We start from the raw sequence: 55,773 nt of genomic DNA, 5'->3' as shown, positions 1-55,773 counted from the left end.
CCACGTGGGAGCCGATGGTCAGCGGCGCGGTCAGCGCGGCGAGCGCGAACAGGGTGAGCGCGGCCAGGCCCACCAGGCCGGCACGGTGGGTGCGGTACTGCGCCCAGAACCGCACGGCGGAGTGCCGGCGGCGTTGCCAGGCGAGCCGGCGCGGGCCTTCAGCGACCCGGGTGTCGGTCGTCATCGGCCCACCCGGGGGTCGAGCAGCGGATAGACCAGGTCGGCCAGCGTGTTCATGATGATCACCGTCGCGGCGAAGAAGAGGAACAGGCCCTGGACCAGCGGCAGGTCCGGCACGCTCAGGGCCTGGTAGAACAGTCCGCCCAGGCCCGGCCAGGAGAAGACGGTCTCCACCAGGATCACCCCCGCGACGGTCCGCCCGAGGTTGACGAAGACCAGCGTCACCGTCGGCAGCAGCGCGTTCGGCACGGCGTGCCGGCGCCGGACCAGGTCGTCCCTCAGCCCCTTGGCGCGCGCGGTGGTCAGATAGTCGCTGCCCATCTCGTCGAGCAGCGCCGAGCGCGTGACCAGCAGCGTCTGCCCGTACTCCACCGCGACCAGCGTGACCACGGGCAGGATCAGATGGTGGGCCACGTCGAGGACGTACGCGAGTCCCTCCTCGCCGCCCGACTCCATGCCGCCGGTCGGGAAGAGCCCGGGGACCGGGCCGATCCCGACGGAGAACACGATGATGAGCAACAGCCCCAGCCAGAACGACGGGACGGAGTAGAGGGTCAGCGCCAGGCCGGTGTTCAGCCGGTCCCCGACCCGGCCGTTGCGCCAGGCCGCGCGGGTGCCGAGGAAGATGCCGAGGCCGGTGTACAGGACGAAGGCCGTGCCGGTCAGCACCAGCGTGTTGGGCAGCGCCTCGGTGATCTTGTCGATGACCGGGGCCCGGAACTGGTACGACGTGCCGAGGTCGCCGGTGAGCGCCTTGCCGCAGTAGTCGGTGAACTGCTGCCACAGCGGCAGGTCGAGCCCGAACTCCTTCCGGTATGCGGCAAGTTGCTCGGCGGACACCGGGCGGCCGCCGGTCATCGTCCGCACCGGGTCGCCCGGGATCAGCCGGAACAGGAAGAAACCGGTGACGAGCACGGCGAGCAGGGAGACGGCGGCGCCGCCCACCTTGCCGGCGCCGTAGCGCAGATACGCGGTGGTGGTGCGCGCCCGTGGGGTGCGGACCGTCGGTGCGGCGAGGGCCGCGGCGGCGGTCTTCTGGGCGCTACTCACGGTCGTCGGCGGTGGCCCGGCGGCGCATCGTGAAGAACGCCCCGGCCCCCACCAGGAGCACGGCGGCCACCACTCCTCCGATGATGATCCCGGTTGAGCCGGAGTCGTCGGAGGAGCCGTCCGAGGCCGCCGGGACCGCCGACCACCAGCTCCAGTAGCCGTCCTGGCCATAGATGTTGCCCGCCGCGCTCGGCATCGTCCGGACCGACTTGATCTGGTCGGTCCGATAGGCCTCGACGGCGTTCGGGTACGCCATGACGTTCATGTACCCCAGGTCGTACAGCCGCGACTCCATCTGCTTGACGATCGTGGCCCGTTCGGCGGAGTCGTACTCGGCGAGCTGACGCGCGTACAGGTCGTCGTACCGCTTGTCGCAGATGAAGTTGTCGGTGGCGCCGGTGTCCTTCGGGGTGGCGGGCAGGGCCGCGCAGGTGTGGATCGACAGGACGAAGTCCGGGTCGGGGTTGACGGACCAGCCGTCGAAGGCGAGGTCGTAGGTGCCCGCGAGCCATGGGTCGGTCACGTTGTCCAGGCAGTCGAGTGTGACGCCGATGCCGAGCTTGCCCCACCACTCCTCGAGGTACTGGCCGACCGCCTTGTCGTTCGGGTCGGTCGCGTGGCACAGGACGCGGTACGTGAGGGGCTTGCCGTCCTTGCCGAGGCGCTTGCCCGCGCTGTTCTTCCTGTAGCCGGCCTCGTCGAGGAGCCGGGCCGCCTTCGCGGGGTCGTAGGCGAGTTCCTGGCTCGCCGAGGGCTTCCAGACGTACTGCGGGAAGCGCGGCGGGATGTATCCCTCGCCCTCGACGGCATGACCCTGGAACACCTTGTCGATGATGGTCTCGCGGTCGACCGCCATGAAGAGGGCGTGCCGCACCCGTTCGTCCAGCAGGGAGGGGTCGCCGTCGCCGAACTTCCGGCCGTTCTTCGCCTGGGCGCCCGGGTTGGTGGCGAGGGCGTAGAAGCGGCGGCCGGGGGCGTCGTTGACGTGGATGTTCTTCTCGTTCTTGAGGGAGGCCGCCTGAGCGGGGGTCAGCGACGGGGAGCCCGCGACGAAGGAGACCTCGCCCTTGCGCAGGGCGGCCACGGCGGCGTCCTGGTCCTTGTAGTAGCGGAAGACCAGCTCGTCGAACTTGGGTGCCCCGCGCCAGAAGTCCTTGTTGGCCCTGAGGCGTACGTAGCTGTCGGCCTTGTAGCCGGTGAGGACGAAGGGGCCGTTCCCGACGACGGGGAAGCTCTTGTCGTTGTTGAACTTCGAGAAGTCGTCCACCTTCTCCCAGACGTGCTTCGGGACGATCGGCACGTCGAGGGCGGTCATCGTGGCCTGCGGCTTCTTCAGCTCGATGACCAGCCGGGTGGGGGTGGGGGCGGTGACCTTCTTGAAGTTGGCGACGAAGCTGCCGTTGGTGGTGGCGGCGCCCTCGTCGGTCATCATCTTGTCGAAGGTCCAGGCCGCGTCCTCGGCGGTGGCCTGCTGCCCGTCCGACCACTTGGAGTCCGGGCGGATCGTGTAGGTCCAGGTCAGCTTGTCCGGCGACGACTCCCACTTGGTGGCCAGGCCCGGGACGGCATGGGCGTCCCCCGGGTCGTAATTCGTCAGGTACTCGTACATCAGCCGGTGGATGCTGGTGCTGACCAGCCGTTGCGCCAGGAAGGGGCTCAGCGAGTCCACGCTCTGCGCGACCGCGACGGTCAGGACGCTGTCGCCCTCCGCGGCCGCGGCCTGCCGGGGCGCCGGGGCGAGCGGGGTCGCGAGGGCGGCCGACAGGGTGAGGAGGGCGGCGACGAGGCGGGCGGTGCGGGGCCGGAGTCTGTTCGGGCGCGGGTGCCCGGTGCCGTGCTGATCGTGTCGCTTCATAGAACGTGACCTCGCGTCATCGCTCGCACAGGGACGGTTTGCCGGAGTGACTGATCGGGCTGGACCACGGGACGTCAGCTGGGTCGATGAGTGTGTCTATCAGCGGCGATCCGGGCCCGTCAATGGCGCCTGCACCCCTTGTGGCCTGCGGAAATAACAAGTTGATACGACCGTCACCCCCAGAGGTCCAGACCGGTGAAGGGCCCCAGGTGGGGGACTGACGGCTCCGTCGCGACAGCGATCCCTGCCGTGCGCGCCAGGCGCCCGGAGGTGGTGCCGACCCAGCCGGCGAGCCGTTCGGTGCCTGTCGCATCCGTACAGGTGAGTCGAAGTGCGGCCGAACGGCCTGTGTGCCGCGTCCCTCGCCTCTGCAGCCGGGCGATGGCGACGGGAGGTGCCGGCGGACGATCACGCCGAGGGGACGTCATAGTCGTACAAATGCGCAGCAACTGCGTTTACAAGCAGGCAACTCGGCTGACCCGATCCCGATATACGGACGCGTCAGTCTGAACAACGTACGGCCGTGCGGGTGCCGTAAACGGGCCGGAGCGCGCCATGTCGCTCCGGCCCGTTGCCGTACCCGGCCTCAGTCTGTGAGCCCCAAGGACCGCTTCAGGAAGTCCAGTTGGAGGCGCAGCAGGTTCTCGGCGACGGTCTCCTGCGGGGTCATGTGCGTCACGCCGGACAGCGGCAGTACCTCGTGCGGGCGGCCCGCGGCGAGCAGGGCGGAAGACAATCGCAGCGAATGGGCGACCACCACGTTGTCGTCCGCGAGGCCATGGATGATCATCATCGGGCGATGCGGCTCCACGGCGTCGACCAGACCCGCGTCGTCCAGCAGGGAGTTGCGGCGGTAGACCTCCGGTTGCTCGTCCGGGTGGCCCAGGTAGCGCTCCTGGTAGTGGGTGTCGTACAGCCGCAGGTCCGTGACCGGGGCGCCGACCACCGCCGCGTGGAAGACGTCCGGGCGGCGCAGCGCCGCGAGCGCGGCCAGATAGCCGCCGAAGGACCAGCCGCGGATCGCGACCCGGCTCAGGTCGAGCGGGAAGTCGGCGGCGAGGGCCTGGAGCGCGTCCACCTGGTCCTGCAGGACCACCTCCGCCAGGTCGTCCCTGACCGCCTTCTCCCAGGCGGGGGAGCGGCCCGGAGTGCCCCGGCCGTCCGCGACGACCACCGCGAAGCCCTGGTCGGCGAACCACTGCGAGGTCAGGTGCGGATTGTGCGCGGCGACCACCCGCTGGCCGTGCGGACCGCCGTACGGATCAAGGAGCACGGGAAGGGGAGTGTCCCCGTCGTAGTCAGTAGGCATAAGCACGGCGCACGGGATTCGTCGTGCGCCCCCTTCGATGAGGGTCACGCGCGGGGACAAACCGGGATCTTCGGCGTACGAGGTGACACTCGCCGCCGGCTTGCCGTCGCGCAGTACCAGGACCCGGGCTCCCGGCCGGTCCAGTGCGGCGGACACCAGCACGGTCACGCCCCCCGCGCGCACCGCCGAGTGCACGCCGGGCTCCTGCGAGAGGCGCTCCAGGCCGAGCTCGTTGACGCGGTAGACGTGCACCTCGCCGATCTCCGGGGACTCGGCGTCCTCGCCGGCCGACGCCGAGATCAGCACGTCGTCGTCCGAGACGTCCAGCACCGCGCGCACATGCAACTGGGCTCCCGTCAGCGGCCGTTCGCCGACCGCGAGGACCCGTGCGCCCCCCTCGTCGGCGATGCGCACCAGCTGTCCGGAGGGGCTCCAGGACGGCACTCCGGGAAAAAGATCCAGCCAAATTGGATCTTCGTCCGCGTGCACCATCCGGGTCGCGCCCGTCTGAGGATCCACGGCCAGGTACAGCTGACTGCGCTGGTCGCGCGACTGTACGAGCAGCAGTGGAGCACCCGCCGCTGACCAGTGCACATGCGCCAGATACGGGTAGCGCGCCCAGTCCCAGACGACCTCCGTGCGCGCCCCGTCCAGACCGATCACGAACAGTCGTACGTCCGCGTTGTCGGTGCCCGCCGCCGGGTACGGCACGTGGTGTGGCTCACGATCCGGGTGGGCCGGATCGGAGATCCACCACCGCCGCACCGGCGTGTCGTCCACCCGCGCCACCAACAGCCGGTCCGACTCCGGCGACCACCAAAAGCCCCGCGAGCGGCCCATCTCCTCGGCCGCGATGAACTCCGCCAGACCGTAGGTGACCTGCTCCGACTCGCGTTCCACCAGCGCCCTGTCCCCCTCGCCCTCGGCGCCCACGACCCGCAGTGCGCCCTGGGCGACGTACGCGATGTGCCGCCCGTCAGGGGCCGGGCGCGGGTCGATCACCGGCCCCGGGGCGGGCAGCTCACGTGCCGTGCCGGCCCGCAGCTCCGCCGTGAAAAGCCGCCCTGACAAGGCGAAAGAGGCCAACTCGACGGCGGAGTCGGTGGCGTAGCCGACGATGCCGGCACCGCCCTCGCGGCTGCGCTCGCGCCGCGCCCGCTCCTCGGGCGAGAGGTGCTCCTCGGCGCCGCCCAGGAGGGCGCGCGGGTCCGCCGCGACGCGCTCCCCGGCGTCCGGGAGGTCGAGCACCCACAGCGAGTTGGCCCGGTCCGTGCCGGAGCCCGAACGCAGGAAAACGACACGGGAACCGTCGGGCGCCACGGTGAACGCGCGTGGCGCGCCGAGTGTGAACCGCTGGGTACGGGCGTGCCGACGGGGGAAGGAGTCAGGCTCGGTCGTCATGCCTCGACCATATTGGCCGTGCGCCCCCTTGTGAGGCTGTGCGCCGATCAATGCGCACGTACGGATAGTTATGATCACTAGCGCATAGTGGGTATCAACCTGCTGGCTTCTTGTATGGATTTATCTGCCCCCATAGTTCCGTTCCCCGTCCGACCCCCCACGTCCCTGGGTTCTTTGGAGGTGAGCCGCCGTGGCACTCTCGATTTCGGCGGTGGTGCTGCTGGCGATCATCGTCTTCCTTCTGATCAAGAAATCAGGACTGAAGGGAGGGCATGCGGTCGTGTGCGTCCTGCTCGGCTTCTACCTGGCTTCGTCGACGGTGGCCCCGACGATCAGTGAGCTGACGACCAACATCGCGGGCATGATCGGCAGCATCAAGTTCTGACCAGCCCTTTAGGGTGGGGTCATGACGGAACTGCCCGCCCGTCGTCTGCTGCTGGTGCACGCGCACCCGGACGACGAGTCGATCAACAACGGCGCGACCATGGCCCGGTACGCGGCCGAGGGTGCCCGGGTGACGCTGGTCACCTGCACGCTCGGTGAGCGTGGCGAGGTCATTCCGCCGGAGTTGCGGCGGCTCACCGGCGCCGACCTCGGCGAGTACCGGCGGCGTGAGCTCACGGGGGCCATGCGTGAGCTCGGCGTCGAGGACTTCCGGCAGCTCGGCGGCGCGGGCCGCTACCAGGACTCCGGGATGATGGGCCTCGCCGACAACGACGACCCCGCCTGCTTCTGGCAGGCCGACATCGACGAGGCCGCGGCCCACCTGGTCGAGGTGATCCGCGAGGTACGTCCGCAGGTCCTCGTCACCTACGACGAGAACGGCGGCTACGGCCACCCCGACCACATCCAGGCCCACCGCGTCGCGATGCGCGCGGTCGAGCTGGCCGCCGAGGCGGGCTTCGCGATCGCCAAGGTCTACTGGAACCGGGTTCCTCGCTCCGTCGCCGAGGGCGCCTTCGCGCAGCTGGAGCGCGATCTGCCCGGCCTCCCCCTCACCAAGTCCGCGGTCGTCGACGACGTACCCGGTGTGGTGGACGACGAGCTGATCACCGCCGAGATCGACGGCATCGCGCACGCCGCCGCCAAGGCCGCCGCCATGAGCGCCCATGCCACGCAGATCACGGTCGCCGAGCCGTACTTCCTGCTCTCCAACGAGCTCGCGCAGCCCCTTTTCACCACGGAGTACTACGAGTTGGTGCGCGGGGAGCGGGCCGGTACGGGGGCCCGCGAGACCGACCTGTTCGCCGGTATCGAGGAGACGTCATGAGCGACCGGACGACTTCCGCGCTGGCCCAGCCGTTGCAGCGGCCCTCCTTGGGGCGGGCCGCCGCCTACCTCGGGCTCCTCGTGCTCGGCGCGCTGGTCGGCGTGGCCGGGTCTCTGGTGCAGTCCGGCTGGTTCCCGGGCGGGCTGCTGCTCGGCCTCGCCGCCGAGGCCGGGCTCTGCCTCGGCGGAGCGAGAGCCACCGGCAGCCGGGCCGGGGCCGTCGCGCCCGCCGGCGGCTGGATGGTCGCGGTCATCCTGCTCACCGCCAGCCGTCCGGAAGGTGACTTCGTCTTCGCTGCGGGCAGCGGGTCCTATCTTTTCCTGCTCGGCGGGATGGCCGTTGCTGTGATCTGCGCCACGCTTGCCAAGGGGCGGCAACCGGACGGCGATGGGGTCCGACTTGGGAAGTGACGTACCACTTCGCCTTACATAGTCCGTGGGAGTCCCGTGATGGTTTCCCCGACGGTCGTGGGATACACGCCGGAAGTGGCCAGTATGGTGGTGCGCGCCGCCGAGTCGCCCGAGAGAGGTCGTAACGCGGGCGGCGGAGCCAACCGGGAGAACCTGCCTTGAGTCGTGAAACTGACAGTCCGTCCTCCGGGCCCAACGGGCGCGGCGGAGCCGCATACCCCTCGGGCACGCCGCCGTACGGGACGCCCACGGCTTCCGACGGCAGTCCGGACGCGGGCCGTTCGGCCCCGCAGCCGGAGGAACGCAAGACCGAGACCACGCTGACGACCCGGATCCGGATCAACATCCCCGGATCGCGGCCCATTCCGCCGGTCGTCGTGCGCCAGACCGTCGCCGATGCCGAGGGCTCCGACGGCAACGGCACGGACGGCGCCGAGGCGTCGGCACAGGGTGCCGCCACGTCCACGGGCACCGTCGAGCCTCCCGCCGAGGCCGCCCCGGCCGCCGACGAGAAGCCGAGCGACTGGTTCGCACCCCGCAAGTCCGGGCCGGCCAAGGGCAGTCCGGGCGGCGGCTCGACCAACGGGGCCGGTGTGCCGGGCGGTTCCGGCACTGGTGGTGCCGCTCCCGCTGCCGGTGCGGGTTCGGGTGCGCCCGGTGGTCCGCGTCCAGGCGCCGGCCGGCCCGGTGGCGTGGTCGGCTCCATGAGCATCCCGGGCGGCTCCCGCTCGGGCGGCACGAACGGCTCCGGGCTTCCCGGCGGTGCCACCGGCGGCCCCGTCGCCCCTGGTCACGGCGGCGGCACCGGTTCCTTCGACGTGACCGAGGCGCTGTCCGCGGGCGGCCCGCAGACGGGCGGCTCCCGCCCAGGCCCGGGCCGCGACGACCTGCCGTACTTCTCGGAGAACGGCGGCGGTCCGAGCGGTGGCGGTCCGAACGGTGGTGGACCCAAGGGCGGCGGTCCGAGCGGTGGCGGGCCCAACGGCGGCGGGCCGAACGGCATCAGCGGTCAGGGCGCGCTGAGCGGTTATGACAACGACCTGAGCGGCTACGGCGGCCAGGTCGGTCCGAACGGCCAGAGTCCCTACGGCGGCCCCAGCGGCCCCAGCGGCTTCAACGGCCCGAACGGTCCCGGCGGACCCGGAGGCCCGGGCGCCCCGCAGGGCCCCGCGGGTCCGACCGGCGGTCCGGTCACCGGCGACGGTCCGATGGTTCCGCCCGTCGGCGGGGTGAGCGACACCCTCGGCGGCTCCTACGACTTCAACGGACCGGACGGCATCGGCGGGCCTGGTGCCCCTGGTGCATCCGGTGGCCCTGGCGGTCCCGGCGATCCCTCCGGGGGCCGCGGTCCCGGCGGACGCGGCGGCGCCGGTTCTCCCTCCGGTTCCGCCGGTCGTGCCGGTCCTTCCGGCCCGGGCGGACCCGACGGCCGTGGTGGCCCCGCCGGGCCTGGCGCCCAAGGGGTGTCCCCTGCCTTCGGCGGTCCCACCGGCCCAGGCGGTTCACCTGCCTTCCGCGGCCCGACGGGTCCAGGCGGTTCCTCCGCCCTCGGCGGTCCCACCGGCCCGGGTGGTCCCACCGGCCCGGGTGGTCCCCCCGCCTTCGGCGGCCCGAAGGGTCCTGGCGGTTCCCCTGCCTTCGGCGGCCCCACGGGTCCTGGCGGTTCCTCCGCCCTCGGCGGTCCCACCGGCCCGGGTGGTTCCCCCGCCTTCGGCGGCCCCGCCGGCCCCGGCGGCGGTATGAGTGACGACACCGCGATCCTCACCCCGCAGAAGCCTGCCCCCGAACCCGGCGGTAACGGCTTCGGCGGTGCCTCCGACAACGTCTCCGGGCACACGGTCACCAGCGGCATCCCCGTGGTGCCGTCGGACCGCAACGGGACCTTCCCGCCGGGCGCCCAGACCGACGGCCCCGCGCCGCACGCGTCCCCGAAGCCCGAGTCCGGCAAGCAGGCCCCGGCCGCCGCGTCCAAGAAGCCCAAGAAGAAGGGACGCAGCAAGCTGGCGCTCCTCGGCACCGGCGTGATCGTCATCGTCGGCGGCGCCTACGGAGCAGGCCTCCTGATGAACAGCTCCGACGTGCCCAAGGGCACCACCGTGCTCGGCGTCGACATCGGCGGCGGTACCCGGGACGACGCCGTCGAGAAGCTCAACGAGGCCTTCGACGGCCGGGTGAACAAGGACCTGAAGCTCACGGTCGACGGCAAGACCGTCATGCTCAAGCCGGAACAGGCAGGGCTCCAGTTCGACATGGCGGCCACCGTCAGCACGGCCGCGCACAGCGACTACAACCCGGTCTCCGTCATCGGCTCACTGTTCGGCAACCACCGGGTCGTCGACCCGGTCATGCCGGTCGACGAGGAGAAGCTGCAGGCCGAACTCCAGGACACCGCCGGCGGCACCGGCTCGGCGACCGACGGCACGATCGAGTTCAAGTCCGGCAAGGCCGTCGCCGTGTACGGCAAGGCGGGCAAGGGCGTCGACGTGGCCAAGTCGACCGAATCGGTCGAGGAGGCGTACCGCACCCAGGTGGAGACCGGCACGGCCCCGCCCGTGACGCTCCCGACCACCACCAAGCAGCCGACGGTCTCGAACGCCGAGGTCGACCGGATGATGAAGGAGTTCGCCAAGCCGGCGATGTCCGAGCTCGCCACCGTTCAGACCGACGCGACGCACAGCATCAATTTCGGCTCCGTGTCACTGCCGAAGATCCTCGGCTTCAAGGCCGTGGGCGGCAAGCTCGTGGAGACGTACGACCTCAAGGCACTCAAGGAGGCGTACGGCACCACCTTCGCGGGCGTGAAGATCGAGGGCGCGAGCGGCAAGCGCGACGTCCTGCCGCAGGACGTCGCCTCGGCGCTGGGCAAGGCTCTGCGCGGCAAGACGACGGCGGAGCGCACCGTGGTCATCGACACCACCCCGAACTAGCGGGGCACGAGCCACGAGAGGGCACCCGGCACACGCCCGGTGCCCTCTCGTCGTGCGAGCCGGGGCCGTCGTATGGCATCTGTCATCCGGCACTGAGGATCGCCGACACCGCCGGGCGCCGGGACTGCACGGCCACCCTGGTTCCCATGACGACGACAACGGCGACCACCACGACCCGGTGGTCGCATTCGACCAGGTGAGCGCCGACCAGGGCACCGTCCCCAGGGACGCGGGGCTGTATCGAGGTGCGGCTCCGCCGCGTGGGCGCGACCAGCCCCGACGCACCCCCACACGCCGAACAACACCGTCAGTTCAACATCGCCCGCGCCGCATGAGCCTGCTGCCGCACCCGCGCCGCGGCCGGCTCGTCCACCGAAACCACGACATCGGCGTACGCCTCCAACTCCCCGGCCCCCGCCAGGAAATCCCCCCGCTGCACAAGCAACTGCGCCCGCTCATACCGCAACCGCGCAGGATGCGAAGGCAACAGCAACGACAACTCCACCGCCCACAACGACACGTCCGACCGCTCCGGCCGAGCCGCCGCCCACGCCCGAACGTTGTTCAGGATCCGCAGCACCACCTCCAAAGGGTCCGCAGGACCAAGCATCGACGGATGCAAAGACGCCCCCGTCGCCCCTGTCACCAGCAACTCCGCATCGCCCCCGGTCAACACCCGCCCCCCGTCGAACGGATCGACGAGAACCTGCTCGTCCGGCGGGCCGAAGCCGACGACGAAATGCCCGGGCAGCGCGACGCCGTACACCGGTGCCCCGGCCCGCCGCGCCACCTCCATCCACACCACGGACAGCAGGATCGGCAGCCCGCGCCGTCGCCGCAGAACCTCGTGCAGCAGCGAGGACTCCAGCCGCTGGTAGTCGGCGGCGGCACCACGGAAACCACACCGGTCACCGAGCAGCTCACGCAGCGACACGGCCCAGGAGTGCGGCCCGCCGGGCCGGAAAGGCAGCAGTCCGGCCAGCCGGTCCAGCTCGATCTGCGCGGCGTCCAGGCCGGCCTCGTCCAGCGTGCCGTCCGCCTCCGCGCCCACCAGCAGGCACAGCGTGGACAGGTCGGGCCGCTCGGAGCGGGCCTCCTCGGCGAACCGGCGGCGCAGTTCGGCGGAGCGTTCGGGGGGTGGGGGGTAGGGGGGACGCATAGCTGGCTCGTGCCCTTTCACGGCGATCGCTACCGTTCTTTCGCTGCGGATGGCCACGGATCGCTGCCGATCGCTACCGTTCGTTCCCGGCACCTTCGGGAGCGCGATAGTGGTGATACGCGTGATGCGCGGCGAAGCCCATCCTGGCGTACATCGCCCGCGCACCCGCGTTGTCCGTCTCGACCTGGAGCCACGCCGCCGAGGCGCCCTCGTCGAGGGCACGCTGTGCGAGCGCGGCCATCACGGCGGAGGCCAGCCCTCGTCGCCGTAGCGCGGGATCCACCTCGACGGCGGCGAAACCGGCCCACCGCCCGTCGACGACACACCGCCCGATGGCGGCGGGAGCCGCGCCCTCCGGCGATCCGGGAACCGTGGCGAACCACACCGAAGGCCCGCTCCCCAGCACCTTCAGGGCCACCTCACTCACCCCCTTGCGCTGATACCGCGCAAGCCAAGCCTCGTCCGCCTCCCGGGACAGCACCACTCGGGAGCCCTCCGCGCGGTCGGCGAGCGGTGCCAGCGCACCGGTCCACAGCTCGGCGGTCACCTCCCGCGTCCACTCCCGCCGCTCCAGCTCCGCGCACAGCAGCTCCTGCGTGCCCTCGGCGCCGGTCGCGGTCTGGACGTAGGCGGGCAGCCCGCGGTCGCCGTACCACCGTCGTACGACGGTCAGGGCCTCGTCGAGCGGTATGCCGGGGTCGCCGAGAGGCAGGACCGAGTTGGCGCGCCGCGTGAATCCGGCGGCGGCCCGCAGCTCCCACCCGCCGAGCCGCTCGCTCTCCACCGGCCGCCAGGCGCGGGAGGCGATGCGCGCCAGCTCCTCGTACGAGGCCGCCGGACCCCGTCGGCGGGCCGGGGCGGACGGCACGACCTTGCCCGCGACCAGCGAGGATTCCGGAATACGGACAGTCTCCCCGTCCCGTCGTGTGATCAGCAGCACACCGTTGTCCCATGATGTGAGAACACCCACCGTGTCGGTGAACTTCTCACCCGCGATCCCGGCTTCGGCGACGCGCCGTACGGACACCCGTTTACCCACGTCAGCAGCGGTGATACGGACCACGAGACGTCCGGTCGCAGAGATTTCCACAGGTCGGTCCACCCCTCCTGTTCGGATCATGCCCAAGAACGGAGATACTAGAGGCGGGCATCGACGACGCCGCGCTCCCGCGCGCCAGGTGGCGGAGCCTGAAGACGGCTCGCCAGCGCCCTATCGAGGAGGAACGACAGCGTGACCTACGTCATCGCGCAGCCTTGTGTCGACGTCAAGGACAAGGCGTGCATCGAGGAGTGCCCGGTCGACTGCATCTACGAGGGCCAGCGGTCCTTGTACATCCACCCGGACGAATGCGTCGACTGTGGTGCCTGTGAGCCGGTCTGCCCGGTCGAGGCGATCTTCTATGAAGACGACACTCCGGAGGAGTGGAAGGACTACTACAAGGCGAACGTCGAGTTCTTCGACGAGCTGGGCTCGCCCGGTGGCGCCAGCAAGCTGGGACTGATCGAGCGCGACCACCCCTTCATCGCCGCGCTGCCGCCGCAGAACGGCTGAGAGCGGCTCGCGTCACTCGCGCCGCCTCGGTCCCGTACGGCCTGATCGCCTTGATCGCCGTACGGGACCGAGGCGTTTGCCGAGCAGATGCCGTACGACGGCTCGTACGTACCAGAAAGTGAGCCAGACCCGTGTCCGCAGTCTCCGACCGCCCTCCCGTCGCCCACCGCCACCCTTTCAATGAGTCGCTTCGCGACCGCCTTCCCGACTTCCCCTGGGACAAGCTGGCGCCGTACAAGGCGACGGCCGCCGCGCACCCGGAGGGAATCGTCGACCTGTCCGTCGGCACCCCGGTCGACCCGGTCCCCGAGCTGATCCAGAAAGCGCTGATCGCCGCCGCGGACTCCCCGGGCTATCCGACCGTCTGGGGAACGCCCGAGCTGCGCGACGCGATCACGGGCTGGCTGGAGCGCCGTCTGGGCGCCCGTGAGGTCACCCACCGGCACGTTCTGCCGATCGTCGGCTCCAAGGAGCTCGTCGCCTGGCTCCCGACCCAGCTGGGCCTCGGCCCCGGCGACCGGGTCGCGTACCCGCGGCTGGCCTACCCGACGTACGAGGTCGGCGCCCGCCTGGCCCGTGCCGACTACGAGGTCTACGACGACCCGACCGAGCTGGACCCGACGGGCCTGAAGCTCCTCTGGCTGAACTCGCCGTCCAACCCCACGGGCAAGGTCCTCGCCAAGGCCGAGCTGACCCGGATCGTCGCCTGGGCCCGCGAGCACGGCGTCCTGCTCTTCTCCGACGAGTGCTACCTGGAGCTGGGCTGGGAGGCCGACCCGGTCTCCGTCCTGCACCCCGACGTGAACGGGGGCTCGTACGACGGCATCGTCGCCGTCCACTCCCTGTCCAAGCGCTCCAACCTGGCCGGCTACCGTGCCGCGTTCCTGGCTGGTGACCCGGCCGTCCTGGGCCCGCTCCTGGAGATCCGCAAGCACGGCGGCATGATGACGCCCGCGCCCACGCAGGCGGCGGTGGTGGCCGCCCTCGGCGACGACACCCACGTCCGGGAGCAGCGCGAGCGCTACGCCGCCCGCCGCACGGCCCTGCGCGAGGCACTGCTGAGCCACGGCTTCCGCATCGAACACAGCGAGGCCAGCCTCTACCTCTGGGCCACCCGCGACGAGCCCTGCTGGGCCACGGTGGCCCACCTGTCCGACCTCGGCATCCTCGTCGCCCCGGGCGACTTCTACGGCGAGGCAGGCGAAAACTTCGTACGTGTAGCCCTCACGGCAACGGACGAGCGGGTACAGGCAGCGGTGCAGCGGCTGACGCTCTAGTCACTCGATCCGGCTGCACAAGTCGTTCCGCCGGGACGAGCCGCGCCAGGCGTCCCGCCGGGACGACCGAGCCCGGTCACAAAGGCGACGGGGCCCAGGTGACAACCCTGGACCCCGTCGCCGTACAGCAAGGCGCAGCCGATGATCAGCCGACCGGCAGGTCCTTCACCGGCAGGGTGTCCGCCCCCGGCAGATCCCCCTTGGTGAGGGAGTCCGTCGGCAGCCCACCCTTCGTCGCCGTCGACGCGGTGTCACCGAGGACGTCCCCGGCGGAGCCCGCCGCGTCGCCCGCGGCCTTCTGCGCCGCCGGCGCCGCCTTCTTCACGGCCTTGCCACTGGTCTTGCCCGCGGCCGGCACGGCCTTCTGGATTGCCTTGCCGCCGGTCTGGCCCGCGGTGCCGGTCAGGTTCTGAGCCGCACCGTCGACCGTGTTGCCGACGTCCGCCCCGTCCAGGGCGGTCAGCCCGCCGAGGTTCGGGGCGGCCGGCAGCTCGGGGGCCGCGCTGGCGGAGCCGGCCGCACCGACCCCGGCAGCCGCTCCCGCAGCGACGAGCAGCGCGGCACGGGCGATCCGTCGGGTCAGGGGGAGGGACATGTTGCTCCTTTGACGGAAGAGAACGATGAGGTGTCCGACCGTGCCCGGCAGTTGACCGACTGGCTGTCGATCCGGCTGTTGATCTCGGGGCTCGGACGCAGTGACTACCGCTCGAAGCCCGGGAAGGTTGCGGCGGGCCGACGTAAAGAGTTGGTAATGCGTCGCATTATCGGCTGCGGATAAAAACGGGCAAAAAGTGCCCGGTCCGAAAGTCTGCCGAATCCTTACAGCTCTTTGTTCTCAAGGTTTCGACGGATACGGGGGTGACGTGACGAAAACCTGCGCACACCCACGCCCGAACCCGGCGGACGTAACCCTTCCGAGTGAGGCTCCGTACTCCTGCCCTACTGCGCTACTGCGCAGTGACGATCCGGACCGCCCCCGCGGCCTGCTCCGCCCCCGCGGCGCCCTGCGAGCCGGCCGTACGCCACCGGCTGTCCGTGTTCCCGGCCGTCCACTGCCGCCCGGCGTACGAGACACGTTCGATGTGCAGCGCGGAGGCGTTGGCCACGGCCCAGTGCGCCAGCTGCCAGCCGCGCTGCCGAAGGCTGCGACCGGAGCCGGAGCCCGTCTCGGTCACCGGCAGCATGACGGTCCGCCCGCTTCCACTTCCGCTCGCGGAGGGCGTCGGCGTAGGGGTCGCTTCGGCGCCCACCTCGGCCGACGCCGTTTCCAGCACGTCCCGCCCGAAATCGCGTACGAGCGCCGTCCGCACCGCGTCCGTGCCCGCTGCCTGCGTGGCGGCCGGGCGGCCCTCGCAGGTCAGGGTGGCCGGCGACTGGCCGGTGAGGGCGGCGGCGAGCAGCATGGCGCCCGGTTCGTGCTTGGCGTACGCCGTCGGGTAGCCGCTGCGCTGCACCTTCTGCGCGGCGACGGTCAGCGGCAGCTTCGTGTAGTCGGGCACCTTGGCCAGGTGCTTGTAGAAGATGTTCGCCGCGTACGTCGGGTCGAGGATCTCCTTCGGCGTGCCCCAGCCCTGTGAGGGCCGCTGCTGGAACAGGCCGAGCGAGTCGCGGTCGCCGTGGCCGAGGTTGCGCAGCGCCGATTCCTGGAGGGCGGTGGCGAGCGCGATCGTCACCGCCCGCTCGGGCATGCCGCGCCCGGTGCCGACGGCCGCGATGGTCGCCGCGTTCACCGCCTGCTCGGGTGTGAACTCATAGGTGGCCCCGTTGCTCTTGCCCGAGACGACCTTGCACCCGGGAGTGCCGGCGCCTCCGGTGAGGTACTGCACCACGAGGTAACCGGCGACGGCGCACATGGCCACGAGGGCCGCCCCGAAACGGAAGAGGCGGCCACGACGCTTGGGAGCAGGGGACAAGTCTGGCACGCGCCACAAGATACTGGAGAGTACTGCGCGCGCTGTGCCAGGTGGGGAAAGTCGGGTTCGACCCGCCGCGTTAGGGTCGACAGCATGGCTGACACCCCCATTGACCTGACGCTGGACGCAGCGAAGCTCACCGCGCAGCTCGTCGACTTCCCCTCAGAGAGCGGCAACGAGAAGCCCCTCGCGGATGCGATCGAGATCGCGCTGCGGGCGCTGCCCCACCTGACGGTCGACCGGTACGGCAACAACGTCGTCGCCCGGACGAACCTGGGCCGCTCGGAACGTGTCATTCTCGCCGGCCACATCGACACCGTCCCGATCGCGGACAACGTCCCCTCCCGGCTCGACGACGAGGGCTACCTGTGGGGCTGCGGCACCTGTGACATGAAGTCCGGGGTGGCGGTGCAGCTGCGCATCGCGGCGACCGTCCCCGCCCCGAACCGGGACCTCACCTTCGTCTTCTACGACAACGAAGAGGTCGCCGCACACCTCAACGGCCTGAAGCATGTGGCCGCGGCCCATCCCGAGTGGCTGGAGGGCGACTTCGCGATCCTGCTGGAGCCGACGGACAACCAGGTCGAGGGCGGCTGCCAGGGCACGCTGCGGGTGTTCCTGAAGTTCACGGGCCAGCGGGCGCACTCCGCGCGCGCGTGGATGGGCTCCAACGCGATCCACGCGGCCGCCCCGGCGCTGGCCAAGCTCGCCGCGTACGAGCCGCGCAAGCCGGTCGTGGACGGCCTCCGGTTCCACGAGGGCCTCAACGCCGTACGCATCGAGGGCGGTGTCGCCACCAACGTCATCCCCGACGCCTGCACCGTCGTCGTCAACTTCCGCTACGCGCCCGACCGCAGCGAGGAGGAGGCGGAGGCGTTCGTGCGCGAGTACTTCGCGGACTGCGGGGTCGACGAGTTCGTCGTCGACGACCACACCGGCGGCGCCCGCCCCGGCCTCACCCACCCCGCCGCGCAGGCCTTCATGGCGGCCGTCGGCGGCGAGGCCCGCCCCAAGTTCGGCTGGACGGACGTGGCCCGTTTCAGCGCTCTCGGGGTACCCGCGGTGAACTACAGCCCCGGCGAGCCGCTGCTCGCCCACAAGGTGGACGAGCGGGTGAAGGCGTCTCTCATCCCGGAGGCGGAGAAGCGGCTGAGGTCGTGGCTGACGGCATGAGGGGGCGTGGGAGGCCGTGAGGTGCTTGACGGCGCTTCATGGCGGACATGCTCACGTCCCCCGTCCGTAACCCGCGTAGATCTACGCTGAGGTGGAAAGACGGCAAGCGGAGGGAGCGCACATGGCTACTGGCAACCCCGAGGGCAAGAAGCGGCCACCGGAGGAGCAGCGCCTGGGACCCGTCCTCCGGAGGCGGAGTCAGGTCCAGGCCAGCACGACCGACCAGCGTCTGCTGGACGCGGGAGGCCCCTCGGACTGGGTGCACACCGACCCGTGGCGCGTCCTGCGTATCCAGTCGGAGTTCATCGAGGGCTTCGGCACGCTCGCCGAACTCCCGCCCGCGATCAGCGTGTTCGGCTCCGCGCGAACGCCCGTGGACTCGCCGGAGTACGACGCGGGGGTGCGGCTGGGCCGCGGCCTGGTGGAAGCGGGCTTCGCGGTGATCACGGGCGGCGGCCCCGGCGCGATGGAAGCCGCGAACAAGGGCGCCTGCGAGGCGAAGGGCATCTCCGTCGGCCTCGGCATCGAGCTCCCCTTCGAGCAGGGCCTCAACCCCTACGTCGATATCGGTCTGAACTTCCGGTACTTTTTTGTGCGAAAAATGATGTTTGTCAAGTACGCACAAGGCTTCGTGGTCCTGCCGGGCGGTCTCGGCACGCTGGACGAGCTGTTCGAGGCGCTCACCCTCGTCCAGACCCAGAAGGTCACCCGCTTCCCGATCGTCCTCTTCGGCACGGAGTACTGGGGCGGGCTGGTGGACTGGCTCAAGAACACCCTGATCGCCCAGGGCAAGGCCTCGGAGAAGGACCTGCTCCTGTTCCACCTCACGGACGACGTGGACGAGGCGGTGGCACTGGTGTCGAAGGAGGCGGGGCGCTAGCTGGGCGCCATGGCAGCCCGTCCGGCGTTTGAGGACGAGGCCCGTTCAGGGCCGAAGGGGGTCTGGGGGCGCAGCCCCCAGGGATCGGACGGGAAGGGGCGGCGGGGGCGACGAAATCCCTACGCCAGCCCCCTCCGCGCCACCGCCGGCGCCCGGTGCCCCGCGATCGACGCCACCATGTCCAGCACCTGTCGGGTCTCGGCGACCTCGTGCACCCGGTACACCTGCGCCCCGAGCCACGCCGACACGGCTGTCGTGGCCAACGTCCCCACCACCCGCTCCTTCACCGGCTTGTCCAAGGTCTCGCCCACAAAGTCCTTGTTGGACAGCGACACCAGCACAGGCCACCCGGTGGCCACCATCTCACCCAGCCGCCGCGTCGCCTCCAGACTGTGCCGCGTGTTCTTCCCGAAGTCGTGCCCGGGATCGATCAGCACGGACTCCCGCGGCACCCCGAGCGACACCGCCCGCTCGGCCAACCCGACGGTCACCCGCAGGATGTCGGCCATGACGTCGTCGTACGTCACCCGATGCGGCCGCGTACGAGGCTCGGAACCCCCCGCATGCGTACACACCAGCCCCACCCGGTACCGGGCGGCGACCTCCGCGAGCCCCGGATCCACCCCGCCCCACACGTCGTTCAGCAGGTCCGCGCCCGCCTCGCACACGGCCTCGCCGACCTCGGCCCGCCAGGTGTCCACGCTGATGACGACATCGGGAAAGCGCCGCCGGACCTCCGCGACGAAGCCGACCGTCCGCCGTGCCTCTTCCTGAGCCGTCACCTCTTCGCCCGGCCCGGCCTTGACCCCGCCGATGTCGACGATGGCCGCGCCCTCCGCCACCGCGTGCTCCACGCGCGCGAGCGCCGGCTCGTCGCGGAAGGTGGCCCCCTGGTCGTAGAAGGAGTCCGGGGTCCGGTTCACGATCGCCATGATCACCGGCTCGTGCGCGTCGAATTCACGCCTGCCCAGCCTGAGCATCCCCTGTGACCTCTCCTCGTACCTCGTGGTCTTCGGCGTCTGTGGCCGCCTGTGACCCTAACTGTCAGACTCGCATGGCACGATCGGACCCTGACACATTCGACGCCGGCGCCCAGCAGACCGGCACCGACCATGGGGACCACAGCGATGGTTATGTTCTTGTTCCTGGTCATCGCGCTGGCCGTGGTGGTCGCCGCGGTGACGCTCGCCGTTGTGGGCGGCGGAGAGAGCGACGGCCCGCTGCCGGAGGCCGCGCCCGAGCGCCTGCATGACCCGCTGCCGCTGGACCGCCCGCTGAACCGTGCGGACATCGAGACCCTGCGCTTCCCGCTGGCCGCCCGCGGCTATCGCATGTCCGACGTCGACGACGCGCTCGGCCGCCTCGGCGCGGAGCTCGCCGAGCGGGACGCCCGGATCGCCGACCTGGAGTCCGCGCTGGCCGGCGCGCAGGCCGCCGCGATGCACGTCTCCATGGAGAAGCCCGCACAGGAGGACCGGCCATGAGCGACGGTGCCGCCCTCGCCGGTCCGGACGGCGCGCTGCGCTGCCCGTGGGCGCTGTCGACCGAGGAGTACGTGACGTACCACGACGAGGAGTGGGGCAGCCCGGTCCACGGCGACGACGCGCTCTTCGAACGGCTCAGCCTGGAGGCCTTCCAGTCCGGCCTGTCCTGGATCACGATCCTGCGCCGCCGTCCCACCTTCCGCGCCGCCTTCGCCGGCTTCGAGATCGCGAAGGTCGCCGCCTTCACCGACGACGACCGCGAGCGCCTCCTCGCCGACGCGGGCATCATCCGCAACCGCGCCAAGGTCGACGCGACCCTCGCCAACGCGCGCGTGCTGGCCGACTGGGCCCCGGGCGAGCTGGACGACCTGATCTGGTCCCACACCCCGGACCCGGCGACCCGCCCGGCACCCAAGACGCTGGGGGACGTGCCGGCGGTCACCCCGGAGTCGACGGCTCTGTCCAAGGCCCTGAAGAAACGGGGCCTGCGTTTCGTCGGGCCGACGACGGCGTACGCCCTGATGCAGGCGTGCGGGCTGGTGGACGACCACCTGGAGGCCTGTGTGGCGAGGCGGGGCTGAGCCCCGCCTCCCGGCTCACCGGCCCGGGACCTCCCGGCTCACCGGCCCGGGACCTCCCGGCTCACCGGCCCGGGACCTCCCGGCTCACCGGCCCAAGTACTTCGGCTTCTCCTTGTTCACGAAGGCTTGCACCGCGATCGCGTGGTCCTCGGACCGACCCGCCCGCGTCTGCAGCTCGTCCTCCTTCTCCAGGGTCTCGGCCAGGGAGTGCGACAGCCCGTAGGCCATCGCCTCCTTGATCGCCCCGTATGCCACCGTCGGTCCCTCGGCCAGCGCCCGCGCCACCTTCTCCGCCTCGCTGCGCAGGTCCACCGACGGCACGACCCGGTTGGCGATCCCGAGCTCGTACGCCTCCTGCGCCGTGATGCTGCGCGGGAAGAGCAGCAGGTCGGCCGCCCGGCCCGGTCCGATGACCCGGGGCAGCGTCCAGGAGATGCCCGAGTCGGCGGTCAGCGCCACGCCCGCGAACGACGTGTTGAAGGCGGCCGTGTCCGCCACGACCCGGTAGTCCGTGGCCAGCGCGAAACCGAACCCGGCCCCGGCCGCGACGCCGTTCACCCCGGCCACCACGGGCTTGCGCATCTCCGTGAGCGCCCGTGCGATGGGGTTGTAGTGCTCCCGCACCGTGCTCATGGTCTGCCCGGTCCCCGCCTCCCGGTCGGCGGCCAGCAGCCCGATGTGCTCCTTGAGGTCCTGCCCCACGCAGAACGCCCGGTCTCCGGCGGCGGTCAGCAACACCGCCCGTACGGCGTCGTCGCCCGACGCGGCCTGCACCGCGTCCCGGAGGGCGACCTTGGTGGCGACGTTCAGCGCGTTCATCGCCTCCGGGCGGTTGAGCACGATCGTCGCGAGTCCGTCGCTCACCTCGTACAGCACGGTGTCGGCCATGTCGTGTCCCCTCCGGGTTCGCGGCTCGGACGTACTCGTCGGTACGTCCCCTGTGTCCGAAGACAGCATGGCGGAGATCATCGGCCGGAGACCGGACCGGACGTGTGACCTGCGTCAAAGAATTCGGCACCGCATTCGCTCGGCGGAGGTCCCTGGGGCGGCGCAGTATCGCAGTCACAGCGCCGAATTGAGTGGTTTTGCTCGCGCGCGTTGCCCAAGCGATGCCGACTGATGTTGGTCATCGGGTGCTGAGATGCGGGATAATGGCCTGGAAGCAATGTGTTCGATGCCGGTGTCGTGCGTCCCACCCCGGGACGGGCGTGCCCTCCAGGGCCGTCGGCTTTGACGATGAGCTGGTTTCAGGAAGGGGAACGAGCATGGCGGCCATGAAGCCGCGGACGGGCGATGGCCCGCTCGAGGTGACCAAGGAGGGGCGGGGCATTGTCATGCGAGTTCCGCTCGAAGGCGGCGGGCGGCTCGTCGTCGAGCTGACCCCCGATGAGGCCGACGCGCTCGGTGACGCCCTCAAGAAGGTCGTCGGCTGACGCGGACGCGACCATACCCTTACAGCGACCCCGGCACCGGATACGGTGCCGGGGTCGCTGTCTGCCGCACTTGTGCCCTGTTCGCTGTCTGCGCGGTCATGTCCGGCGCCTGCCCGATGCGCGATGCTCTTGCCCGTTGCCCGTTGCCCGTTGCCCGTTTCGAACGGTCAGCGTTTGACCGCGCAGAGCAGCCCGTCACCCACTGGGAGCAGTGACGGCACGAGTTCTTGGCTCTCGCGCACCGCGCGCAGCAGCTCACGCAACCGCAGGACCTCCGTGGGCTGCGGGCCGGAGTCGACCGTCCGGCCGTTGGCGAAGACGCCCTCGAAGACGACCAGGCCACCGGGGCGCAGCAGGCGCAACGATTCAGCGAGGTAGTCCATGACCTCCTGCCGGTCGCCGTCGCAGAAGACGAGGTCGTAGCCGGCGTCCGCGAGCCGGGGCAGGACGTCCAGGGCGCGGCCCGGGATGAAGCGGGCCCGGTTGCTGGCGAAGCCGGAGGCACGGAAGGCCTGGCGGGCGAACTGCTGGTGTTCCGGCTCGGGGTCGACCGTGGTCAGCACGCCGTCCGGGCGCATGCCGTGCAGCAGATGGATCCCCGACACGCCCGTCCCGGTGCCGATCTCCGCGATGGCCTTGGCCTCCACGGTGGCGGCGAGCAACCCGAGCGCCGCGCCCGTGCCGGGCGACACCGAGCGCAGCCCCGCCTCGCGGGCCCGGTCACGGGCCCAGCGCAGGGCTTCGTCCTCGGCGACATAGGCGTCGGCGAACGCCCAGCTCGTCTGCCGGTTGCCGGTAATGACCCTCTCCTGTCCCCGTGGTTGCCTGGGCGTGACTGTATCCGTTGGCGCCGGGAACCCGCAGATGGGACCGGGCGTTTAGAGGGGTGGGAGACAGAGCGGGGGGACACAGTTGGATCACGACGACGAGCAGGCGCTCGAGCAACTGCTGACGCAGCCGCACGAGCCGTACCAGCACAGATCAATTTCTCGTAAAACCGCTTATCCGGAGCTAACGGGCGAGGTGGCTATGGTAGGGGCTCCACTGGACACCACCAGAGCTGACAGGGGAGGTGCGGCTGCACCTGTGGATCGGGGAGGAGTGCTGCGGCGCTTTCTCGGATCGGCGGGCAGGCCGAAATCCGTGAACGACACCGTTGCTGACCACAGCCACGCCGCTGAATACGCCCAGACCGCGACCTTCTCCACCGACGCGGACGGGCAGGCGTGGACTCCGCCCACCTGGGAGGAGATCGTCAGCACTCACAGCGGCCGGGTCTACCGGCTCGCCTACCGTCTGACGGGTAACCAACACGACGCCGAGGACCTCACCCAGGAGGTCTTCGTCCGCGTCTTCCGCTCGCTGTCGACCTACACGCCGGGCACCTTCGAGGGCTGGCTGCACCGCATCACTACCAACCTCTTCCTGGACATGGTCCGCCGCAAGCAGCGCATCCGCTTCGACGCCCTCGGCGAGGACGCGGCGGAGCGACTGCCCAGCCGCGAGCCGTCACCCCAGCAGGTCTTCAACGACGCGCACTTCGACGCCGACGTCCAGCAGGCCCTCGACACCCTCGCCCCCGAATTCCGCGCCGCGGTCGTCCTGTGCGACATCGAAGGGCTGTCGTACGAGGAGATCGCCGCGACCCTGGGCGTCAAGCTCGGCACCGTCCGGTCCCGGATCCACCGCGGCCGCTCCCAGCTGCGCAAGGCCCTCGCCCACCGCTCGCCGGAGGCCCGGGCCCAGCGCCGCTCCTTCATGGCCCGTGTTCCCGCGCTGGGGGGAGGGGGCGCGACCGCGTGAGTGGATCACGGCCTACCCCGTCCGAACAGCACCTGGGAGACCGACTCGCCGCCCTTGTGGACGGAGAGCTCGGTCATGAGTCGCGCGACCGCGTCCTCGCGCACCTGGCCACCTGCGCCAAGTGCAAGGCAGAGGCCGACGCACAGCGCAGACTGAAGAACGTCTTCGCGGAGGCGGCCCCGCCGCCGCCCTCGGAGAGCTTCCTGGCCCGCCTCCAAGGACTTCCCGCCGGAGACGACCCGGACGACGGCGACGGCCCGCCGTTCGGCGGATCGGCGTTCGCCGGCGGACTCGGCGGCCGACCCGGCGCCGCGGGGGTCTTCGGTCCGAAGCGCGGCGAGCGCTTCGAGTTCAACTACCTGCCGGCCCGTTCGCACGCCTCGATGCTTCCGCCCTCCTCGGCGAACCGCGGCTTCCGCATCCACGACGTCAGCCGTCACGAGGCCGAGCGGTCGTCCTCGCGCGGGCTGCGGTTCGCGTTCGTCGCCGCCGGGGCGGTGTCCTTGGCCGCGATCGCGCTGGGCGGGGTCACCACGGTGACGCCGACCGACATGGCCGTGGACGCGCGTGGTGGTTCCGGCGGCAGCAATGTGACACCGGCCCGCACCCAGGGCTCGGGGGCCGCCACGGCACCCGAGAGCCAGCGGCGCCGGGGGCTCGGCCCGCTGCTCGCCCAGGGCCAGAGCCAGGGCTCGCTCGGTGACACCCCTGCCGCTCCGACCGCGGTCTCGGCACCGCTGCTGCCCGGGGTACCGACGCCCGCGGTGGGCCAGGTACAGGAAGGCGTCCACTCGCTGGCCGCGCCCGTGATGGCCGGCGCGGCCGCCATGTCCCCTCTGATACGTCCGCTCAGCGCGACCCCGCCGCTCTCCCTCACCAGGTGGCCCACGATCCCGGACCTCCTCGCCGCGCCCGTCCCCGACTCGCCCTCGGCGCCCTCGGGGTCTTCCTCTTCCGCTCCCCGCTGACCGTTCTCTGCGTGGCGGCTGGCGAACCTGGTTGAATCCGGGGGAGTCGGTTAGGGGTGCCGACGCACTGCCTGTGCCTGACAGGTGCAGATGAGCGGGGTACGTCCGGCGCGTGGGCCCGCAAGGCGGAGCGCCCAAGCTGTGGGGAGAGCATGAACGAGGGGAAGCCCACGAAGGCCAAGTGGTGGAGCCGTCCTCGACCGCAGGGCCTTCCGGCCTCGGCGGCGGCGCCCGGTTCGGTCGCGGACACGGTGCCGGATGACGCGGACCCCTCGGCCCGCCGTGACACCTCCGGCGGCGACTTCGAACTCAGGGCCCCGGAGGACGTGCCCGACACAAGGGGCGACTTCGAACTGGCGGCTCCGGAGGGGGTGTCCGTCACGGAGGGCGACTTCGAACTGGCGGCTCCGGAGGGGGCGTTCGTCACGGAGGGCGACTTCGAACTGGCGGCTCCGGAGGGGGCGTTCGTCACGGAGGGCGACTTCGAACTGGCCCGGCCCACTCAACCGGCCGCTGAGCGGCCCGCTGGGCCCGTCGCCGGGCGCCCCCGGCCCCTGCACGACCCCGACGCCCACAGCACCCCGCCCTACGGCGAGCCGGGCCCCTGGGCGCCGGCCCCGCCCGTCCAACACCCGGCGACCACGCCCACGCACGGCACGCCGACACCGGCGCCGCCCACGGCTTCCGGCGCGCCGGAGCCGGCCCAGGCTGCCCGCACGCACGTCCAGGCTTCGACCTCCGGCGCGCCGAGCCCTGACCGGGCCGCCGGCACACCCGCCCCGCCCCCGGCCCCCAGAGTCGCTTCAGCGGCCTCCGTCGGCTCCGCTCCGCCCCGCGTGGCCCAGAGCCTGCCCGTCGCTCCTGCGTCTGATCTCCCGCCCGGCACGGCCGTAGCCCCCGCGCCGCCCCTTGCCGCCCCTCCAGGCGCCCCGCAGGGCCACACCCAGGGGGCAGCACCCCCCGCCTCCCACGCCGACGCCCCACGCCCCTCCACCCCCTGGCAGAACTACGATCCCTGGGCCCCGCTCCCCGCCGCCCCCCTCCAGCAGAACGGGGCCGCCGTCCTCACCCAGGACCAGCGGCGCAGGCGGGTGAAGAAGGCGCTCGTCGGTGGGGCGGCGCTGCTCGCTCTCGTGTCCGGGGGCGTCGGGGGCGTCGTAGGGGCGTATCTGGAGCGCGATGGTGGGGTCGGGGGTGTGGAGCTGCCGCAGGCCGGGGCGGAGTCGGGTGGGCGGGCTCCGGACAGCGTGGCCGGGATCGCCGCGCGGGCGCTGCCCAGCGTCGTGACACTGCATGTGAGCGGGGCGGAGGAATCCGGTACCGGAACCGGATTCGTGCTCGACGACCGCGGCCACATCCTCACCAACAACCATGTCGTCGAACCGGCCGCCTCCGACGGCGAGCCGGGCGAGATAACCGTGACCTTCCACAGCGGTGACACCGCCAAGGCCACGGTCGTCGGCCGGGACAGCGGCTACGACCTCGCCGTCGTCAAGGTCAGCGGAGTGGGCGGCCTCGAGCCCCTGCCCCTCGGCAACTCCGACAACGTCCAGGTCGGCGACCCGGTCGTGGCCATCGGTGCCCCCTTCGACCTGGAGGGCACCGTCACCTCCGGCATCATCAGCGCCAAGGAGCGGCCCATCACGGCCGGCGGCGAGAGCGGGGACGGAAGTGACGTGTCGTACGTCGACGCGCTGCAGACCGACGCGCCCATAAATCCCGGCAACTCCGGCGGACCGCTCCTCGACTCCCGTGCCCGTGTCATCGGCATCAACTCCGCGATCCGGTCCGCCGACAGCGGCTCCGGTTCGGACGGGGCCCAGGCCGGTTCGATAGGGCTCGGTTTCGCCATACCGATCAACCAGGGCAAGCGCGTCGCCGAAGAGCTGATCAACACCGGCAGGGCGACCCACCCGGTGATCGGCGTCACTCTCGACATGGACTACGCCGGCGACGGCGCCCGCGTGGGGACGAAGGGCAGCGACGGCGGCCCCGCGGTCACCGCCGGCGGAGCCGCCGACCGGGCCGGCGTCAAGGCGGGCGACGTGATCACCGAGGTCGATGGCCGGCGTATCCAGTCGGGCGAGGAGCTCATCATCAAGACCCGCGCCCACCGCCCCGGCGACCGCCTCGAACTCACCGTCGAACGCGACGGCAAGGAGAGGACCATCTCGCTGGTCCTCGGATCCTCCGACGGCGACTGAGACTCACAGAAACATCACACAGGAGGATCCGGAAACAGCCCCATCAATGGCCCCACAAGGCAAACAACCCGGAAAACCCCCACGCACCGGCACTCGGAGGGCTCGGGACAGTACCGGTCTGACGGGATCGCCGGGTACCGTGGTCCCGGCCCGGACCACGGAAGACCGCACTGACCACCGAGGGCCGAGGACCGAGGACACGCAAGGAGCTTCAGGTGTTCAATGACATAGGACCGCTCGAGCTGATCACGCTCGTTGTCCTCGCCGTGCTCGTCTTCGGTCCGGACAAGCTCCCGAAGGTCATCCAGGACGTCACGCGGACCATCCGCAAGATCCGTGAGTTCTCGGAGAGTGCCAAGCAGGACATCCGGCAGGAACTCGGCCCGGAGTTCAAGGACTTCGAGTTCGAGGACCTCAACCCCAAGACGTTCATCCGCAAGCAGCTGGACAACGACGAACTGGGGCTCAAGGAGATCCGCAACGGCTTCGACCTGAAGAAGGAGATGGCCGAGGTCACGGACGCGGTCCACGGCCGCGACAGTGACTCGTCGTCTTCCTCGTCCGGTGCCGCCGGAGCCACCGTCGACATGACGAAGAAGCCCGAAACGCCGGACGAGCGCCCGCCGTACGACGCGGACGCCACCTGAGTCGTACGCCCGGGCCCTGAGCCGTGCGCCGTGGGCGCACGCCCCGCCGTACGTGACGCGTTTCATACGCCGGACGGGCCCCGCACGGCCTGAACCGACCCCCTGAACGACCCACGCGCCGGGCGCTTTCCCGGCTGCTCGCAGCGGGGTGGCTATGCTGCCGAGTTGTTGTGCGGAGCGGACGAGTACGCCCGAAGGGGGGCGGGCCGTTCGATCCGACGAGAGCGAGGAGGCGTCCGGGCACATGGAGACGACGAGTCGGGCAGTCGCGCAGACGCCGGCCGCGGAGGGCGGACAACAGGCCCCCTCCGTCCGCCGCACGGTCGACGGCTACCTGCTGGCGTCCTTCCCGTGGTACGGCCTCGACGAGGCGTTCACGGGACCGCGCTGGCTGATGCAGGTCGGTGCGGCGGCCGACGGGGCCGTGGAACACGGTTCGATCGGGCACGGTGACGAGCCCTCCGTACGGAACGAAGGCACGGAGGACAAGGAGAAGTTCGCGGTGGTGGTCACCGTGGCGGCCAACCCGGTGCGGCGCAGCGCGGACGGCACGGGCCTCCTGGAGGCCACGTCGGTGTCCTCCGCTGCCTGGCTGGCGGGTGTGGGGCTGCTGTCCTTCACCTGGCCCGGCCAGATGGACCACAGCCTGCGTGACGACTGGCTGGACCAGCAGACCGAGACGGCCTGGGCCCTCGCGGACGACCTGGACGGCGACGACTGGTCGACGCTGTCCCTTCCTGTGGACGGTGTTCCGACGTCCTTCCACTACCGCGAGTCCGAGTTCGGCTGGGTGCTCGCCGGGTCGACCCAGGAAGGGGTGCACGTGGGCGCGTACGGCAGAGGCATGAGCGCGTACGGGCTCGGCTTCGCCATGATCAAGGACATCACCGCCTACGCATAGCCGGTGGTACGTCGATGGGGGCGCCGTCTCACGGACGGCGCCCCCATCGACGTACCAGACCGTCTGCGGAGCTAGAACTTGTTGCGCGGGGTGATCCCCAGCGACAGCCCCGAAAGGCCCCGCTGCCGCCCGCCCAGCTTCCCCGCGATCGCCCGCAGGGCCGCGCCCGCCGGGGAGTCCGGGTCGGTCAGGACTACCGGCTTGCCCTCGTCGCCGCCCTCGCGGAGGCGGACGTCGATGGGGATGCTGCCGAGGACCGGTACCGAAGTGCCCGTCGTGCGGGTCAGGCCGTCGGCGACCGACTGGCCGCCGCCGGTGCCGAAGACGTCGACCATCTCGCCGCAGTGCGGGCACGGCAGGCCGGACATGTTCTCCACCACGCCGACGATCTTCTGGTGGGTCTGGACGGCGATGGAGCCCGCCCGCTCGGCCACCTCGGCCGCCGCCTGCTGAGGCGTCGTCACAACCAGGATCTCGGCGTTCGGGACCAGCTGGGCCACGGAGATGGCGATGTCGCCCGTGCCCGGCGGGAGGTCGAGCAGCAGGACGTCCAGGTCGCCCCAGTACACGTCCGCCAGGAACTGCTGGAGCGCCCGGTGGAGCATCGGGCCGCGCCACACCACCGGGGCGTTGCCCGGGGTGAACATGCCGATGGAGATGACCTTCACGCCGTGCGCGGACGGCGGCATGATCATGTTCTCGACCTGGGTCGGGCGGCCGTCGGCGCCCAGCATGCGCGGCACGCTGTGGCCGTAGATGTCGGCGTCCACGACACCGACCTTCAGCCCGTCCGCGGCCATCGCCGCCGCCAGGTTGACGGTCACCGAGGACTTGCCGACGCCGCCCTTGCCGGAGGCCACCGCGTACACGCGGGTCAGCGAGCCCGGCTTGGCGAAGGGGACCTCGCGCTCGGTCTGGCCACCGCGCAGCGCGGTCGCCAGTTCCTTGCGCTGCTCGTCGCTCATGACGTCGAGTTCGACGTCGACGCGGGTGACGCCCTCGACCGCCGAGACCGCGTCCGTCACGCGCTGCGTGATCGTTTCGCGCATGGGGCAGCCGGAGACCGTCAGGTACACCGCGACCGCGACCGCTCCGTCCGCGCCGATCTCCACGGACTTGACCATCCCCAGTTCGGTGATGGGTCGGTTGATCTCGGGGTCGTTCACCGTCGCCAGTGCTTCACGCACCGCGTCTTCCGTAGCCATAAGGACGATGGTACGGCGCCGCGCTGGGGCCTGGGAAAGCCCGTCAACGGTCGTCTGCGTCACGTACCCGCGACCGTTCTGCCGGGAATACGACATGGCCGTCGTGCCGCTCGTCCAGTTCCTTCACCAGGTCCTGCAGCTCGGAACGGATCCAGTCACGGGTCGCCACCTCTCCGAGGCCGATCCTGAGCGAGGCGATCTCGCGGGTCAGGTACTCGGTGTCCGCGATCGACCGCTCGCTCGCCTTGCGGTCCTGTTCGAGGTTGACCCGGTCGCGGTCGTCCTGCCGGTTCTGCGCCAGCAGGATCAGCGGGGCCGCGTAGGAGGCCTGGAGGGACAGCATCAGCGTCAGGAAGATGAAGGGGTAGTTGTCGAAGCGCAGGTCACGGGGCGCGAAGATGTTCCACAGCACCCACACGATGATGACGATCGTCATCCAGACGATGAACCGTCCGGTGCCCAGGAAGCGCGCGATGCGCTCCGACAGCCGCCCGAAGGCCTCCGGGTCCCACTCGGGCAGGAGCCGGCGCCGGGGCGGGCGCGGCTGGTCGAGCCGGGGACGGGAGCGGGTGGTGGCGGTCGCGCCCGCCAGGGTGCGCTCGCGGGTGCTCTCGCGCTCAGGAGCCATCGGGTGCCACCTCCTCGCTCTCGTCGAGGTGGAACTCGGTCTCCCGCCAGTCGTCGGGCAGCATGTGGTCCAGTACGTCGTCCACGGTCACCGCGCCCAGCAGCGACCCGGCCTCGTCGACGACGGGCGCCGCGACCATGTCGTACGTCGCGAAGAACCCGGCGACCAGGGGCAGTGCCGCGTCCGGCGCCAGGGACTGCAGGTCGTCGTCGATGATCGAGCTGACCAGCGTGTACGGCGGGTCGCGCAGCAGCCGCTGGAAGTGGACCGTGCCGAGGTACTTGCCGGTCGGGGTCTCGTCGGGCGGCCGGCAGACGTAGACCTGGGCGGCGAGCGCGGGGGAGAGGTCGGGGTTGCGGACCCGGGCGAGGGCGTCGGCGACGGTCGCGTCGGGCCGCAGCACGATCGGCTCGGTCGTCATCAGGCCGCCGGCCGTGTGCTCCTCGTAGGCCAACAGGCGCCGCATGTCGGCCGCGTCGGCGGGCTTCATCAGGCTCAGCAGCCGCTCCTGGTCGGCCTTGGGCAGCTCGGAGAGCAGGTCGGCCGCGTCGTCCGGGTCCATGGCCTCCAGGACGTCGGCGGCCCGGTCCTCCTTCAGCTTGCCGAGGATCTCGATCTGGTCGTCCTCCGGCAGCTCTTCGAGTACGTCGGCCAGGCGGTCGTCGTCGAGGGCGGCGGCGACCTCGGCGCGCCGCTTGGGGGAAAGGTGGTGCAGGACGTTGGCGAGGTCGGCGGGGCGCAGCTGCTCGAAGGTGGCCAGCAGGCTCTCGGCGCCCTGTCCGTGCTCCTCCAGGGAGAAGCCGGTGACGGCGGACCACTCGACGGTCAGCGTCTCGCCCTTGCGCCGGAAGGCGCCGCCCTTGCCGCCCTTGCGGACGAAGACGCGGTCGATCTCCCAGTCGCGGCGGGCCGGCAGCTGCTGCACCGACACGTCCAGGACCGTGACCTCCTCGCGGGTCTCGACGAGCGTGACGCGCCGGTCGAGGAGCTCACCGAAGACGAGCCGCTCGGTGGGTCGTTGCTCGAAGCGGCGGACGTTGAGCACACCGGTGGTGATGACCTGGCCGGAGTCGATGCCGGTGACCCGGGTGATGGGCAGGAAGATGCGGCGGCGCGTGGCGAGTTCGACGACCAGGCCGAGCAGGCGTGGCGGCCGGCGCCCGACGCGCAGCATGACGACCAGGTCGCGCAGGCGGCCGACCTGGTCGCCGGCCGGGTCGAAGACGGCGACGTCGGCGAGGTGCGAGACGAAGATCCGGGGGGCGCCCGCTGCCATGGTTGTGCTTCCTTTTCGTGCGGGGTTCGTGCGGAGTTGCGTCCTGGGTCGCTGGGTGGGTCTCTTTTCCGAATTGCCCGCTCGGGTGGGCTTCAGGCTAGCCCGTCCCGATCGGATACGCCCTGGTGAGGGGTCCGGACGGACTGGCTCCGCCCGGGCCGCCCGACCCCGGTACGCTGCCGTACGCCGCTGAAGGACCTTCGTCAGAAAGGCAGCCCCACCTGTGACTGCGATTCCCCGGCGCCGTACCCGCAGGGCCGCACTGGTGGGCGCCATGTGCGCCCTCGTCGTGACGGGGACGGGCCTCGCGGGATGCAGCGAGGATCCGGACGCGGGGACCAACGGGGTCGGCAAGCTGCCGGCCGACCAGATCCAGTCCCGGACCCGTACCGCCGCCCAGTCCGCCACCGCGGTGCAGCTTGCCGGGAACGTGGTCGCCGGCGGGCGGACGTACAAGCTCGACATGCGCCTGAAGTCCGACGGCGGCTCAGGTTCGGTCACCTCACAGGACGCGACCTTCCAGCTGCTGCGGATCGGCGAGCAGCTCTTCCTGAAGGCGGACGCCGGCTTCTGGACCGACGCGGACGGCAAGGGCGACGGCTCCGACGCGGACGCGGCGGCGGCCGACAAGCTCGACGGCAAGTACGTGAAGGTGCCCCAGGGCGACCCCTCGTACAAAAAGTTCAGCGGCTTCACGGACATGGACGTCCTCCTCGACGGTCTGCTGACGCTGCACGGCACGCTGGAGACGGACGGCCACCACCAGCAGGCGGGCGTCCGCACCATCCGCATCACCGGCGACGACGGCTCCGGCGGCACACTCGACGTCTCCCTGGAGGGCAAGCCGTACCCGCTGCGCCTGGTGCGGGCGGGCGGCGCGGGCACCCTGACCTTCACGGCCTGGGGCAAGACCTTCGCCCTGACCGAGCCGGAGCAGGACGAGACGGTGGACTACGGCAAGAAGCTGCCGACCTCGTAGCTGTCAGCGCCGCTTTCGCTTCTTCATGAGCAGGCGCGGCAGGCCGGCCGGCACCGGCTCACGCGTCGTCGCCGACGTCGGCAGCGGTGCCTTCGCCAGATCGCCGTCGGGCAGCGCTGCCGTCTGCCCGGTCGGCTCCAGGCGGAGTACCCGGCATTCGCGGGCCCACCGCTCCGTCATGGCCTCGCCGTCCGGGGCGTTGAGCCGTTTGCCCTTGAGCTCCGCGACCGCCGCCTCCCACTGGGGGGACCCGGAGGAAAGCTCCACGACCTTCGCCGCCCAGGCGACCAGCCGGCCGCCCTTGTCCTTGCTGCGGACGGTGACCTCGGCGGTGCTCCCGTCGGCCAGCCCCGGCAGCGGCTGTTCGCCGGGCCCGTCGCCGACCAGACAGGCCGCGCCCTCGTGCCACACGTGCCACAGCGCGCGGGCCGGGCCGCCGGGGCCCTCGACCCAGATGAGACCGGACTTCTTCGTGGCCTCCTCGACGAGGGCCTGGTCGAGCAGCTCGCTAGTCATGGGCTCAGCCTATCCAGGGGCCCTCAGAGCCAGCCGTTGCGCTTGAGGGTGCGGTGGATGCCCACACAGAGGGCCACCGTGACCGACATGATCACCGGGTAGCCGTACCTCCAGTGCAGTTCCGGCATGTGGTCGAAGTTCATGCCGTACACGCCGCACACCATCGTCGGTACGGCGATGATCGCGGCCCACGAGGTGATCTTCCGCATGTCCTCGTTCTGCGCGACGGACGCCTGCGCGAGGTTGGCCTGGAGGATCGAGTTGAGGAGCTCGTCGAAGCCGAGGACCTGTTCCTGGACGCGGGCGAGGTGGTCGGCGACGTCCCGGAAGTACTTCTGGATGTCCGGGTCGATCAGCCGCATCGGGCGCTCGCTCAGCAGCTGCATGGGGCGCAGCAGCGGCGACACGGCCCGCTTGAACTCCAGGACCTCACGCTTGAGTTGGTAGATGCCCGCCGAGTCCACACCGCGCGAGACGCCGCCCCGGCGGCCCGGCGAGAAGACCTCGGTCTCCACCTCGTCGATGTCGTCCTGCACCGCGTCCGCGACCGCGATGTAGCCGTCGACGACATGGTCGGCGATCGCGTGCAGCACCGCCGAGGGGCCCTTGGCGAGCAGCTCGGGGTCGTCCTGGAGGCGGTGGCGCAGTGCCCTGAGCGAGCCCTGGCCGCCGTGCCGGACGGTGATGAAGAAGTCCCGGCCGGTGAAGCACATGACCTCGCCGGTCTCGACGACCTCGCTGTTCGCGGTGAGCCGGTCGTGCTCGACGTAGTGGATGGTCTTGAACACGGTGAACAGGGAGTCGTCGTAGCGCTCCAGCTTGGGGCGCTGGTGGGCCTGCACCGCGTCCTCCACGGCCAGCGGGTGCAGCCCGAACTCGCTGGCGATACCGGAGAATTCGGCTTCGGTCGGCTCGTGCAGCCCGATCCACACGAAGCCCCCGTCGCGGCGTACCACACGCATCGCCTCGTTCGGGGTGAGCGGCTTCGGCGTCTCGACGCGGGCGCCGTCGCGGTAGACGGCGCAGTCGACGACGGCGGACGGCGTCGAAGGGTCGCGGGTGGTGTCGTAGACGCTGCTGCTGTCCTTGCGCAGGGAGACACGGGACGGGCGGACCACGGCACGCAGGTCACGGATCATCGACATGGCAGGCTCCTTCGTGACTGGCAACGAAAGGCCGCCGACGGCGGTTGGAACTGCCCGGAATGGGGACGTCCTGACTGCGGATGTTTGGCACGTCCACAAAGCGGGGAGCACCGCACCGTCGCGGTGGCGAGCTTCGCTACTGATTCAGCTACTGCCTCGGATCGGGCAGTTCGGACAGATCAGGCAAAACGAAACGAAGCGCTCTTCCGCGGTGAAGCGAGTGCGAGAGGTGGCAGTCAGCCAGAGCCAGAACAGCTACATCAGCGGCGGGAAGAGCGGGTGCTACTGCACGGTCGACTTCGGTCCATTGCAGCCCCACCTCCTCCGGCCGGTCCCTCGTAAGGGAGTTCCTTCGGCGTCGGGGCTTGATCGCGACGCTTCTGCGTGCTGCCCCGAACCACCGGGCAAGAGTAACAGCCGACCGAAGTGTCAAGGCGCTGCTTTGCCCGGTACTGACGAGTTCTATGCTCGCGACATGGCTGATGTTCTTCCTCTGGTCGAGGCCCGGTTGCGTTCCGCGCTGGGCGAGCCGGACGCGCGCGCGGCGGTCACCTTCCTCGGCACGGACCGCATCGAGGTGCTGCGGTTTCAGGAGGGTGACATCGTCCGTTACGCCACGCTCGGCATGTCCGCCCAGCCGATGAGCGATCCCACCGCGGTGCTCGCCGACCCGGTCGAGGGCCCGCGCGCCGAGCTGGTCCTCTCGGTGCGCGGCGGACTCGCCGACACCGACAAGGTGCTCCGCCCGCTCGCCGTGCTCGGCGCGTCCCCGCAGGTCGAGGGTGTGGTGGTGGCACCCGGCGCCTCCCTCGACGTCGGCGAGCCCCTGTGGCCAGGCGCTCCGTTCACCTCTGTCCTGGTCGCCGAGCCGGGCGGCCTGGTCGAGGACCTGGAACTCGACGAGCCCCTCGACCCCGTACGGTTCCTGCCGCTGCTCCCGATGACCCCGAACGAGGCCGCCTGGAAGCGGGTGCACGGCGCGCAGGCCCTCCAGGAGCGCTGGCTGACGAACGGGACGGACCTCAGGGATCCGTCCCGGAAGTCCGTCCCGCTGGACTGACACGCGGGTGAGCAATCTCACCAACCCGTGGCCGAAAAGCGTCAGTTGGCGAAGACGGTGACGCTGTCCTCGGCCGCGTGCCTCGGTTCGAGCTCCTTGGCGTCGTGCGCAAGCGACTCCCGTCGCACGACGACCACGAGTGCGCCCAGCACAGCGGTGACCGCCGCGACCATGAACGGGATGTGGATGTCGCTCCACTCCTCGATCTTCGGCGCGAAGTAGGGCGCCGCGGCGGCCGCGAACCAGCGCACGAAGTTGTAGCCCGCGCTGGCCACGGGACGCGGCGCGTCCGACACCCCGAGCGCCAGCTCTGTGTACACGGTGTTGTTCACGCCGATGAAGGCGCCGGACAGGATCGTGCAGACGATGGCGGCGGTGTGGTTGCCGTACCCGAGGACGAGCACGTCGACCGCGAGCAGCACCAGCGAGCCGCCGAGCACCTTCAGCGAGCCGAAACGCTCCTGCATGCGCGGCGCCACGATCACCGAGAAGACGGCGAGCAGCACACCCCAGGCGAAGAACACGGCACCCGACTTGTAGGGGGTCATGTCCAGCACGAACGGCGTGAAGGCCAGCACGGTGAAGAACGTGTAGTTGTAGAAGAACGCCGAGACGGCGGCGGAGGCGAGCCCGCCGTGGCCGAGCGCCTTGATCGGGTCGAGCAGTGAGGTCTTCCTGACCGGCTTCGGCTGCTCCTTCAGGAATGCCGTGATGCACAGGAAGCCGATCGCCATCAGGAACGCTGTGCCGAAGAAGGGGTAGCGCCAGCTGGCGTCCCCGAGCAGCGCGCCCACCAGGGGCCCGCACGCCATGCCGAGGCCGAGGGCGGACTCGTACAGCAGGATCGCTGCCGCGCTTCCCCCGGCCGCCGCGCCGACGATGACGGCGAGGGCCGTCGAGACGAACAGCGCGTTGCCGAGGCCCCAGCCGGCCCGGAAGCCGACGAGTTCGCCGACCGAGTCGGACGTGCCCGAGAGCCCCGCGAAGACCACGACCAGCGCGAGGCCGAGCAGCAGCGTCCTGCGGCCGCCGATGCGGCTGGAGACGAAGCCGGTGACCAGCATCGCGATCGCGGTGATCAGGAAGTACGACGTGAAGAGCAGCGAGACCTGACTGGCGGTGGCGTCCAGGCCGGAGGCGATGGACGGCAGGATCGGGTCGACGAGTCCGATGCCCATGAAGGCGACGACGGACGCGCCTGCGGTCGCCCACACCGCCTTGGGTTGCCGCAGGATGCCACCGGCTCCCGCGTCGAAGGGGTCCTTGGTGTCTCCCATCGTGTGCTCCCATCCCGCGAAGGTAGTTGGTATATACACACGATAATTTAGGTCGCCTAATTAATGCAAGCCGCATCTAGATTTCGCCGGTGAGCGCTTCCGCCCGGACGGGTGATCAGTCCTTGACGTGGCGGAGCAGGGGTAGGACCGTGGGGCCCTATGAGGGGCGAACCCAGTTGCCCGAAGTGCGGTGGCCGGGTCAGGGCTCCCGGACTCTTCGCCGATACCTGGCAGTGCGACGTCCACGGGACCGTGCACCCGGTGCAGCCCGTGATCCCGCCCAGCGTCGAGGCCCTCGGTGTCGTGGTGCACCGCACCCAGGTGCCGGTGTGGATGCCTTGGCCGCTGCCGGTCGGCTGGCTGTTCACGGGCGTGGCCTGCGCGGGCGACGACCGCAGCGGCGGCCGTGCGACGGCCGTGGCGTGCTCGGGGCCCGGACCGCTCGGCGGCATGGGCGAGCTGATCCTGGTGGCCGAGGAACTCGGCGTCGGCCTCGGCGCGCGGTACGCGGGCATGGACGGCCCGGACCCGGGACCGTACATGAGCGTCGAGAAGCCGCCCCAGGCCAAGGTCCTCGCCGCCGGCCGCCCGACCCCGCTGTGGCATGTGGCCGGTGCGCCGGACGATCGCGCCGTCTTCGCGGGCGAGGCGCTCGGGCTGTGGGTGTGGGCGGTCGTGTGGCCCGAGCAGTCGGGGCTGCTGATGTACGACGAGCTGGTGCTGACGGATCTGCGGGACGCGGGAGCCGAGCTGGAGCTGGTTCCCTGCGGGGCGCTGTCGCCCCGCCTGCTGGAACCCTAGGGGGCAGCTGGGGTCCGCCTGGGTGTTTGTGTAGGGGGCGCTGTGAGGCTGTGGGTGTGACAGGGGACCTCGAAAGTCTGGTTATCCTTGAGCGTCCTCCTCCGTCCCGTCACCGCTTGGAGTCCGCGTCGTGCGCATCGACCTGCACACCCACTCCACCGCTTCCGACGGTACGGACACCCCGGCCGAGCTGGTGCGCAGTGCCGCCGCGGCCGGTCTCGACGTCGTCGCGCTGACCGATCACGACACCACCCGCGGGTACCCCGAGGCGATCGCCGCGCTGCCGGAGGGGCTCACGCTGGTCACCGGCGCGGAGCTGTCCTGCCGTATCGACGGCGTCTCCATGCACATGCTGGCCTACCTCTTCGACCCCGAGGAGCCGGCGCTGCTCGCCGAGCGCGAGCTGGTGCGCGACGACCGGGTGCCGCGGGCACGGGCCATGGTCGCCAGGCTTCAGGAGCAGGGCGTCCCGGTCACCTGGGAGCAGGTCGCGCGGATCGCGGGCGACGGTTCGGTCGGACGCCCGCATGTGGCGACCGCGCTCGTCGAGCTGGGCGTCGTGGCGACCGTGGACGACGCGTTCACGGCCGACTGGCTGGCCGACGGCGGCCGGGCCTTCGTGGAGAAGCACGAGACCGACCCCTTTGAGGCGATCCGGCTGGTCAAGGGCGCGGGCGGCGTCACCGTGTTCGCCCACCCGGGCGCGAGCAAGCGGGGGCGTACGGTCCCCGAGTCCGCGATCGCCGAGATGGCCGCGGCCGGTCTCGACGGCATCGAGGTCGACCACATGGACCACGACCCGGACACCCGGGCGCGGCTGCGCGGCCTCGCCAAGGAGCTCGGGCTGCTGACCACCGGGTCCAGCGACTACCACGGCAGCCGGAAGACGTGCGTGCTCGGCGAGTACGTGACGGATCCCGAGGTGTACGGGGAGATCACGCGACGGGCGACGGGGGCGTTCCCGGTGCCGGGGGCCGGCGGGGCCTGAGGTCCACGCCTCTCACGCCGGTTCACCTCCCTCGCGCCGGTTCACGTTCCAGGTCGGTTCGCGTTCCTGGTCGGTCACGTTCCATGCCGGTTCGCGCTCCTCGTCGGTTCACGTTCAATGTCGGTTCGCGTTCCTCACATCCACGTCCGTTCGTCGCTCAGCAAGGCCCTCATGTTCGACCTCGCCGTCTTCGGCTCCCTGTTCCTGACCCTCTTCGTCATCATGGATCCCCCTGGGATCACCCCGATCTTCCTCGCGCTGACCTCCGGGCGCCCCGGCAAGGTGCAGAAGCGGATGGCGTTCCAGGCCGTCTGCGTGGCCGGCGGTGTCATCGCCGTCTTCGGGCTGCTCGGGCACCAGATCCTCGACTACCTGCATGTGTCCGTGCCCGCGCTGATGATCGCGGGCGGGCTGCTGCTCCTGCTGATCGCGCTGGACCTGCTCACCGGCAAGACGGACGAGCCGAAGCAGACCAAGGACGTCAACGTCGCCCTCGTACCGCTGGGCATGCCGCTGCTGGCCGGGCCCGGCGCGATCGTGTCCGTCATCCTCGCCGTGCAGAAGGCCGACAGCGTTGCCACGCAGGTGTCGGTGTGGGCGGCGATCCTCGCCATCCATGTCGTGCTGTGGGTGGTGATGCGGTACTCGCTGCTGATCATCCGGGTCATCAAGGACGGCGGCGTGGTCCTGGTGACGCGGCTCGCGGGCATGATGCTCTCCGCCATCGCCGTGCAGCAGATCATCAACGGGGTCACGCAGGTGATCCGGGCGAGCTGAGTCCCGGGCATACGCAGAGCCCCCGCACGGCGTCGATGCCGTACGGGGGCTCTGAAGTCTGTCGCGAGCTGATCGCGCCTGACGAGTGCGGCCTTATGAGGCCGAGGTCTCGGCAGGGCGAATCCAGAGGCGCTGTCCTATGGCGGCGGCCTGCTGCACGATTCGATTGACGGAGGCGGCGTCCACGACGGTGCTGTCCACGGCCGTGCCGTCGACATCGTCGAGTCGCATGATTTCGAAGCGCATTGGCTTCTCCCTTCGTCTGGTCATCCTCCTGAGGAGAACTACTTGTGTTGCGTCTGGTGGTCTTGCGCCTTCTGTGTGTAGTCAACGGGATGCGTGTTACAAACATTCCCTACGCTAAAGAAATTTTTCGAACGGCTAACTACTGACCGGTAAGTGGTTCCGGACGGGGCGTGAACGGGACTGACCGGGACCGGTTGTGTTCGCAGCGTGACCGCCGGGACAATGGAGACGATGAACGACGACCTCGCGGCCCTCAGCGCCCGCATCGACCGCACCAACGAGCTGCTCCAGCGCATGCTCGCCGAGGTGGCGAAGACGCCATCCACCCATGCGATCTTCGTCGACGCGGGATACCTGTACGCCGCCGCGGGACGCCTGGTCTCCGGGACGGAGGACCGACGGGCCTTCGACCTGGACGCCGAGGGGCTGATCGAGGCGCTCATCGACAGGGCGCGCACGATCTTCGCGGACAGCAGGCTGCTACGGGTCTACTGGTACGACGGCGCGAGACGCCGCATCCACACCGCCGAGCAGCAGTCCGTCGCCGAACTCCCGGACGTGAAGGTCCGGCTGGGCAACCTGAACGCGAACAACCAGCAGAAGGGCGTCGACTCCCTCATCCGCTCCGACCTGGAGTCCCTCGCCCGCCACCGCGCCATCAGCGACGCGGCCCTTCTCGGCGGCGACGAGGACCTGGTCTCGGCGGTCGAGGCGGCCCAGGGGTACGGCGCCCGCGTCCACCTCTGGGGCATCGAGGCACCGGAGGGCCGCAACCAGGCCGAGCCCCTGCTCTGGGAGGTCGACAGCCAGCGCACCTTCGACCTCGACTTCTTCAAGCCGTACGTGTCCCGCCGCACGGGCCTGGCCTACGAGCCGACGGCCCCCCGCCCCGCGCGCGAGGACGTCCGCTTCGTGGGCGCGCAGATCGCGGCGAAGTGGCTGGCGGCGAGGGGGCGGGAATCGCTCGGGGACCTGCTGCCCGGCCACCCGTATCTCCCCGGCTCGGTGGACCAGGACCTCCTGGTCGAGGCGGAGGGCATGTTGCAGTACTCGCTCCGCGGCCAGGCCGACCTGAGACGGGCCCTGCGGGACGGCTTCTGGGAGCACTTGCGGACGCAGTACTGATCCCTACTTCCGGTCCTCGCCGAGCCGGACGCCGTCCCAGAAGTCCGCGAGGGCGTGGGCGGTCGGGAGAGGCTGGTCGGCGTTGGGGGAATGCTCGGCGCCCGGGACGACCGTCCGCCGCGCCCCCAGTCGTACGGCCATGTCGTCCAGCAGCGTCACCGGCCAGGTGTCGTCCCGGGCGCCCGACAGGACGTGGAACGGGAGCGGAACGGCGGCGAGTTCGGCGACCCGGTTGGGCTCCGTGCACAACTGGCGGCCTGTGGCACGGAGTTGGGCGGGCTTGTTGCCCAGCCAGCGTCGGCGCAGCAACTCCATGCCGCCGATGCCGCGGGCGGGACCGCCGACCTCCTCCGGAGGTCCCATCGCCAGGATGGCATCCCATACCTCCGCCATCCCCATCACGTCGAGCGCGTCCCGCAACAGCTTCACCCGCTGCTGCTGGGAGTCGGAGATCTGGGCGGGCCCGGAGGCGACCAGGGTCAGCGAGAGGAAGGGGGAGTGGTCGAGCAGTACGGCGGCACGGGCGATCTGACCACCGAGGGAGTGCCCGAGCAGATGCAGGGGGGTGCCGACGCTTTCGGCCTGGGCGAGCACGTCCCGCGCCAACTCCGCCTGCGTGTAGGCGGATTCGTCCTCCTCCGGCCCGTCCGACTCGAACTGGCCCCGCCCGTCCACGGCCACCACACGGTACCCACGCCCCGCGAGCGGCTGGTGCAACAGCGTGAAGTCCTCCTTGCTCCCCGTGAACCCGGGCAGCAGCAACACGGTGCCCTTCGGCTCGACACCGGGAGCGGCGGGCGAATCGACGACGGCGAAGTCTCCGCGGGAGGTGTGGAGGGGGTAGGCGTGGGCGTTGGGGGGTGGGGTGAAGGGGGCTTGGCTGGTCACGGAGGGAGGGTATCGGGTGGGCATGGGCGTGGGCCGGGGGGCCAGGGCTGAGCCCCCTGGCGGGGTCCGGAAACGCCGACGGCCCGGTTCACACGTGGTGAACCGGGCCGTCGGGCGGGAGATCAGCTCTCCGTGGGCTCCGTGGCTGCCGTGGCCTTACGGGCCCGGCGCCGAGGTGCGGCCACCGGCTCATCGGCGGCCTGGGCCGGGATGTCGGCGGTGGCCACCGCAGGCTGCGCGGCCTTGCGCGTACGACGGGGCTTGACCTCCGCAGTCGCCTCGACCGCGGCACCCTCAACTGCCTTGGCAGCGGCGGTCTTCCGCGCACGGCGCGGCTTGGTCGCCGTACCCTCCGCGGTGTCGACGACGGCTTCAACAGCGGCAGCCGCCGTCTTGCGCGTGCGGCGCGGCTTGGCCTCGGCGGCCTCGGCCGTGTCGACCGCGGCCTCGGCGGTGGCTACCGCAGGCTGCGCGGCCTTGCGCGTGCGGCGCGGCTTGACCACCTCGGCCTGCTCAGCCTCCGGGGTCGTCTGCGCCGGGATCTCGGCGACGGGCTCGGCGGCGACGGCCTTACGCGTGCGGCGACGCGGCTTCGCCTCCACGGCTTCGGCGGTGTCGAGGGCGGCCTCGGCCGGAGCCTCGGCAGCCGCCTTCCGCGTGCGACGGCGAGGCTTGGCTTCGGCGGCTTCGGCGGTGTCGAGGGCGGCCTCGGCCGGAGCCTCGGCAGCCGCCTTCCGCGTGCGACGGCGAGGCTTGGCTTCGGCGGCTTCGGCGGCTTCGGCGGTGTCGAGGGCGGCCTCGGCCGTGTCGACCGCGGTCTCGGCGGTGGCGGCAGCCTTGCGCGTACGACGGCGCGGTGTGGCGGCGGGCGCCTCGGCCTCCGGCACCGCCGGGGTCTGCGACACCGTCTCCGGCGCCGTGGACTCGGCCGTGTCGACCGCGGTCTCCGCGGACTTGCGGGTACGGCGGCGGCGCGGCTTCGCCGGGGTCTCGGCGGTGTCGAGGGCAGCCGAGCCCTCGGCCGTCGTGACGGCGGCCTCCGCGGCCTCCGTCACCGGCGCCACCTCGGACACCGTCGGCTCGATCGTCACCGCTGCCGTGGCCGGCACCGTCTCCGATGCCGCACCGCGGGTGCGGCGACGGCGGCGCGGGGTGCGGGTCGCGGTGGCGTCCTCCGCGGCGGTGGTCTCCTGCGGGGCGACGACGCCCTCGACGGGAGCCGTCCCGGTGGGAGCCGTCGCCTCCAGCGGGGCCCCGTTGCGCGTACGGCGGCGGCGACGCGGCGTACGGGCCGAACGCTCGTCCTCGGCCGGACGGGACTCCTCCCGAGCGCCTCGGCCGTCCCGAGCGCCTCGGGCGTCCCGGTCACCGCGACCGCCGCGGTCACCACGGCCGCCCCGGTCACCACGACCGCGCGCACCACGGCCGCCCGTCTCGCCCAGGTCCTCCAGCTCCTCCGCCCCGAGCCCGGCGCGCGTGCGCTCCGAGCGCGGCAGGACACCCTTGGTGCCCGCGGGGATGCTCAGCTCCTCGAAGAGGTGCGGGGAGGTGGAGTACGTCTCCGGCGGGTCGTTGAACCCGAGGTCCAGCGCCTTGTTGATGAGCTGCCAGCGCGGGATGTCGTCCCAGTCGACGAGGGTGATCGCGATGCCCTTGGCGCCCGCGCGGCCGGTACGGCCGATGCGGTGCAGGTACGTCTTCTCGTCCTCGGGGGACTGGTAGTTGATGACGTGGGTGACACCCTCGACGTCGATGCCGCGGGCGGCGACGTCGGTGCAGACGAGGACGTCCACCTTGCCGTTGCGGAACGCGCGCAGTGCCTGCTCGCGGGCGCCCTGGCCGAGGTCGCCGTGGACCGCGCCGGAGGCGAAGCCGCGCTGCTGGAGCTGGTCGGCCAGATCGGCCGCCGTCCGCTTCGTACGGCAGAAGACCATGACCAGTCCGCGGCCCTCGGCCTGCAGTATGCGCGCGACCAGCTCGGGCTTGTCCATGTTGTGCGCGCGGTAGATGTACTGCTTGGTGTTCGCGACCGTCTTGCCCGCGTCGTCCGGCGCCGTGGCGCTGATGTGCGTGGGCTGCGACATGTAGCGGCGCGCGAGGCCGATGACCGCGCCCGGCATGGTCGCCGAGAACAGCATCGTCTGGCGGCGGGCCGGCAGCATGTTGATGATCTTCTCGACGTCGGGCAGGAAGCCCAGGTCGAGCATCTCGTCGGCCTCGTCGAGGACGAGCGCCTTGATGTGCTTGAGGTTCAGCTTCTTCTGGCCCGCGAGGTCCAGCAGACGGCCCGGGGTGCCGACGATCACGTCGACGCCCTTCTTGAGGGCCTCGACCTGCGGCTCGTACGCCCGGCCGCCGTAGATGGCGAGAACGCGTACGTTACGGACCTTGCCCGCGGTCAGCAGGTCGTTGGTGACCTGTGTGCACAGCTCGCGCGTGGGGACGACGACGAGCGCCTGCGGGGCGTCGGTGAGGTCCTCGGGCTGGGCGCGGCCGGCCTCGACGTCGGCGGGGACGGTGACGCGCTCCAGGAGCGGGAGGCCGAAGCCCAGCGTCTTGCCGGTACCGGTCTTGGCCTGGCCGATGACGTCCGTGCCGGTGAGGGCGACGGGGAGTGTCATCTCCTGGATGGGGAAGGGGGTGACGATGCCGACGGCCTCAAGTGCTTCGGCCGTCTCGGGAAGGATTCCGAGCTCTCGGAAAGTCGTAGTCAGGGTGCTGCCTCTTCTGTGTGCGCGGCGCGAGGGCGAGCGCGGGGGTCGTCTAGGACCGTGCTGGGGACGTCGACTACTGCCTTACGGGCGAGCCGTATGACACGGGACCACTGCCGACGCTCTAGCGCTCGAACCGCTGAGGGTCCCCCTCCGAACTTCGTACGCACTGCGTCGTACGGGCGAGGAGGGCTGTCGGGTCGGAGCCGATCGGGCCACCGACCGGGCATCCTCATTCATGCAGCCCGTCGAATAGTCGGCGGGCGCATTACCACTGTACCCCGGAAACGCGCACACGCGATGGCCGATTTGGTCACGTAGTCGTCGTCACACTGATTGAGCAGGGACTTCCGTCGCGCGGCGAGCGAGCTATTGTGCGCTTCATGACGACCTCTGACAAGCCTGAAAACGCCTCCGCCGCACCTGCCGAAACCACCGGAGTCGCCGCCCAGGACTGGACGCGGGCCTCCGCCGAACCGCAGTACCGCGCGGCGGTCGTCGACCTGCTCGGCGCGCTCGCCTACGGCGAGTTGGCGGCGTTCGAGCGGCTGGCGGAGGACGCGAAGCTGGCGCCGACGCTGGCGGACAAGGCGGAACTGGCGAAGATGGCGTCGGCCGAGTTCCACCACTACGAGAAGCTGCGCGACCGGCTGACGGAGATCGGCGAGGAGCCGACCGCGGCCATGGAGCCGTTCGTCGCCGCGCTGGACGGCTTCCACAAGCAGACCGCGCCCTCGGACTGGCTGGAGGGGCTCGTCAAGGCGTACGTCGGCGACTCGATCGCCAGTGACTTCTACCGCGAGGTCGCCGCCCGGCTCGACTCGGACACCCGCGAGCTCGTGCTGGCCGTCCTGGACGACACCGGGCACGCCGGCTTCGCCGTCGAGAAGGTGCGCGCGGCCATCGACGCGGAACCGCGCGTGGGCGGCCGGCTCGCGCTGTGGGCGCGGCGGCTGATGGGCGAGGCCCTGTCGCAGTCCCAGCGCGTGGTCGCCGACCGGGACGCACTGTCGACGATGCTCGTGGGCGGTGTCGCGGACGGCTTCGACCTCGCCGAGGTCGGTCGGATGTTCTCCCGGATCACCGAGGCGCACACCAAGCGGATGGCGGCGCTGGGACTGGCGGCCTAGCTCGACGTCCTGGCTCACTGGCCCGGCTTAGCCACGTGGCCTACGGACCCGGCGCACTGATCCGGCTCGCTGTCCTGGCTCGCTGGGGCGCCGCGACCGGCGGTGGATCAGGCGGTTGCCGATCGGCGGCGGAGTCTTCCCGCGGGGCGCAGCAGGAGCGAGAGCGAGGCCGCGGAGACGATCGTCGCGCCGACGAGGATCACCAGGACGCCGCCCGTGTCCAGGGCGCTGTGCGTGACGAAGGCGCCGAAGAGGGCGCCGGCCACGCCGGTCGCGAGGACCAGGGAACGGACGGGCAGACGGTGGGACAGTCGGTGGATCGCCAACCCTGCCAGCACGAGACCGAGAAGAGCGGAGCCGAGCGTTTCCAGCAACATCATGGGGTCCCTCCCACACGGCCACACTGCGCGTCACGGTCGTAGCCCGTCATACCCGTGACCTGCGGAATTCAATCCTCATCCGTGCGCGGCTCGTGCTCCGTGTGTGGCGGAGAAAAATCGAGAGGGGCCCGGCGACCCACGGTCGCCGGGCCCCTCTCGTCGTGTATGACTACAGCGCGCCGAAGCCCACCTTGCGCGGGGCCGGCTCACCGAGCTCGACGTAGGCGAGGCGGTCGGCAGGGACGAGGACCTTGCGGCCGTGCTCGTCCACGAGGCTCAGCAGCTGCGACTTGCCGGCCAGCGCCTCGGACACCGCCCGCTCGACCTCCTCGGCACTCTGACCGCTCTCCAGAACGATCTCGCGAGGCGCGTGCTGCACGCCGATCTTGACCTCCACGGCTATGTCCCTCCGACGGTCAGTGAAGTGCGCGACTTACGCGCCGTACTCCGCACACATTAGCCCGGTGAGGGGACGTACACGCTCCGCGCAAGAACGCCAGGAGCGAACAGCGGGCGGGAACAAACCCTCGTGACGGGCGCGGTCAGTGGTGGTCCGTGCCGTGCAGCGGGAAACCGGCGATGCCCCGCCACGCCAGCGAGGTCAGCAGCTGGACCGCCTGGTCGCGCGGGACGCTGCGGTCGCTGTGCAGCCAGGAACGGGCCACCACCTGGGCGAGCCCGCCCAGGCCGGACGCCAGCAACATCGACTCCGCGCGCGAGAGGCCGGTGTCCTCCGCGATGACATCGCAGATCGCCTCGGCGCACTCGTTCGCCACCTTGTCGACGCGCTCACGCACCGCGGGCTCGTTCGTCAGGTCCGACTCGAAGACCAGACGGAAGGCACCGCCGTCGTCCTCCACGTACGCGAAGTAGGCGTCCATGGTCGCCCGTACGCGCTGCTTGTTGTCGGTCGTCGACGCGAGCGCGGTGCGCACGGACTGGATCAGCGACTCGCAGTGCTGGTCCAGCAGCGCGAGGTAGAGGTCGAGCTTGCCGGGAAAGTGCTGGTAGAGCACCGGCTTGCTGACGCCGGCGCGCTCGGCGATGTCGTCCATCGCGGCCGCGTGGTAGCCCTGCGCCACGAAGACCTCCTGCGCGGCGCCCAGCAGCTGGTTCCGTCGGGCACGGCGCGGCAGGCGCGTGCCTCGCGGGCGGGCCGCCTCTGTCTGCTCGATGGCTGTCACGCCGCCTCCCAAATTCGTCCTCATGCGGTGTGCGCCGCGCCGCCATCGTACTTTTCGGTAACCGTGGTGTGCGCTGTGAGAGCGCAGAATTTCACGGACCGGACGCCGACGAATATCGCGCACAATGTGTCAAACCTGGATGGAACGGTCGCTGTCACCGATAGTCGTCCTCGTCGATGGAGACGATGCGGGCCTGTTCGATGAGGTCGGCCTCGCTGGCCCGGTCCGGGTCCACCCCGGTCAGCGGGTCGTCCCGATCCGGCCTGACGTCCGCCTGCTGCTCGGCGGCGTCGCCCTCCGGTGCTTCGACGTCGATCTCCTTCGCTTCCTCGGCCTCCTCGTCCACGAACGTCTCGGGGTCGGTGGGATCGATGGCCATGATGGGCTCCCTTCCTAGAACATCCCTGAACGGAACAGGGGGCCACATGCGGGTGCCCTGCGTTCGAGCCTAGGAGACACCCGATCCGGATGCCATGCGATCCGGACACCTGCTGTGACGGCGAACACGTGAAGCACTACGTGATCGTCTCGTAATATTGCCGCATGTCTTCGACCGAGCTGCCGTTCGTGCCGCCCGCCAACGTGCTCCCCAAAGTGGCGCCCGTCAGGGTCGCGGAGGGTGAGCGGCTCAGGTCGGTCGGGCTGCCCGGGATCACGCTGACGGTGCGGTCGAGGCCGCCCGCGCGCGAGGGGCTGCCGCCCGCGCTCTACGTCCATGGACTCGGCGGTTCCTCGCAGAACTGGTCGGCGCTGATGCTGCAGCTGGAGGACGCCGTCGACGGCGAGGCCGTCGACCTGCCCGGCTTCGGCGACTCCCCGCCGCCGGACGACGGCGACTACTCGATCACTGGGCACGCGCGCGCGGTGATGCGTCATCTCGACGCCTCCGGGCGCGGTCCGGTACACCTTTTCGGGAACTCGCTCGGCGGTGCGGTCGCCACGCGCGTGGCCGCGGTGCGGCCCGATCTCGTCCGCACAGTCACCCTTGTCTCGCCCGCGCTGCCGGAGATCCGCGTCCAGCGCACGGCCGTGCCGACGGGGCTGCTGGCGGTGCCCGGCGTGGCCGGGCTCTTCACCCGGATCACCAAGGAGTGGACAGCGGAGCAGCGGGTCCGCGGGGTCATGGCCCTTTGCTACGGCGATCCCGGGCGGGTGACTCCGGAAGGGTTCTCCAACGCCGTGGAGGAGATGGAGCGGCGGCTGCAACTGCCGTACTTCTGGGACGCGATGACGCGTTCCGCGCGCGGGCTGGTCAACGCGTACACCCTGGGCGGCCAACACGCGCTGTGGCGCCAGGCCGAACGCGTCCTCGCGCCGACCCTTCTCGTCTACGGTGGGCGCGATCAGCTCGTAGGCTTCCGCATGGCACAGAAGGCGGCCCGCACCTTCCGCGACGCGCGCCTCCTCACGCTTCCGGAGGCAGGGCACGTGGCGATGATGGAATACCCGGAGACGGTGGCGGGCGCGTTTCGCGAGCTGATCGCCGACAGCGGCAGAGAAGGAGCCCCCTACGGTGGGGCCGGAATGTCTGGCAGTACGAACTCGGGGAGCTGAGGGGCGAGTGGGACGCCACAGTCGACGTGGATCTGCTCCCAAGGGTGCCCCAACGGGGGACGGTGCAGCTCAGGGCGCACCGAAGGTCTCCAATGGCACGCCTGCTCCTGGTGCGCCGAGGGTTCCTGACGGCACGCCTGCTCCTGGTGCGCCGAGGGTTCCTGACGGTACGCCTGCTCGTGGTGTGCCGAGGGTTCCTGACGGCACGCCTGCTCGTGGTGTGCCGAGGGTTCCTGACGGTACGCCTGCTCGTGGTGTGCCGCGGTTCCCCGACGGTACGCCGGCGCACGGGTTCCCGCAGGTTCGTGGCGGGCACCCCGAGCAGCGTGAATCCGGCGGCGGCTGGGGGGAGTTGAGCGGGCGCGGCGGGGTCGGGCACGGCAGGCCGAGTGGGCCGGGGGGCGCGGGCGGCCCGGGGGGGCCAGGCGGTCCGGGCGGCCCGGGCGCCGGTGTTCCCCGGCAGCGGCAGGCGCCGCCGGTGGGGTCGGCGCGCCCCGCGGGACCTGGAGCGCCTCGGCAGGACTACCTCGACGCCTTCGGGAGGGAGGACGACGTCTTCGCGCCCCGTACCCCCGTCGCCTCGGCGCACCGCGCCCCGGCCGTCGCGCATGCCTCGGGCCCGTACGCCTCTCACCCGTACGCCTCCGAGCCGTATGCCTCCGTGGCCGCCTGGCCCGCCGAGACCGGCAGCGACGGGCGTGACGGTCTCGATGACGACGACGCGCCGCCCACGGGTGCGCCGGCGCCCGTCAAGGGCGGCAAGGGGCGGACGTTCACCGGGATCGCGGCCGCCGCCGTCACCACCGTGCTTGCTGTCGTCGTGGCCGGTCAGGTCGCGGACGGGCGGGACGACGACGCCGTACGGTCGCAGTCCGCCACCGACCAGGCCCGCGACGCCCGCGACTCCTCCTCGCGCGGGGACGGGCGGCCGACGCCCTCCGGTTCGCCGAGCGTGGCGACGTTGACGTACGAGCAGGGGATGGACAAGACGTACCAGCTCGGCGCCACGTTAAAGGGGCCGGGCAGGTTCGACGCGATCCAGGGGATCGACAAGGCGCCCGGCAAGGGGCAGAAGTACACCTACCGCGTGGACGTGGAGCAGGGGCTCGGGCTCGACGGCGAACTCTTCGCCGAGGCCGTGCAGAAGACGCTCAACGACGACCGGAGCTGGGCCCACAACGGTGCCCGCACCTTCGAGCGCGTCTACTCCGGCAAGCCCGACTTCGTGGTCACTCTCGCCAGCCCCGGCACCACCGCCACCTGGTGCGCCAAGTCCGGTCTGGACACCACTGTGGACAACGTGTCGTGCGACTCGGCCTCGACCGAGCGCGTGATGATCAACGCGTATCGATGGGCGCAGGGATCGAAGACATACGGTGCTGAGATCCATGCATACCGACAAATGTTGATCAACCATGAAGTCGGCCACCGGCTCGGCTACAGCCACGTCACCTGCGACAAGAACGGCGAACTCGCCCCGGTCATGCAGCAGCAGACCAAGTTCCTCGACCATGACGGAATTCGCTGTCGAGCCAACCCCTGGCCCTACCCGGGGAGTTGACGGGCATCGGCTGACGGGCGGCTCTCGGCCCCAACCGTGCCGCGTTGACATGCTCAGAAAAGTCGTACATATTGCTGCGCATGTCGCCCCGTCACACCTCCGCACGCGCCGCCATTGAGATGGCGCTCATCGGTGTGACCCCGCTCTGCGTGGCCGACATTCTCTGTCGCTGACGCCCGCCCCTCGGCGTGCGCGTCGCGAACTCTCTTTCTGTGCGTGTTTGGCGTGACTCAGTCACTTCTGTGTGTGACCCGGTCTCGCCTTTTCCGACGACCTGACGCCCGGGGCAGACGTCTGTGCCTGCCTGTCTCACTCTTCGGCAATCTGTCTCAATTTCGAGAGGTCGTCTCCGATGCGTCAACCGTCCCTCACAGCGCGCCGCGTGGCCGCGGCATCCGTAGGCCTTGTCCTGGCAGCGGGCGCCGTCGCCTGCGGGCCCGAGGACAACGATGCCAAGGGCTCCAGCGGCGACTCCACGCCCCACAACGGCGGCACGCTCACGGTCCTGAACTCCGACCCCCAGCAGGACTTCGACCCGGCCCGCCTGTACACCTCCGGTGGCGGCAACGTTCCGTCCCTCGTGTTCCGTACGCTCACCACCCGCAACCGCGAGGACGGCGCGGCCGGTGCCGAGGTCGTCCCGGACCTCGCCACCGACACCGGGCGCCCGAACAAGGACGCGACCGTCTGGACGTACACCCTGAAGACGGGCCTGAAGTACGAGGACGGCACCCCGATCACCTCGGCCGACATCAAGTACGGCATCGAGCGCTCCTTCGCCCCCGAGCTCTCCGGCGGCGCCCCCTATCTGAGGGACTGGCTGGTCGGCGCGGCCGAGTACCAGGGCCCCTACAAGGACAAGAAGGGGCTCTCGGCGATCGAGACGCCGGACGAGCGGACCATCGTCTTCCACCTGAACAAGCCCGAGGGCGAGTTCCCGTACCTGGCCACGCAGACGCAGTTCACGCCCGTCCCGAAGAGAAAGGACACGGGCACCAAGTACGAGGAGCACCCGGTCTCCTCGGGCCCCTACAAGGTCGTCACGAACGAGAACGACGGTGAGCACCTCGTCCTGGCGCGCAACACGTACTGGTCCGCCTCGACGGACGCCGAGCGCAAGGCGTACCCGGACAGGATCGACGTACGGTCCGGACTCGACTCGTCCGTGATCAACCAGCGGCTGTCCGCGTCCCAGAGTGCGGACGCGGCCGCGGTCACCACGGACACCAACCTCGGTCCGGCCGAACTCGCCAGGGTGACGGGGGACAAGGAGCTGGCGGCGCGCGTCGGCACCGGTCACTTCGGCTACACGAACTACCTCGCGTTCAACCCGAACGTGAAGCCGTTCGACAACGTCAAGGTGCGGCAGGCGATCTCATACGCCATCGACCGGTCGTCCGTGATCAACGCGGCCGGCGGGTCCGCGCTGGCCGAGCCCGCCACCACCTTCCTGCCGGACCAGAAGTCCTTCGGCTACACGCCGTACGACCTGTTCCCGGCGGGCACGACGGGCAACGCGGCGAAGGCGAAGGAGCTGCTGAAGGAGGCCGGTTACGCGAACGGGCTGACGGTCACCCTGACCCACTCCAACAGCAAGGACTTCGAGACCAGCCCCGAGATCGCGACCGCGATCCAGGACGCGCTGAAGAAGGCCGGCATCACCGTCAAGCTGCAGGGTCTGGAGGACAACGACTACTCCGACAAGATCCACAATGTGAAGAGCGAGCCTGGCTTCTTCCTCGCCCACTGGGGCGCCGACTGGCCTTCGGGCGGGCCGTTCCTCGCCCCGATCTTCGACGGCCGGCAGATCGTCAAGGACGGTGCGAACTTCAACACCGGCTTCCTCAATGACAAGTCGGTCAATGCCGAGATTGACGCGATCAATAAGTTGACGGATCTTGACGCTGCCGCCGAGCGGTGGGGTGCACTGGACAAGAAGATAGGCCAGCAGGCCTTGACCGTGCCGCTGTTCCACCCGGTCTACAAGCGGCTGTACGGCAAGAACGTCAAGAACATCGTGATCAGCGACTGGACCGGTGTTCTGGACATCTCGCAGGTGGCGGTCAAGTAGCGCCATGAGCGAGGCACTTGTCGCCTCCGAGGTCTCCGGGACGGGCATCGCCGTCCCGGGGGCCTCCGGGGCTCGTCAGTTCTGGCGGCGGCTGCGGTCGCAGCGCGCCGCCTTCGCCGCGGCGGTCGTCGTCGCGCTGCTCGTCCTGGTCGCGCTCGCCGCACCGCTGCTCACGGCGATCGAGGGCCAGGACCCGACCACCTACCACCCCTCTTTGGTGGACTCCGCGCGCGGCGGCATGCCCGTCGGTTCCTTCGGGGGCGCCAGCGGGGACCACTGGCTCGGCATAGAACCGCAGACCGGACGTGACCTGTTCGCGCGGCTGGTGTACGGCGCGCGCGTGTCACTGGGAGTCGCGCTGGCGGCCACCGTCGTCCAGGTCCTCATCGGTGTCGTCGTGGGGGTCGCGGCCGCGCTCGGGAGTCGATGGGTTGATCAACTGTTGAGCCGGATCACCGACGTCATCGTCGCCATGCCACTGATGATCATGTCATTGGCGCTGCTCGCGATCGTCCCGTCGAGCTTCCCGCGACCTGTCCTGGTCGCCCTGGTCATCGGGTTGATCGCGTGGGGCAACATAGCCAAGATCGTGCGCGCGCAGACGCTCACCCTCAAAGGGCTCGACTACGTCTCCGCCGCCCGGCTCAGCGGCTGGGGCACCTGGCGGATCGCCCGCCGGGAACTGCTGCCCGGCCTTGCCGCGCCTGTCATCACATACGCCGCGCTGCTCGTCCCGACCAACATCAGCGTCGAGGCGGCCCTGTCCTTCCTCGGTGTCGGCGTCAAGCCGCCGACACCGTCCTGGGGGCAGATGCTCACCGCCGCCGACGTCTGGTACCAGGCGGCCCCGCAGTACCTGCTGCTGCCGGCCGGCGCGCTCTTCGTGACCGTCCTGGCGCTGACCGTCCTCGGCGACGGCGTGCGCACCGCCCTCGACCCGCGCGTGGCCTCACGTTTGCGCGTCGGCACGGGCCGTAAGCAGGAGGCCAAGGCGGGCGCCGCCTCGAAGAAGGGAGGCGTCTCATGACCGGCTTCGGGGGCTTCGTCCTGCGCCGCGCGGTCGGCGCCGTCATTACCCTGCTCGCCATCTCGGTGATCGTCTACGTCGTCTTCTACGTCACGCCCGGCAACGTCGCGCAGATCACCTGCGGCCCACGCTGCTCACCCGCCCAGGTCCAGCAGGTCGCCGAGCAACTCCACCTCCACGACCCGCTGTACGTGCGCTACTGGGACTTCCTGCAGGGCCTCGTCGCCGGCCAGGACTACTCGACGGGCACCTCGGTCCAGCACTGTTCGGCGCCCTGCCTCGGGCTTTCGTACCAGAGCGACCAGCAGGTCACCGAGCTGATCCTGGCGAAGCTGCCGGTCAGCCTGTCGCTCGTGTTCGGCGCGATGGTGCTGTGGCTGATCCTCGGCGTCGGCACCGGTGTCCTCTCGGCATGGCGGCGCGGCCGCCTCACCGAGCGGGTGCTGACCGGCATCACGCTCGCGGGTGTCGCCACACCCGTCTTCGTCATCGGCCTGGTCCTGATGATCGTCGTCTGCGGCGAGCTCGAACTGCTGCCCTTCCCGCAGTACGTCAGTCTCACCGGCGACCCCGAACAGTGGGCGTGGAACCTGCTGCTGCCCTGGCTCTCGCTCGCCCTCATAGAAGCCGCCGCGTTCGCCCGGCTGACCAGGGCCTCGATGCTGGAGACGCTCGCCGAGGACCACATCCGGACCTTCCGGGCGTACGGCGTCACCGAGCGCTCTGTCATCGCGCGGCACGCGCTGCGCGGGGCGTTCGCGCCGGTCATCGCGCTCAACGCCAACAACTTCGGCAGCGCGGTCGGCGGCGCGGTGCTCACCGAGACGCTCTTCGGACTGCCCGGCGTCGGTCAGGAACTGGTTCATGCCGTCAATGTGGTCGACCTCCCGGTGGTCGTCGGCATGGTCCTCGTCATCGGGTTCTTCGTAGTGATCGCCAACGTCGTCGCGGACGTGCTGTACGCGGTGGCCGACCGACGGGTGGTGCTGGCGTGAGCGACGCAACGAAGGCGTCTTCCGGGAGCCTCGTCGAAGTCACCGGCCTCACCGTCGACTTCGGTGAACTGCGTGCCGTGGACGGCCTGTCCTTCAGCCTTGCGCCGGGCGCCGCCCTCGCCCTGGTCGGCGAGTCCGGCTCCGGCAAGTCCACGGTCGCCTCGGCCCTCCTGGGCCTGCACCGCGGCACGGGCGCGCGGGTCGGCGGCTCGGTCGAGGTCGCCGGAACCGACGTACAGCAGGCGTCGGACGACGAGCTGCGGCGGCTGCGCGGCGGGAAGGCCGCGATGGTCTTCCAGGACCCGCTGTCGTCCCTCGACCCGTACTACGCGATCGGGGACCAGATCGCCGAGGTGTACCGCGTCCACGCGCGCGCGTCGCGGCGAGCGGCACGCGCGCGTGCCGTGGACGTACTGGACCGCGTGGGGATCCCCGACGCACACCGCCGGTCCCGTGCTCGCCCCCACGAGTTCAGCGGGGGCATGCGGCAACGCGCCCTCATCGCCATGGCGCTCGCCTGCGAGCCTGACCTGCTGATCGCCGACGAGCCGACGACCGCGCTCGACGTCACCGTCCAGGCCCAGATCCTCGACCTGCTGCACACGCTGCGCGAGGAGACCGGCATGGGCCTGCTGCTCGTCACGCACGACGTGGGCGTCGCCGCCGAGAGCGTCGACGAGGTGCTGGTCATGCGGCACGGGCGGACGGTCGAACACGGGCCGGTCGATGCCGTCCTCCGGGCGCCCGCACGGCCGTACACCAGGGAACTGCTGGGCGCGGTCCCGCGTGTGGACGCGTCGCGCGCTCGCTCCGAGGCGGCCGGGGAGGTCGTCCTCGAAGCGACTGGCCTCAGGCGCGAGTTCGGGCGCGGAAAGCGGGCGTTCGCGGCCGTGGACGACGTCTCGCTGACGATCCGGCGGGGCGAGACCCTCGGCGTCGTGGGCGAGAGCGGCAGCGGGAAGACGACCCTGGGGCGCATGCTTGTCGGTCTCCTGGAGCCGACGGCCGGCGAGATCAAGCCCGGCGGGGGAGTGCGCCCGGACGTGCAGATGGTCTTCCAGGACCCCGTCTCCTCCCTCAATCCCCGCCGCAGCGTGGGCGAGTCGATCGCCGACCCGCTCCGCGCGCGTGGGATGGGGGTCCCCCCGCTCGAACGAAGCCGAGAGTGGGGGACGGACGAGGGGCGCATCAGGCGGCGTGTACGGGAACTGCTGGAGCGCGTGGGACTCGATGCGGCGCACTACGATCGCTACCCGCACGAGTTCAGCGGCGGACAGCGCCAGCGCGTGGGCATCGCGCGGGCGCTCGCGGCCGACCCGCGCGTCATCGTCTGCGACGAGCCGGTCTCCGCGCTCGACGTCACCACCCAGGCGCAAGTGGTCGCCCTGCTCGGCGAGCTCCAGCGCGAACTCGGGCTCGCGCTCGTCTTCGTCGCCCACGACCTCGCCGTCGTGCGCCAGGTCAGCGACCGCGTCGCGGTCATGCGCCGCGGCCGGATCGTCGAGTCGGGCCCCGCCGACGACGTGTACGACAACCCGCAGGACCCCTACACCAAGCAGCTCCTGGCCGCAGTACCGGCGCTCGACCCACGCATCGCGGCCCGGCGCCGGGCGACCCGACGCGAGGCGCCCGTGACCTGAGCATCCCCACCCACCCTCGAGTGACGATCCGTGCGCAAATGATCTCTTAGCGCGACGGAACGCGACCGGCACGGGAAAGTTACGACCGTTCACCCCTTTTGGTGGGGGGGGGGGGGGGGGGGGGGGGGGGGGGGGGGGCCGCGCGGGGGGGGGGGGGGGGCGGGGCCCGGGGGGGGGGGGGCCCCCCGCGCCCCGGGGGGGGGGGGCGGGGCGGGCGGGGGGGGGTTGTTTT

At 70.8% G+C, this 55,773-nt stretch carries 54 protein-coding genes (1 of these 54 running past the window's edge); 30 read left to right on the top strand and 24 right to left on the bottom strand.

The genetic code is table 11. From position 1 onward, the window contains the following. The 4 genes from ACFYO2_RS10335 to ACFYO2_RS10320 form a co-directional block, all read right to left on the bottom strand. Positions 1-184, bottom strand: the start of a protein-coding gene (locus tag ACFYO2_RS10335; protein WP_388346860.1) for an ABC transporter permease. 731 nt of this gene lie to the left of the window's left edge; 184 of the gene's 915 nt are visible here — the first part of the coding sequence; the start codon lies at positions 182-184; its stop codon lies beyond the left edge, outside the window. After that, a complete protein-coding gene (locus tag ACFYO2_RS10330) occupies positions 181-1,230 on the bottom strand; it encodes an ABC transporter permease (RefSeq protein WP_388346858.1) in 1,050 nt (349 codons plus the stop codon). Before ACFYO2_RS10330 ends, ACFYO2_RS10335 begins: the two co-directional genes overlap by 4 nt. Beyond that, on the bottom strand, positions 1,223-3,085 hold the full coding sequence (locus ACFYO2_RS10325) for an ABC transporter substrate-binding protein (RefSeq protein ID WP_388346856.1): 1,863 nt from the start codon (positions 3,083-3,085) through the stop codon (positions 1,223-1,225). The genes ACFYO2_RS10330 and ACFYO2_RS10325 overlap by 8 nt, the downstream gene beginning before the upstream one ends. A gap of 586 nt (positions 3,086-3,671) precedes the next feature. After that, complete coding sequence (locus ACFYO2_RS10320; protein WP_388346854.1) at positions 3,672-5,795, bottom strand: prolyl oligopeptidase family serine peptidase; 2,124 nt, start codon at positions 5,793-5,795, stop codon at positions 3,672-3,674. A gap of 190 nt (positions 5,796-5,985) precedes the next feature. Between ACFYO2_RS10320 and ACFYO2_RS10315 the strand changes: the two genes are divergently transcribed. The 4 genes from ACFYO2_RS10315 to ACFYO2_RS10300 all read left to right on the top strand — a co-directional run bounded on the left by ACFYO2_RS10315 (position 5,986) and on the right by ACFYO2_RS10300 (position 10,402). After that, a complete protein-coding gene (locus ACFYO2_RS10315; RefSeq protein ID WP_030038342.1) occupies positions 5,986-6,180 on the top strand; it encodes a hypothetical protein in 195 nt (64 codons plus the stop codon). Positions 6,181-6,201: 21 nt separating this feature from the next. Next, a complete protein-coding gene (mshB, locus tag ACFYO2_RS10310; protein ID WP_388346852.1) occupies positions 6,202-7,065 on the top strand; it encodes an N-acetyl-1-D-myo-inositol-2-amino-2-deoxy-alpha-D-glucopyranoside deacetylase in 864 nt (287 codons plus the stop codon). Further along, complete coding sequence (locus ACFYO2_RS10305; protein WP_388346850.1) at positions 7,062-7,475, top strand: DUF6113 family protein; 414 nt, start codon at positions 7,062-7,064, stop codon at positions 7,473-7,475. Before mshB ends, ACFYO2_RS10305 begins: the two co-directional genes overlap by 4 nt. 158 nt (positions 7,476-7,633) lie before the next feature. After that, on the top strand, positions 7,634-10,402 hold the full coding sequence (locus ACFYO2_RS10300; protein WP_388346848.1) for a peptidoglycan binding domain-containing protein: 2,769 nt from the start codon (positions 7,634-7,636) through the stop codon (positions 10,400-10,402). A gap of 307 nt (positions 10,403-10,709) precedes the next feature. On the opposite strand, the gene ACFYO2_RS10295 is transcribed toward ACFYO2_RS10300, so the two are convergent. Both ACFYO2_RS10295 and ACFYO2_RS10290 read right to left on the bottom strand, forming a co-directional pair. Continuing rightward, positions 10,710-11,561: a tetratricopeptide repeat protein gene (locus tag ACFYO2_RS10295; RefSeq protein ID WP_388346846.1), complete on the bottom strand. Its 852-nt coding sequence runs from the start codon at positions 11,559-11,561 to the stop codon at positions 10,710-10,712. Positions 11,562-11,634: 73 nt separating this feature from the next. Continuing rightward, positions 11,635-12,651, bottom strand: a complete 1,017-nt coding sequence (locus tag ACFYO2_RS10290; protein ID WP_388346844.1) for a GNAT family N-acetyltransferase — start codon at positions 12,649-12,651, stop codon at positions 11,635-11,637. Between the two features lie 141 nt (positions 12,652-12,792). On the opposite strand from ACFYO2_RS10290, the gene fdxA reads away from it, so the two are divergent. Then, on the top strand, positions 12,793-13,113 hold the full coding sequence (fdxA, locus tag ACFYO2_RS10285) for a ferredoxin (protein ID WP_010474859.1): 321 nt from the start codon (positions 12,793-12,795) through the stop codon (positions 13,111-13,113). Between the two features lie 131 nt (positions 13,114-13,244). After that, the gene (locus tag ACFYO2_RS10280; protein WP_388346841.1) at positions 13,245-14,390 is read left to right on the top strand and encodes a bifunctional succinyldiaminopimelate transaminase/glutamate-prephenate aminotransferase; all 1,146 of its coding nucleotides are present in this window, start codon (positions 13,245-13,247) and stop codon (positions 14,388-14,390) included. Between the two features lie 145 nt (positions 14,391-14,535). Here ACFYO2_RS10280 and ACFYO2_RS10275 read toward each other — a convergent pair whose 3' ends face one another. Both ACFYO2_RS10275 and ACFYO2_RS10270 read right to left on the bottom strand, forming a co-directional pair. Next, the gene (locus ACFYO2_RS10275) at positions 14,536-14,985 is read right to left on the bottom strand and encodes an ATP-binding protein (RefSeq protein ID WP_388346838.1); all 450 of its coding nucleotides are present in this window, start codon (positions 14,983-14,985) and stop codon (positions 14,536-14,538) included. A 352-nt stretch (positions 14,986-15,337) separates the two neighbouring features. Continuing rightward, positions 15,338-16,312 (bottom strand): heavy metal transporter, encoded by a 975-nt coding sequence (locus tag ACFYO2_RS10270; RefSeq protein WP_388346836.1) that lies wholly within the window; start codon positions 16,310-16,312, stop codon positions 15,338-15,340. 84 nt (positions 16,313-16,396) lie between these two features. Between ACFYO2_RS10270 and dapE the strand changes: the two genes are divergently transcribed. Further along, the gene (gene dapE, locus ACFYO2_RS10265) at positions 16,397-17,476 is read left to right on the top strand and encodes a succinyl-diaminopimelate desuccinylase (RefSeq protein WP_388346833.1); all 1,080 of its coding nucleotides are present in this window, start codon (positions 16,397-16,399) and stop codon (positions 17,474-17,476) included. Positions 17,477-17,597: 121 nt separating this feature from the next. Further along, positions 17,598-18,356: a TIGR00730 family Rossman fold protein gene (locus ACFYO2_RS10260; protein ID WP_388346830.1), complete on the top strand. Its 759-nt coding sequence runs from the start codon at positions 17,598-17,600 to the stop codon at positions 18,354-18,356. A gap of 119 nt (positions 18,357-18,475) precedes the next feature. On the opposite strand, the gene folP is transcribed toward ACFYO2_RS10260, so the two are convergent. Further along, positions 18,476-19,336: a dihydropteroate synthase gene (gene folP, locus ACFYO2_RS10255; protein ID WP_388346827.1), complete on the bottom strand. Its 861-nt coding sequence runs from the start codon at positions 19,334-19,336 to the stop codon at positions 18,476-18,478. Positions 19,337-19,489: 153 nt separating this feature from the next. Here folP and ACFYO2_RS10250 point away from each other — a divergent pair, with 153 nt between their 5' ends. After that, positions 19,490-19,840 carry a DivIVA domain-containing protein gene (locus ACFYO2_RS10250; RefSeq protein ID WP_388347562.1) on the top strand — a complete coding sequence of 117 codons (351 nt, stop codon included), beginning with the start codon at positions 19,490-19,492 and terminating at the stop codon, positions 19,838-19,840. After that, the gene (locus ACFYO2_RS10245; protein WP_388346825.1) at positions 19,837-20,421 is read left to right on the top strand and encodes a DNA-3-methyladenine glycosylase I; all 585 of its coding nucleotides are present in this window, start codon (positions 19,837-19,839) and stop codon (positions 20,419-20,421) included. The genes ACFYO2_RS10250 and ACFYO2_RS10245 overlap by 4 nt, the downstream gene beginning before the upstream one ends. Before the next feature lie 84 nt (positions 20,422-20,505). Here the strand turns inward: ACFYO2_RS10245 and ACFYO2_RS10240 are convergent, their stop codons facing one another. Then, complete coding sequence (locus ACFYO2_RS10240; RefSeq protein ID WP_388346822.1) at positions 20,506-21,309, bottom strand: enoyl-CoA hydratase/isomerase family protein; 804 nt, start codon at positions 21,307-21,309, stop codon at positions 20,506-20,508. A 377-nt stretch (positions 21,310-21,686) separates the two neighbouring features. On the opposite strand from ACFYO2_RS10240, the gene ACFYO2_RS10235 reads away from it, so the two are divergent. Further along, positions 21,687-21,854 carry a DUF3117 domain-containing protein gene (locus tag ACFYO2_RS10235; RefSeq protein ID WP_003966491.1) on the top strand — a complete coding sequence of 56 codons (168 nt, stop codon included), beginning with the start codon at positions 21,687-21,689 and terminating at the stop codon, positions 21,852-21,854. Between the two features lie 167 nt (positions 21,855-22,021). Here the strand turns inward: ACFYO2_RS10235 and ACFYO2_RS10230 are convergent, their stop codons facing one another. Continuing rightward, the gene (locus ACFYO2_RS10230; protein WP_388347560.1) at positions 22,022-22,720 is read right to left on the bottom strand and encodes an O-methyltransferase; all 699 of its coding nucleotides are present in this window, start codon (positions 22,718-22,720) and stop codon (positions 22,022-22,024) included. 235 nt (positions 22,721-22,955) lie between these two features. On the opposite strand from ACFYO2_RS10230, the gene sigE reads away from it, so the two are divergent. The 5 genes from sigE (at position 22,956) to ACFYO2_RS10205 (ending at position 28,377) form a co-directional block, all read left to right on the top strand. Beyond that, positions 22,956-23,657, top strand: coding sequence for an RNA polymerase sigma factor SigE (gene sigE, locus ACFYO2_RS10225; RefSeq protein ID WP_388347558.1), 702 nt, complete (start codon positions 22,956-22,958; stop codon positions 23,655-23,657). Continuing rightward, on the top strand, positions 23,654-24,625 hold the full coding sequence (locus ACFYO2_RS10220) for an anti-sigma factor family protein (protein WP_388346819.1): 972 nt from the start codon (positions 23,654-23,656) through the stop codon (positions 24,623-24,625). Before sigE ends, ACFYO2_RS10220 begins: the two co-directional genes overlap by 4 nt. Positions 24,626-24,777: 152 nt before the next feature. After that, positions 24,778-26,829, top strand: coding sequence for a trypsin-like peptidase domain-containing protein (locus ACFYO2_RS10215; RefSeq protein WP_388346816.1), 2,052 nt, complete (start codon positions 24,778-24,780; stop codon positions 26,827-26,829). A gap of 215 nt (positions 26,830-27,044) precedes the next feature. Beyond that, positions 27,045-27,476, top strand: a complete 432-nt coding sequence (locus ACFYO2_RS10210; RefSeq protein WP_388346814.1) for a sec-independent translocase — start codon at positions 27,045-27,047, stop codon at positions 27,474-27,476. A gap of 244 nt (positions 27,477-27,720) precedes the next feature. After that, complete coding sequence (locus tag ACFYO2_RS10205) at positions 27,721-28,377, top strand: hypothetical protein (protein ID WP_388346811.1); 657 nt, start codon at positions 27,721-27,723, stop codon at positions 28,375-28,377. Positions 28,378-28,448: 71 nt separating this feature from the next. Here ACFYO2_RS10205 and ACFYO2_RS10200 read toward each other — a convergent pair whose 3' ends face one another. Genes ACFYO2_RS10200 through ACFYO2_RS10190 form a run of 3 tightly spaced genes read right to left on the bottom strand, consistent with a single transcriptional unit; the run spans position 28,449 to position 31,486 of the window. Then, positions 28,449-29,582 (bottom strand): Mrp/NBP35 family ATP-binding protein, encoded by a 1,134-nt coding sequence (locus ACFYO2_RS10200; RefSeq protein WP_388346808.1) that lies wholly within the window; start codon positions 29,580-29,582, stop codon positions 28,449-28,451. 43 nt (positions 29,583-29,625) lie between these two features. Further along, positions 29,626-30,210 carry a DUF1003 domain-containing protein gene (locus ACFYO2_RS10195; RefSeq protein WP_388346805.1) on the bottom strand — a complete coding sequence of 195 codons (585 nt, stop codon included), beginning with the start codon at positions 30,208-30,210 and terminating at the stop codon, positions 29,626-29,628. Then, positions 30,200-31,486 (bottom strand): magnesium transporter MgtE N-terminal domain-containing protein, encoded by a 1,287-nt coding sequence (locus ACFYO2_RS10190; protein ID WP_388346803.1) that lies wholly within the window; start codon positions 31,484-31,486, stop codon positions 30,200-30,202. The genes ACFYO2_RS10195 and ACFYO2_RS10190 overlap by 11 nt, the downstream gene beginning before the upstream one ends. Positions 31,487-31,709: 223 nt before the next feature. Between ACFYO2_RS10190 and ACFYO2_RS10185 the strand changes: the two genes are divergently transcribed. Then, positions 31,710-32,465: a hypothetical protein gene (locus tag ACFYO2_RS10185; RefSeq protein WP_388346800.1), complete on the top strand. Its 756-nt coding sequence runs from the start codon at positions 31,710-31,712 to the stop codon at positions 32,463-32,465. A gap of 3 nt (positions 32,466-32,468) precedes the next feature. Here the strand turns inward: ACFYO2_RS10185 and ACFYO2_RS10180 are convergent, their stop codons facing one another. Then, complete coding sequence (locus ACFYO2_RS10180; protein WP_388346797.1) at positions 32,469-32,981, bottom strand: hypothetical protein; 513 nt, start codon at positions 32,979-32,981, stop codon at positions 32,469-32,471. A gap of 23 nt (positions 32,982-33,004) precedes the next feature. Further along, positions 33,005-34,126 carry a magnesium and cobalt transport protein CorA gene (locus ACFYO2_RS10175; protein WP_388346794.1) on the bottom strand — a complete coding sequence of 374 codons (1,122 nt, stop codon included), beginning with the start codon at positions 34,124-34,126 and terminating at the stop codon, positions 33,005-33,007. Positions 34,127-34,601: 475 nt separating this feature from the next. Here ACFYO2_RS10175 and ACFYO2_RS10170 point away from each other — a divergent pair, with 475 nt between their 5' ends. Further along, positions 34,602-35,186: a suppressor of fused domain protein gene (locus tag ACFYO2_RS10170; protein ID WP_388346791.1), complete on the top strand. Its 585-nt coding sequence runs from the start codon at positions 34,602-34,604 to the stop codon at positions 35,184-35,186. 41 nt (positions 35,187-35,227) lie between these two features. Here the strand turns inward: ACFYO2_RS10170 and ACFYO2_RS10165 are convergent, their stop codons facing one another. After that, entirely contained in the window at positions 35,228-36,463 is a 1,236-nt protein-coding gene (locus ACFYO2_RS10165; protein WP_388346788.1) for an MFS transporter, read from the bottom strand. Between the two features lie 159 nt (positions 36,464-36,622). Between ACFYO2_RS10165 and ACFYO2_RS10160 the strand changes: the two genes are divergently transcribed. The 3 genes from ACFYO2_RS10160 to ACFYO2_RS10150 all read left to right on the top strand — a co-directional run bounded on the left by ACFYO2_RS10160 (position 36,623) and on the right by ACFYO2_RS10150 (position 39,029). After that, positions 36,623-37,264, top strand: a complete 642-nt coding sequence (locus tag ACFYO2_RS10160; RefSeq protein WP_388346785.1) for a DUF6758 family protein — start codon at positions 36,623-36,625, stop codon at positions 37,262-37,264. Positions 37,265-37,394: 130 nt separating this feature from the next. Further along, positions 37,395-38,252, top strand: coding sequence for a PHP domain-containing protein (locus ACFYO2_RS10155; protein WP_388346782.1), 858 nt, complete (start codon positions 37,395-37,397; stop codon positions 38,250-38,252). A 171-nt stretch (positions 38,253-38,423) separates the two neighbouring features. Beyond that, complete coding sequence (locus tag ACFYO2_RS10150; RefSeq protein WP_388346780.1) at positions 38,424-39,029, top strand: MarC family protein; 606 nt, start codon at positions 38,424-38,426, stop codon at positions 39,027-39,029. Positions 39,030-39,122: 93 nt separating this feature from the next. Here ACFYO2_RS10150 and ACFYO2_RS10145 read toward each other — a convergent pair whose 3' ends face one another. Continuing rightward, positions 39,123-39,275 carry a hypothetical protein gene (locus tag ACFYO2_RS10145; protein ID WP_217241068.1) on the bottom strand — a complete coding sequence of 51 codons (153 nt, stop codon included), beginning with the start codon at positions 39,273-39,275 and terminating at the stop codon, positions 39,123-39,125. A 231-nt stretch (positions 39,276-39,506) separates the two neighbouring features. On the opposite strand from ACFYO2_RS10145, the gene ACFYO2_RS10140 reads away from it, so the two are divergent. Continuing rightward, positions 39,507-40,400, top strand: coding sequence for an NYN domain-containing protein (locus ACFYO2_RS10140; RefSeq protein WP_388346776.1), 894 nt, complete (start codon positions 39,507-39,509; stop codon positions 40,398-40,400). Between the two features lie 3 nt (positions 40,401-40,403). On the opposite strand, the gene ACFYO2_RS10135 is transcribed toward ACFYO2_RS10140, so the two are convergent. Next, positions 40,404-41,288, bottom strand: coding sequence for an alpha/beta fold hydrolase (locus tag ACFYO2_RS10135; RefSeq protein WP_388346774.1), 885 nt, complete (start codon positions 41,286-41,288; stop codon positions 40,404-40,406). A gap of 122 nt (positions 41,289-41,410) precedes the next feature. After that, complete coding sequence (locus ACFYO2_RS10130; protein WP_388346771.1) at positions 41,411-43,909, bottom strand: DEAD/DEAH box helicase; 2,499 nt, start codon at positions 43,907-43,909, stop codon at positions 41,411-41,413. Between the two features lie 464 nt (positions 43,910-44,373). On the opposite strand from ACFYO2_RS10130, the gene ACFYO2_RS10125 reads away from it, so the two are divergent. After that, positions 44,374-45,129 carry a ferritin-like fold-containing protein gene (locus ACFYO2_RS10125; RefSeq protein ID WP_388346768.1) on the top strand — a complete coding sequence of 252 codons (756 nt, stop codon included), beginning with the start codon at positions 44,374-44,376 and terminating at the stop codon, positions 45,127-45,129. Between the two features lie 107 nt (positions 45,130-45,236). Here the strand turns inward: ACFYO2_RS10125 and ACFYO2_RS10120 are convergent, their stop codons facing one another. The 4 genes from ACFYO2_RS10120 to ACFYO2_RS10105 form a co-directional block, all read right to left on the bottom strand. Then, complete coding sequence (locus ACFYO2_RS10120; RefSeq protein WP_388347556.1) at positions 45,237-45,506, bottom strand: hypothetical protein; 270 nt, start codon at positions 45,504-45,506, stop codon at positions 45,237-45,239. Positions 45,507-45,678: 172 nt separating this feature from the next. After that, positions 45,679-45,906 carry a DUF3107 domain-containing protein gene (locus ACFYO2_RS10115; RefSeq protein WP_019754243.1) on the bottom strand — a complete coding sequence of 76 codons (228 nt, stop codon included), beginning with the start codon at positions 45,904-45,906 and terminating at the stop codon, positions 45,679-45,681. A gap of 145 nt (positions 45,907-46,051) precedes the next feature. Continuing rightward, on the bottom strand, positions 46,052-46,693 hold the full coding sequence (locus ACFYO2_RS10110) for a TetR/AcrR family transcriptional regulator (protein ID WP_388346766.1): 642 nt from the start codon (positions 46,691-46,693) through the stop codon (positions 46,052-46,054). Between the two features lie 154 nt (positions 46,694-46,847). Then, a complete protein-coding gene (locus ACFYO2_RS10105) occupies positions 46,848-47,072 on the bottom strand; it encodes a hypothetical protein (RefSeq protein ID WP_388346763.1) in 225 nt (74 codons plus the stop codon). Positions 47,073-47,236: 164 nt separating this feature from the next. Here ACFYO2_RS10105 and ACFYO2_RS10100 point away from each other — a divergent pair, with 164 nt between their 5' ends. The 7 genes from ACFYO2_RS10100 (at position 47,237) to ACFYO2_RS10070 (ending at position 55,541) form a co-directional block, all read left to right on the top strand. Beyond that, entirely contained in the window at positions 47,237-48,247 is a 1,011-nt protein-coding gene (locus ACFYO2_RS10100; protein WP_388346760.1) for an alpha/beta fold hydrolase, read from the top strand. 7 nt (positions 48,248-48,254) lie between these two features. Beyond that, positions 48,255-49,808, top strand: a complete 1,554-nt coding sequence (locus tag ACFYO2_RS10095) for a DUF3152 domain-containing protein (RefSeq protein WP_388346758.1) — start codon at positions 48,255-48,257, stop codon at positions 49,806-49,808. An 80-nt stretch (positions 49,809-49,888) separates the two neighbouring features. After that, positions 49,889-49,981 carry an Ms4533A family Cys-rich leader peptide gene (locus tag ACFYO2_RS10090; protein WP_388347554.1) on the top strand — a complete coding sequence of 31 codons (93 nt, stop codon included), beginning with the start codon at positions 49,889-49,891 and terminating at the stop codon, positions 49,979-49,981. Between the two features lie 179 nt (positions 49,982-50,160). Beyond that, positions 50,161-51,879, top strand: a complete 1,719-nt coding sequence (locus ACFYO2_RS10085) for an ABC transporter substrate-binding protein (RefSeq protein ID WP_388346755.1) — start codon at positions 50,161-50,163, stop codon at positions 51,877-51,879. Positions 51,880-51,883: 4 nt separating this feature from the next. Then, complete coding sequence (locus ACFYO2_RS10080) at positions 51,884-52,906, top strand: ABC transporter permease (protein ID WP_388346752.1); 1,023 nt, start codon at positions 51,884-51,886, stop codon at positions 52,904-52,906. Continuing rightward, on the top strand, positions 52,903-53,901 hold the full coding sequence (locus tag ACFYO2_RS10075; RefSeq protein ID WP_388346749.1) for an ABC transporter permease: 999 nt from the start codon (positions 52,903-52,905) through the stop codon (positions 53,899-53,901). Before ACFYO2_RS10080 ends, ACFYO2_RS10075 begins: the two co-directional genes overlap by 4 nt. Further along, a complete protein-coding gene (locus ACFYO2_RS10070; RefSeq protein ID WP_388346747.1) occupies positions 53,898-55,541 on the top strand; it encodes a dipeptide ABC transporter ATP-binding protein in 1,644 nt (547 codons plus the stop codon). The genes ACFYO2_RS10075 and ACFYO2_RS10070 overlap by 4 nt, the downstream gene beginning before the upstream one ends. Positions 55,542-55,773: the final 232 nt, after the last annotated feature.

It is taken from the genome of Streptomyces sp. NPDC006602 (assembly GCF_042870385.1).
Lineage (GTDB): Bacteria > Actinomycetota > Actinomycetes > Streptomycetales > Streptomycetaceae > Streptomyces.
Note: the sequence above shows the minus strand (reverse complement) of the source record. Positions and strands in the feature narration are given on the sequence as shown.

Excerpts from the sequence above, each read along its gene's own strand:
- ACFYO2_RS10325 (WP_388346856.1), bottom strand. The coding sequence starts at position 3,085 with ATGAAGCGACACGATCAGCACGGCACCGGGCACCCGCGCCCGAACAGA.
- ACFYO2_RS10320 (WP_388346854.1), bottom strand. The coding sequence starts at position 5,795 with ATGACGACCGAGCCTGACTCCTTCCCCCGTCGGCACGCCCGTACCCAG.
- mshB (WP_388346852.1), top strand. The coding sequence starts at position 6,202 with ATGACGGAACTGCCCGCCCGTCGTCTGCTGCTGGTGCACGCGCACCCG.
- ACFYO2_RS10305 (WP_388346850.1), top strand. The coding sequence starts at position 7,062 with ATGAGCGACCGGACGACTTCCGCGCTGGCCCAGCCGTTGCAGCGGCCC.
- ACFYO2_RS10295 (WP_388346846.1), bottom strand. The coding sequence starts at position 11,561 with ATGCGTCCCCCCTACCCCCCACCCCCCGAACGCTCCGCCGAACTGCGC.
- ACFYO2_RS10275 (WP_388346838.1), bottom strand. The coding sequence starts at position 14,985 with ATGTCCCTCCCCCTGACCCGACGGATCGCCCGTGCCGCGCTGCTCGTC.
- dapE (WP_388346833.1), top strand. The coding sequence starts at position 16,397 with ATGGCTGACACCCCCATTGACCTGACGCTGGACGCAGCGAAGCTCACC.
- ACFYO2_RS10260 (WP_388346830.1), top strand. The coding sequence starts at position 17,598 with ATGGCTACTGGCAACCCCGAGGGCAAGAAGCGGCCACCGGAGGAGCAG.
- folP (WP_388346827.1), bottom strand. The coding sequence starts at position 19,336 with ATGCTCAGGCTGGGCAGGCGTGAATTCGACGCGCACGAGCCGGTGATC.
- ACFYO2_RS10250 (WP_388347562.1), top strand. The coding sequence starts at position 19,490 with ATGTTCTTGTTCCTGGTCATCGCGCTGGCCGTGGTGGTCGCCGCGGTG.
- ACFYO2_RS10245 (WP_388346825.1), top strand. The coding sequence starts at position 19,837 with ATGAGCGACGGTGCCGCCCTCGCCGGTCCGGACGGCGCGCTGCGCTGC.
- ACFYO2_RS10240 (WP_388346822.1), bottom strand. The coding sequence starts at position 21,309 with ATGGCCGACACCGTGCTGTACGAGGTGAGCGACGGACTCGCGACGATC.
- ACFYO2_RS10235 (WP_003966491.1), top strand. The coding sequence starts at position 21,687 with ATGGCGGCCATGAAGCCGCGGACGGGCGATGGCCCGCTCGAGGTGACC.
- ACFYO2_RS10215 (WP_388346816.1), top strand. The coding sequence starts at position 24,778 with ATGAACGAGGGGAAGCCCACGAAGGCCAAGTGGTGGAGCCGTCCTCGA.
- ACFYO2_RS10205 (WP_388346811.1), top strand. The coding sequence starts at position 27,721 with ATGGAGACGACGAGTCGGGCAGTCGCGCAGACGCCGGCCGCGGAGGGC.
- ACFYO2_RS10200 (WP_388346808.1), bottom strand. The coding sequence starts at position 29,582 with ATGGCTACGGAAGACGCGGTGCGTGAAGCACTGGCGACGGTGAACGAC.
- ACFYO2_RS10195 (WP_388346805.1), bottom strand. The coding sequence starts at position 30,210 with ATGGCTCCTGAGCGCGAGAGCACCCGCGAGCGCACCCTGGCGGGCGCG.
- ACFYO2_RS10190 (WP_388346803.1), bottom strand. The coding sequence starts at position 31,486 with ATGGCAGCGGGCGCCCCCCGGATCTTCGTCTCGCACCTCGCCGACGTC.
- ACFYO2_RS10180 (WP_388346797.1), bottom strand. The coding sequence starts at position 32,981 with ATGACTAGCGAGCTGCTCGACCAGGCCCTCGTCGAGGAGGCCACGAAG.
- ACFYO2_RS10175 (WP_388346794.1), bottom strand. The coding sequence starts at position 34,126 with ATGTCGATGATCCGTGACCTGCGTGCCGTGGTCCGCCCGTCCCGTGTC.
- ACFYO2_RS10170 (WP_388346791.1), top strand. The coding sequence starts at position 34,602 with ATGGCTGATGTTCTTCCTCTGGTCGAGGCCCGGTTGCGTTCCGCGCTG.
- ACFYO2_RS10165 (WP_388346788.1), bottom strand. The coding sequence starts at position 36,463 with ATGGGAGACACCAAGGACCCCTTCGACGCGGGAGCCGGTGGCATCCTG.
- ACFYO2_RS10160 (WP_388346785.1), top strand. The coding sequence starts at position 36,623 with ATGAGGGGCGAACCCAGTTGCCCGAAGTGCGGTGGCCGGGTCAGGGCT.
- ACFYO2_RS10150 (WP_388346780.1), top strand. The coding sequence starts at position 38,424 with ATGTTCGACCTCGCCGTCTTCGGCTCCCTGTTCCTGACCCTCTTCGTC.
- ACFYO2_RS10145 (WP_217241068.1), bottom strand. The coding sequence starts at position 39,275 with ATGCGCTTCGAAATCATGCGACTCGACGATGTCGACGGCACGGCCGTG.
- ACFYO2_RS10140 (WP_388346776.1), top strand. The coding sequence starts at position 39,507 with ATGAACGACGACCTCGCGGCCCTCAGCGCCCGCATCGACCGCACCAAC.
- ACFYO2_RS10130 (WP_388346771.1), bottom strand. The coding sequence starts at position 43,909 with ATGACACTCCCCGTCGCCCTCACCGGCACGGACGTCATCGGCCAGGCC.
- ACFYO2_RS10120 (WP_388347556.1), bottom strand. The coding sequence starts at position 45,506 with ATGTTGCTGGAAACGCTCGGCTCCGCTCTTCTCGGTCTCGTGCTGGCA.
- ACFYO2_RS10105 (WP_388346763.1), bottom strand. The coding sequence starts at position 47,072 with ATGGCCATCGATCCCACCGACCCCGAGACGTTCGTGGACGAGGAGGCC.
- ACFYO2_RS10100 (WP_388346760.1), top strand. The coding sequence starts at position 47,237 with ATGTCTTCGACCGAGCTGCCGTTCGTGCCGCCCGCCAACGTGCTCCCC.
- ACFYO2_RS10090 (WP_388347554.1), top strand. The coding sequence starts at position 49,889 with ATGTCGCCCCGTCACACCTCCGCACGCGCCGCCATTGAGATGGCGCTC.
- ACFYO2_RS10085 (WP_388346755.1), top strand. The coding sequence starts at position 50,161 with ATGCGTCAACCGTCCCTCACAGCGCGCCGCGTGGCCGCGGCATCCGTA.
- ACFYO2_RS10080 (WP_388346752.1), top strand. The coding sequence starts at position 51,884 with ATGAGCGAGGCACTTGTCGCCTCCGAGGTCTCCGGGACGGGCATCGCC.
- ACFYO2_RS10075 (WP_388346749.1), top strand. The coding sequence starts at position 52,903 with ATGACCGGCTTCGGGGGCTTCGTCCTGCGCCGCGCGGTCGGCGCCGTC.